The sequence below is a fragment of the Paenibacillus oralis genome (genome assembly GCF_003863965.1).
In the GTDB taxonomy this organism is placed as follows: Bacteria; Bacillota; Bacilli; order Paenibacillales; family Paenibacillaceae; genus Fontibacillus; species Fontibacillus oralis.
The window spans coordinates 1956175-2008674 of sequence record NZ_RRCN01000001.1 but is presented as its reverse complement, the minus strand read 5'-3'; the positions used below and the strand labels follow the sequence as shown (position 1 = coordinate 2008674).

The window sequence follows — 52500 nt, the reverse complement described above, 5'->3', positions numbered from 1 at the left end:
GCCTCAAGCGTGTAGATCGCCACATCCACCTCATCCATGCCGGTCACCTCCTGAAAAGCGGTATAGGCCCGCTCCCATTCCTTATGTGCCTTGACTACTTCCTTATAGAGCAGTTGTTTGGTCTCCATCGTATCATCCATCCGCAAAGCGGCTTCGCGATCCGTATTCCATATCTTCCACAACTTCAAGATCGATCGCCTCCCTAATCCGGTTTATTTCATTTCTATAGGGAAGCGGACAAACTTAGAACCTCGAACCTGCATAAAAAACGTCTGCCGGCACATTCTCAAAGAAGCCGGACCAAAGGAACCTCCGAAACTAAAAAAGAACTTTGCCCCCGAACTTAAAATTCAAGGTACAAAGTTCTTCTTTTTATGATACTGGCATCAATTTATTTCGCGTCTGCCTTCCAGCGCCTTGGACAATGTTACCTCATCCGCATATTCCAGGTCCCCGCCGACCGGCAAGCCGTGAGCAATACGAGTTACACGGATATCAAACGGCTTTACGAGCCGTGAGATATACATGGCGGTAGCCTCGCCCTCGATATTCGGGTTCGTCGCCAAAATCAGCTCTTTGACGCGCTCATCGCTCAAGCGGTTTAGCAGCTCTTTCAGCCGAATATCGTCCGGACCCAGACCTTCCATCGGCGATATCGCTCCCTGCAGCACATGGTAATAGCCATCGAACTCTTTTGTGCGTTCCATCGCCACCAAATCCTTCGATTCCTGCACCACGCATATGACGGACGGATCGCGAGTCTTATCCTGGCAGATTCGGCAAGGATCGGTGTCCGTGATGTTGCAGCAAACAGAACAATAATGCAGATTACGCTTCACGCTCACCAAAGCTTTGGCGAAATCGATCACGTCGTCTTCCTTCATGTGCAGAACATGGAAAGCGAGCCTTGCGGCCGTTTTGGGTCCGATTCCGGGCAGATGGGTAAAAGCATCGATCAGCTTTGCGATCGGTTCGGGATAATACAATTTAGGCTTTCTCCTTCAGCTCAAAAATTAGAACAGGCCGGGAATTTTCATGCCGCCCGTAAACTTGCCCATATCCTGATTGGCCAGTTCTTCCGCTTTGTTCAGCGCATCGTTAACTGCGGTGAGCACGAGATCTTGCAGCATTTCAACATCATCCGGATCGACCGCTTCCGGTTTAATGGTCAGGGACAGCACTTTTTTATGTCCGTTCACTTGGACCGTAACGACGCCGCCGCCTGCGCTGCCTTCCACCGTTTTGCTGCCGAGCTCCTCCTGCGCCTTCAGCATTTGCTCCTGCATTTTTTTCACTTGTTTCATCATTTGATTCATATTGTTCACGCGGTTCACATCTCCTTTAATTGATCTTCATTTGGGAATTACAACACTTTAAAAATAACACAAAATTCGCTGCGCTTCTCCAGCAAAATCATTCCTTGATCACGACCAGGTCGTCGCCGAACAGATGCAGCGCTTCGTCCACCCACGGCTCCTTGCTGTTGCTGCTTCCGCCATCCTCGGGCGGGGGCTCCAGTTCGAACGCTTCCTTGGGCGGCTCCGCCGCTCCCTGAATCGCGTCGTTCCAGTCCTTCAGCATCATCGTCACCAGGCGGCAGGGGCTGCCAAGCTGGCGGGCCATGACGTTTTCGATGAGCTGCTTATTGGCGGGTTTCTCCGTCGTTTCACGGTGAATATCGTTCTTGAAAGCGACCAAAACGGAATCCTCCAGCACCGAAACCGGTTCACCGTTCATAAACCAGGCGTGGATGGTAACCTTCTCCTCTTTGACGGCCTGCAGGATCTGATTCCATTTATTCTGAACCTCCATAAAAGCCGGACTATGCCGCTCGGCGATATACCGGTCCATGTTGGACGGAATCTTGGCTTTCGACGCGACCCGCGGAGCGGAGCTTCGGGCAGACGAACGATTGTTACCCGCCGGCGCGGATGCGCCGCCCCCGGCTCCCGCGGACACGCCTCCCTGCAGCGCCCGTTCCAGCTTCGCTTCCAGCTCGGAAAGCTGGCGCCTCAGCTGGCTGACTTCCGAAGCATCCGCCGTGGAACTGTGGGCAGTTGCCGAGGCCCCATCGATCTCCTCCTTAGGAATCGTACAGATTTTCAGGAGCGCCACCTCAAACAACGTTTGCGGTTGAACCGCATATTTCATTTCCGTTTGATAGTGATTTAACGTATCGATGATCTTAAACAGCTGCGATTTCGTAAAAGATTCGGCGATTTCCGCAAAATCCCGGGGATCCAGCACACGCTCCGTCAATTTGTCCGCCTGCGGCACCATTTTCACCATCAGCAAATCGCGGAAATAATAAAGGAGGTTCTCCATGCATTTATCGGCGCTTTTGCCTTCCTGCATAAATCCGTCGATCATTTGCAGCATGCCGCCAACATCGCCGGCCAGCAGCGTTTGGGCGAGCTCGGCAAACTGCCGGGAGGCGATTCCCCCGGTCATTTCCAGGACCTGCTGATAGGAAACCTGTCCACCGGAGAAGGACGCAATTTGGTCCAGAATGCTGAGCGCGTCACGCATCCCCCCATCGGACAACCGGGCGATGTACTGAATGGCCTCTTCTTCGGCGGTGATGCCTTCTTTTTCGCAAATCAGTTTTAGCCGCTCGCTTTGCTCCTCCAGGGAGACCCTGCGAAAATCAAAACGTTGACAGCGGGAAATGACCGTAGCCGGCAGCCGATGAGGTTCGGTCGTCGCCAAAATAAACATGACGTGCGGCGGCGGTTCCTCCAATGTTTTGAGGAGCGCATTGAACGCTTCCGTGGTCAGCATGTGAACTTCATCGATAATATAAACCTTCTGCCGCACTTCCGTCGGGGCATATTTCACTTTCTCGCGCAGATCGCGAATTTCTTCGACCCCCCGGTTGGAAGCGGCGTCAATTTCAAGCACATCCATGACCGCTCCAGCGGTAATCCGCCGGCATGCATCGCATTCGTTGCACGGTTCTGCGGTTGGCCCTTTTTCGCAGTTCACGGCCTTGGCCAAAATTTTGGCGGCACTGGTTTTACCGGTCCCCCGGGGCCCGCTGAACAGATAGGCGTGAGACAACCGCTGTTCGCGAATCGCATTTTGCAGCGTCCGGATAATATGCTGTTGCCCCACCATGTCTTGAAACGACTGCGGCCGCCAAGCGCGGTACAGCGCAACATGCTCCATATGCGGCACCTCTTTCCTTCCAGTAAGCGACGTTTGTCGTTTCCTTATTATACTATACTCGCGTGGCGAGCAAAACTTCCAATCCACAATCAACAGTTAACAGCCATTTTTTGCATAAAAAAACACCCATGCCCGCAGGCAAAGGTGTCTCCGTATGTGCTATGTAAACCGTGCACCTGTTATTGATCATTGCGATCCGAGCGGCACCTTTACGGCATGACTCGGGACAGGCGACCCTCCGGCACAAGAGTGGCACTGCTTATGGCTGCTTCCTTCCGGACCTGACCAGGTTCACAGGCACTCCTTGCGGAGGACCCGTCCGTCAACGTCTGCCGTAAAGACCGGACCTCACATCGGCAAGACCTCTAACAGGACTTCAACCTCGCTACAGCGGATTGCGAGTTACAGGGCACCGCTACCTCCCCATCTAGCACGGTGAAAATAAGTATATCTCAAGCCTGTATAAAATGCAACCAAGGGGAAGAACTTGGCGGTGCTGCCAAACCGCCCGCTCGGATAGATGCCGCCTATCCACTCCATGCAACTTGTCTCCTATTCTGGTATAATTCTGATAGATTAGTAGAATAGAAGAAAAGTGTAGAAAGCGAGAGGAGAAACGAATGAAACCGATCGGGAAACTTTTCCTTGCAGCTGCCATTTTGGCCGGTGGCATAACCGGGGCCGGACTTCCTCAGGCAAACGCAGCCGCGAAGGTGCAAATTATGCTGGACGGGTACCCGCTGTCTTTTTCCGGTGAACCTATCATCGTTGACGGCACAACCATGGTTCCTTTTCGTTCAATATCCGAAGCCTTAGGAATTCAAGTTACCTGGAATCAGGCCGCCAAAACGATTTCCGCCGTTAAAGGTACAGGTGGGGATGGAATACTCGTACAACTGACGTTGAATAATAAAACCGCCAAGGTGAACGGTTCACCCGTGACGCTGGCGGTAGCCCCCCGTTCCGTCGATGGCAATACGCTGATTCCGCTCAGCTTTTTCAGCCAACAGTTTGGAGCGAATGTCGGCTGGGATCAATCTACGCGAACGGTATCTATCACCTCGCCGCAGGAAAGGATGTACACGCTGGGCTTCTATGCGATATCTTCTTTCTCGGAAGCATCAGCCATTCCTAGCCTCGATGCCGTAGCCTTCGGCTGGAGCCGGATCGACGAGAACGGCAGTTTCACCCTGTCCGGCAAAGACTTCAGAATGCCGGAAGCTGCCGGCGACATCACGCCGGATAGTTTGGTCCAGACGGCGTCAGGCGCCCGGACGATCCCTTATCTGATGGTTTATGCCGGTGATGCGCAAGGCGAATTGACCAAAATGATCGAAGATGCGGAACTGCGCAAACAAGCCATCGCCGACATGATTGCCGCGGCTAAGGACAAGGCGTTTCAAGGCATCATGCTCGACTTTGAGGGATTGGGGCTGACAACCGACAAGGCGGCCACCCGCAAAGCTTTCACCGCCTTCGTCAAACAGCTGTCGACGGAAACGAAGTCCGCCGGTTTAAAGCTCTCGCTGGCGCTTCATCCGTTGAACTCATCTTACCAAGGTTATGATTATAAAGAACTGGGAAAAATCGCCGACGAACTCATCATTATGGCTTATGATTATCGGGTAGGGCAAACTACCGGCAACCCGGAACCGGCGGACAAAGTGGATGAAGCGATTCGGCTGGCACTGAAGGAAACGAGCAAGAGCAAGCTCCTGCTTGGGCTGAACCTCAACAGCGAAAACGAAAACTCCGTCAAAACCTTGACCGGTTTGGCCAAACGCTACGACTTAAAAGGCATCGCCTTATGGCGGCTAGGGCTGATCAGCAGCGAGGAATGGAACAGTCTTAAGCAAAGCGTCGAATTTAAGAAGTGAACGATGCACCGCGTCTAACAAAACAAACGAACAAACATCTCTAACAAAGTACAGGCTGGAGCGAAGGTGTGACTACATCCTGACCTCCCGCCTGTTTTTTGTACATCCTATCAACATTTCCCCACTGCCGCATCAATACCTACTTATTTCAAATTTGCGAGATGCAAAAGTGCAGTTCATTCACCCCTAAACGAACCCATTTATGCGCTTCAAATGCAAAAGTGCAGGCGATTTTCGCCATTTTGATCAAATTTGTCTTAAAACCCCATTTTCAAATGCACTTTTGCACTTCATCGCTAAAAATAACGCGAAATCGGCCATTTCAACTGCACTTTTGCACTTGAGCCGAAGCCGGAGTAAATAAACCATCCCACAAACTATCGAGCAGCGTCACTGCTCTTCGTCACCGCTTTTCGTCACTGCTCATCACTCACTCATTCATTTATTCTCCCCTTCCCTCTACCCACGCGCCTCCAAACCAACCACTAACCACTAACCTCCAACCACCACCTACAACCTACAACCTACTACCGCCTACCAATCGAAAGCATCCCAATCTCTGCGCATGACCTCATATGCCAGTACCCGGCCCGAGGAGCCGCTCCATTTTGGGACCAGCCAGCCCATCTGGCACAACTGCTGCAAATAGCGGACCGCCGTCCGATGATTAACGCCCAGATGCTCCGCTACATCTTTTGGCCGCACCGGCTTGCCTAACTGCACGGCAAACAGCAGAGTAGATTTCAAAGCCATTTTTGCCACACCAACCGGCCGGACTGCCTCGTATCGGCTGAGCAGCATGCGCAGCAGCGTAATGCACAATTCGGGATGCCGCTCTACGTCATCGTAAGCGAATGAGATCACCCGAAATCCTAGCGCTTGCAGGAAAAGCTCCCGGTTTAATTCCCGACAATAGCCGCTTCGGTCCATATCGCGAACATGCGGGCCATAGCCCTTAATTTCGATGATCCACTTCACTGCTCCCGTCAGCCATGCAAAATCGGCAAAATAGGATCTTCCCCGCCAATCCATAATTTCATATTCCGGATGCAAGTCGTCCAGGTTCCTCCGCAGCGGCCACCACACATTACGCAAAAACAGCTCCTCACCGTGCCCGTGCCCCCGTTCCAGGCGCCCTTTTCGTTCGCAGGAACGAAGTTTCATATGCGCTTTAAGCCACTCCTTATGTACAGCTTCAAACTCCATCACACAGCACCTCCGCCAAAAATAAATGTGGTGTTAATACCTTACTGATATAAAAAAAACGCCCCCCGCCATCAGATGATGGAGAGAGACGTTCCTCGTCATAGTTTCTAAATTCCGGTTGTATAAACTTAGATGCCGTATTTCTTTTTGAATTTATCCACACGTCCGCCGGCATCCACGAATTTCTGTTTACCTGTGAAGAATGGATGACAGTTGGAGCAAATTTCAACGCGCAGTTCTTGTTTAACGGAACCCGTTTCAAAGGTATTGCCGCAAGCGCAAGTAACCGTAGTCACGTGATATTTGGGTTGAATAGCTTCTTTCATCACTTTCACCTCTTTCCGCCCTGAGCCTCAATCGTGCACAGAGTTATAATGACACATAAAAGCATTATAGCACGGCATATACCACCAGCGCAATTGCCTGTTTTATCCATGCACCTTGGCCTTGACGCGGGCCAACTCGGACGGAGGCACATGAGTGTACGAGCCAATCACAACGTCAGGCAATTCTTCCTGAAAAATTTCAATCGCTTGTTTCATTCCGAGTAACTCACCTTGTGCTTTCGGGATCAGCTCCAGATAGCTTTCCGGGTCGATGTTCAGGTTGCGGAGTTGAATCAGCTTCAGCTTAGTGCGGCGGGCGAATTCGATCATCGCCTCGACCTCTTCCTCCCGGTCGGTTACGCCGGGAAAAATCAAATAGTTGATCGAGGTATATACTCCCTGTTCCGCCGCGTACTTCAACGATTTCTCCACATTGGCAAGCGTGTAGCCGCGCGGCTTATAATACGCGTTGTAGTGGCCGTCCAGCGCGCTGATCGTGCTGACCCGCATCAAATCGAGCCCGGCGTCAACGATGCCGCGGATATGATCGGAGAGCCCCGCGTTCGTGTTGATGTTGATGTAGCCCATATCGGTTTGCCGCCGCACTTCGCGGATCGCTTCAATAATCAGCTTCGCTTGCGTGGAAGGCTCACCTTCGCAGCCTTGACCGAAGCTGATGATCGATTCCGGCGTTCTCAGGTGCTCCAGCATCACTTCGACCAGCTCTTCCACGCGCGGGCGAAAGTTCATCCGCGTCTGCGGCGCCACAAACCCGCTGTCGTCCGGCTGCTCGGAAATGCAGCCAAAACAGCCCGCATTGCAGGAATATGATACCGGCACGGCCCCTTCCCACCGGTTCAGAAACGTATTGGAAGCCGTCAGGCACTCATAGCCGAGCGCGCAGTTCGACAAATGCTCGTACAGCCGATTTTCCGGATAACGCGCTTTAAAAACCTTCACCTGATTTTTCAGCTCAAGCGGATCGCAATTGAGCGGATTCCATTTCTCGGGATCGTCCGACAGCCGGGCCGTCACATAAAATTGCCCGTCCTTCCAGACCACCGCCGAGTAGCCGAACAAGGGCAGCTTGTAGTCTTTATCTGCTTTGACATAGCCGGGAAGACAAAGCCGTGTGTACCCTTGCGGCAGCAAGGCCCCCACGGCCTGCACATCGCCAGGGAGCGGTTTCATCTCGCCCGTGTCCGGATCCATCCCGATCGGCCGTGTGGAAGGCAGGCCCACCAGCGTAGCGCCCTCCGGCAGCGGGATCAACTCATCCTCCAAAATCTCCACGACCATATCCCCGCTCCGGGCAAGCCCGTACAGCGTCGGATGATCATAAACCTGTCCCTTAGCGTCGGCATAAACTAAATGCATGATGTTCTCCTCTTCACTAGGCAATCTTAAAAATTATACGCCCGAACCATGCGTCGAACCGGCATTCGTCTGCGACGAACCCGTCCGCGAAGAAGACGAAGCGGAACCGGTCCGAACCGGACGGCGCGCTCCCCCGCTCCCGCTTCCGGATGGCGCGCTGCCCGCCGTATCGAACGAAGCCAGAAATTCCGCGTTTGTCTTCGAATCCCGAAGTTTTTTCAGGAACCCTTCCACAAAGTCGTAGGAATCGTTCATATTTTTGCGGATCGACCAGATCGTATCGAGCTCTTCCTTGGTCAACAGCACTTCCTCGCGGCGCGTTCCCGAACGGCGGATATCGATAGCCGGGAAAATACGGCGCTCCGCCAGCTTGCGGTCCAAATGCAGCTCCATGTTGCCGGTGCCTTTAAATTCTTCATAAATGATGTCGTCCATCCGCGATCCCGTATCGACCAGCGCGGTCGCCAAAATCGTCAGACTGCCACCCTCCTCCACATTCCGGGCCGAGCCGAAAAACCGCTTCGGACGATGGAAAGCCGCAGGGTCAATGCCCCCGCTAAGCGTACGGCCGGACGGCGGAACGACCAAGTTGTACGCCCGGGCAAGCCGCGTGATGCTGTCCAGCAGAATCACGACGTCCTTCTTATGCTCCACCAGCCGCAATGCGCGCTGCAATACCAGCTCCGCCACCTTGATATGATTCTCCGGAAGTTCGTCAAACGTGGAAGCGATGACTTCGCCTTTTACCGAACGCTGCATATCCGTCACTTCTTCCGGACGTTCGTCGATCAGCAATACGAATAACTCGATATCGGGGTTGTTGGTGGAAATGCTGTTGGCGATTTCTTTGAGCAGCAGCGTCTTCCCTGCTTTTGGCGGCGCCACGATCAAACCGCGTTGTCCGAGTCCGACCGGGGCAAGTAGATCCATGATGCGGGTGGATAAGTGGGTTGGGGAAGTTTCCAGCACGAGCTTCTTCTGCGGATAAAGCGGAGTAAGCGCCGGGAAGTGCAGCCGTTCGGAGGCAATGACAGGATCTTCTCCGTTGACGGCGTTAACCTGCAGGAGTCCGAAATAACGTTCGTTTTCTTTCGGAGCCCGGCACTTCCCGGAGACGAGGTCCCCCGTTCGCAGATCGAACTTGCGGATTTGGGAAGCGGAAATATAAATGTCTTCCGTGCTGGGCAAATAATTGATCGGCCTTAGGAAACCGTACCCTTCCGGCAAAATCTCGAGCACGCCCTCCATAAACATCAGCCCGCTCTGTTCTGCCTGCGCCCTTAAAATTGCGAAAATCAATTCTTTCTTTTTCAACTGGCCGTAATAAGGAATCTGATACTGCTTCGCAAGCTTGTACAGCTCGGTCAGTTTCATCCCTTCCAAATCGGCGATTTGCAGATCCATAATAAAATAACCACCTATTCAATTTTTTTGGAATCTATGAAGTAAAATAAAAATAATAGACTTCTGACCCTATTATTCCCGTTCTTTGGGAACTTATGCAAGGGGCGAAAAAGTTATTCCGCCTCTCGCCAAACATCCGCGCCCAAAGCCCGCAAATTAGTTACGAGATGGTCGTAGCCGCGGTCGATCAGTTCAACGCCCGATACTTCGGTAATCCCTTCTTCTACGGTTAAACCGGCCACTACAAGCGCCGCACCGGCGCGCAAATCGGCCGCTTTCACTTTAGCCGCATTCAGCTTGGCGCCTTCGATAATCGCCGATCGGCCCTCCACCCGGATTTTCGCTCCCATCCGCACCAGTTCCGGGACGTGCTTAAACCGGTTGCTATAGACAAAGTCGCTCAGCACGCTTACTCCGTTCGCCTGAGTTAAGAGACTTGTCATCGGGGATTGAATATCGGTCGGAAAACCGGGGTAGACTAATGCCTTGACATCGACATGTCCGTAAGAGGATTGGCCGATAACGCGAATGCTCTCATCCAACTCTTCGACCTCAGCGCCCATTTCGAGCAGTTTGGCGGTCAACGCCTCAAGATGCTTGGGGATCACCCCGTCGATCAGGACGTTGCCGCGCGTGGCGGCCGCCGCGATCATATAGGTACCGGCCTGGATTCGGTCGGGAATAATGGAATGACGGCAGCCTTTAAGCTCCGTGACGCCTTCGATCCGGATCGTTTCCGTTCCGGCGCCTTTAATAATCGCCCCCATGGAATTCAGCAGGGTGGCTACATCTATAATTTCAGGCTCTTTGGCCGCGTTTTCGATAATCGTTGCGCCTTTGGCTCGCGTAGCCGCCAGCATAATATTGATCGTTGCCCCGACGCTGCTGACGTCCAAATAAATTTTGGCTCCGCGCAGCTCCTTGGCATGCAAATGAATCGATCCGTGCTCATTCGTCACGGTCGCGCCAAGCGCTTCAAATCCTTTGATATGTTGGTCGATCGGACGGGGCTCAAAATTGCAGCCGCCCGGCAAACCGATCGTCGCTTCCTTAAACCGTCCTAACAAGGCTCCCATCATATAATAGGAAGCGCGCAACTTCTTAACGGGTCCATTGGGCATCGGAATCGATCTGATGTCGGCTGGGTCGATGCGCATCTGGTTGCCTTCCCACTGAACTCGGGCTCCGAGTTCTCCCAAAATTTCCGCGTACACGGCCACATCGCTCAGAACCGGCAGGTTGTCGAGCACGACCTCCGATTCCGCCAGAATCGCAGCCGGAATCAACGCGATCGCACTGTTCTTAGCGCCGCTAATCGAGACGCTGCCGCGCAGCGGACGTCCGCCACGGATCATTAATTTCTCCATAAGTTCAAGGATCCCCCTACGTATTTGCGTCGGCAAACGAACCTAAGCCACGTTATTTGCGGTGAAAATGGAAAGACACCGTCTAAGCGGTGTACTTTCCAAGTCACCTTATTCAGCTGGACCAGCCAGTTCCCTAGGGCGGTCCGATGACACCGGACAAAGCTCCCCGTACAGGAAGGTATGCAAGCCTACCAAAAGCCCTTAGGCTTTGTTGTTGGAACCAAACTCACGGATTTTTCCGATAACCGTTGCCTTGATGGCGTCGCGGCCTGGAACGATGTACTTACGCGGATCGTATACGTCCGGTTTTGCGGCAAGCACTTCGCGAACCGCCTTGGTGAACTCGATTTGATTTTCCGTATTTACGTTGATTTTGGAAGTGCCGAGCGAAATCGCTTTTTGGATGTCATGGGTAGGAATGCCAGTCCCGCCGTGCAATACAAGCGGCAGCTTCACCGCGTCGCGGATTTCTTCCATTTCTTTGAAGCCGAGGTTCGGTTCGCCATGGTAAGGACCATGCACGGAGCCAAGTGCCGGAGCCAGCGTGTCGATTGCGGTTTCGTTTACGATGCGGATGCATTCGTTCAGGTCGGCATATTGAATGCCGCCGGAAACGTCGTCTTCCTGACCGCCAACGGTACCAACTTCCGCTTCCACGGAAACGCCTTTGGCATGAGCGTATTCAACGACTTTCTTCGTCATGGCGATGTTTTCGTCGATCGGATGATGGGAGCCGTCGATCATGACGGAAGTAAATCCGGCGTCGATCGCTTCCTTACATTTATCAAAACTGGAACCATGGTCAAGATGGATGGCTACAGGTACGGTAATTTTCATGTCATGCAGCAAGCCTTCCACCATTTTAACAATGGTGTAGAAGCCGCCCATATGGCGGGCTGCACCCTCGGATACGCCAAGGATCACCGGGGACTTCTCTTCTTCGGCGGCAGCGAGAATCGCTTGGGTCCATTCCAGGTTGTTGATGTTGTATTGACCCACTGCGTATTTGCCTTGAAGCGCTTTGTTCAACATGTCTGTCATCGATACTAATGGCATTGGTTTCAATCCTCCTAAGGATGTGGGATTTTATCTTATTTTAGCCGACATTCACACACTTTTTTATTATACCACAACTTGTCAAAATTACTATTGGAGCTTTCTAGGGCGGCGGAAGCAAGCATTTACCTGCGGCGAGAAGCGGCCGGGGCACTCTGCACTCCTAATTTGGCGCAGGGAGGGGAACCGGATGGCCGGCTAGGCGAACCGGGGATCTACCAACTCTCTCGAAATGCAAAAGTGCAGTTGAAATGAGCCGAATTCGGGCTGGTTAGAGCGATGAGGTGCAAAAGTGCATTTGAAAATGGAGCTTGCAGGCAATTTGGATCAAAACGGCGAAAATGAAATGTACTTTTGCACTTGGACCGCTCATTTTGAGGTGCTTCGACAAGAACCGCCTGCACTTTTGCATTTGGTCAGCCGAACCGCCACCTGCCATGTCCCGGGTCAACGGTCCCTCAACAAGCGTTATCTCGACTTACGCCAGGCAGATGCTCCCTCCAGCATTAAAAAAAGAACCTCCCTATAAGGACTCCAAAGCGATAGCACGCTTCGAACTCCTCAAGGAGGTTCACTTCCAACTAAATGACGGCGCCGCCTTTCAGCAGCATGTTCACCGCCACTCGCATTTCATCAATGTCAAAAGGCTTCGTAAAATGCATCAGGGCCCCAAGTTCGGTCGCTTCTTTAATCATGTCCAGCTCACCGTAAGCCGTCATCATAATGACTTTGATGTCCGGATTGACCTCCTTGATGTGCTTGAGGATTTCAAGTCCGTCCATTCCCGGGATTTTCATGTCGAGAAGCACCAAATCCGGTGAATCGCTGCGGACGATTTCCAAAGCCATTTTGCCGTTGGCCGCCTGAAACGTTTTATACCCTTCGCTGCTGAAGACTTCCATCAATAAAATGCGGATACCGTTCTGATCGTCGACAATTAACACTTTCTTCTCTTCCACGGAAAAACCTCCCACCGAATCAACCCTGTAATCCTGGTAATACTAAGTATTCGCCCTTAATTTGGAAATCCCTTCTCTACTGGAAAAAAGAGACTTAAAATTTCACAGGCCGGATTTCAGGCGGATGCCCCGGTTTGGTGAGAAGAGCGGGACAACCTGGCCTTTCCGCGCCCGCCGGCTTACGGGCTTGGCGCGGAATACAGCCCAAAGGGCTTAGGACAAATGGGTGATCGCCGCTTTGACAAACTCGCGGAACAGCGGCTGCGGCCGGTTCGGACGGGACGTAAACTCCGGATGGAATTGTACCGCCAAAAACCAAGGATGCTCCGGCAGCTCGATAATTTCGACCAGGCGTCCGTCCGGGGAAGTGCCGGAAATACGCAGTCCCACGCGTTCCAGCGTTTCGCGGTACGCATTGTTGAACTCATACCGGTGACGGTGTCTTTCGTACACCAGTTCATCGTCATAGCACTGCATCGCCAGGGACCCCGGCGTAAGCTTGCAAGGATACAAGCCAAGCCGCATCGTTCCGCCCAGATCCTCAATATCCTTCTGCTCCGGCAGCAAATCGATGACCGGATATTCGGTGGAAGGATTGATTTCCGAGCTGTTGGCGCCTTGCAGGCCGGCCAGGGCACGGGCGTATTCGATGACCGCCACCTGCATGCCAAGGCAGATGCCGAAGAACGGAATCTTGTTTTCCCGGGCGTAACGGATCGTCGTAATTTTGCCTTCGATCCCCCGGTCGCCAAAGCCGCCCGGCACCAGAATGCCGCCGACGCCTTGCAGCAGCTCGGCCACGTTGTCGTTCGTCACCTCTTCCGCGTTCACCCAGCGGATTTTCACGTCGCTATTTGCGTCAAATCCGGCATGGGACAGCGATTCGACCACGCTCAAATAAGCATCGTGCAGTGCGACGTATTTGCCAACGATGGCGATTTCCACCGTCTTCTCCAGTTTGTTGATCCGCTCGACAAGGCTTTCCCACTCGCGCATATCCGGCATCGGCGTCGTCAGCTTGAGATGGTTGACGACGATTTCGTCCAACCCTTCGTCGCGCAGGTTCAGCGGCACTTCGTACAGCGTATCCGCGTCCCGGCACTCCACCACCGCGCTGGGGTCGACGTCGCAAAATTGGGCGATCTTTCCCTTGATATCGTCCGACAGGGCATGCTCCGTCCGGCAGACGATCACGTTCGGCTGAATGCCGATGCTCCGCAGCTCCTTGACGCTGTGCTGGGTCGGCTTCGTCTTTACTTCTCCGGCCGCTTTAATGTACGGGATCAGCGTTACGTGGATATACATGACGTTCTCGCGGCCGATATCGCCTTTGATTTGGCGGATCGCCTCGAGGAACGGCAAGCTTTCGATATCGCCGACGGTGCCGCCGATCTCCGTAATGACGACGTCGGAACCGGCTTCACGTCCGGCGCGGAACACGCGCTCTTTGATTTCGTTCGTAATATGCGGAATCACCTGCACCGTACCGCCAAGATACTCCCCGCGGCGCTCCTTGCCGATGACCGAAGAGTAAACTTTACCCGTCGTTACATTGCTGTTCTTCGATAAATTAATGTCGATGAACCGTTCGTAATGGCCAAGATCAAGGTCTGTCTCGGCCCCGTCGTCGGTGACGAACACTTCGCCATGCTGATAGGGGCTCATCGTCCCCGGATCGACATTGATATAAGGATCGAATTTCTGGATCGTTACCTTCAAGCCTCTGTTTTTCAGCAGCCTGCCCAGCGACGCAGCCGTAATTCCTTTCCCTAGTGAGGATACGACCCCGCCTGTCACGAAAATATATTTTGCCACAGCTAAAAACCTCCTAAGATAGTACATGTTCAAAAAACCTTACTCCAGAAATTCGGGGGAACTTGGATCGTCAGCGATCATTAGCGTAACCCATTAAACGGTGAATCATAGCCAAATGGGCATAAAAAAAACAAAAAAGTGACACCCGAGTAAGTCGGGGCACTTTTTTGAAAAATTCGTTATTTTATAGGTTTGAATCATAAGCCCATGCAATAGTTTACCCGTTACCCCTGCCTGTGTCAAGTCAGGTGCTGCAGGCATACCTTGAACAATTTAAGGCAGCGTTCCCTCACGTAAAAAGGGCAACAACCCATAATCAGTCGTCATCGTTGTTGTCGTCGTAATCGTCTTCGCTGTCCAATTCGTCTTCTTCATCGGCGAGGGCGTCCTCGTCCTCTATCTCCTCTTCGTCGAGCAGGGTGTCGTCTTCGACTTCATCCACCTCGTCTTCATCGTCGTCAGGGAACAACTCATCTTCCCCATCCTCGTCCAAGGCATCGTAATCTTCGTCCTCGTCGGAGATGTATCCGTCTTCTTCCTCCACGAAATCCTCGTCTTCCAAATCGTCGTCGTCATCGTTAATGATGCGCGGACGTTTGGAGCTGGCCACCGGATCCTCCGAGCGGTCGACCGGGTACCAGCGCTTGAGGCCCCACAGATTGGTGCCTACGCAGGCAAACCGTCCATCGATATTAATTTCCGTATAGAGTTGAGCAATCGCTTCGTTGATTTGTTCCTCCGACATTCTGCGGAGCTTAGCAACCTCGTTCATCAGGTCGCGGTAGTAATACGGCGTGTTCGCCGCTTTCAGAATCATAAAGGCCAAGTCGACCATCGGGATTTCCTGAACCTTCTCCGGGTCGATGTTCAAATTGAGCGGGGTACTCACGTTACGGACACTTCCTCTCACGCAAATAGTTCACTATAAAGCAAAGGCGAAATCGTCCCTTACGGATCGTTTTCCTTCACTAACATATCCATATCACACATTAGTAAAACCTATTTGCCACTAAATTGCAAGTTTAAAAAACAGTACCTAAAGCGAAGCCGCCATGTTCCCCGTCCCCCGAGCACCTTGGCCGAAAAGGAAGGAGGCGAAGAACCTTCGGTTCTCCGCCCCTTGACTGTACCCTCCCCTAAAGAAGGCTTGGCGGCCCTCCCAAGGTTGGCGAAAGCCGCTAAACGGCCTTCCCTTCATCCTATGTCCAGATTCCCGCTTTGACACGCCATGTTCAGCCTAACTTCCGCCGGGCCCATTTCCGGCAAAACAGGGCCTCTTCCCCACTCCATGAAGAGAGGATTGTCATACTATACTGCAACACGCTTCGTCAGGAGGGGCTACTTAAATATGGACTATTCCGGATTTCTGCGTTATTTGAACGAACATGTCGACACCTCCGGAAAAAGCGGACGCTACATCATCCGCTTTCCGCATCCGGCCGAATACGCCGAATGCGTACGTCAGTTGTTTCAGCATAAGCGAAAACATCCAGCGCTGCGGCAGATACGAACCTCGCCGCTGCTGCAGGCCCTGATCTGTCCCCTTGGCTTGCGAGGGGAAACAGCCCGCTCCCAATTCGGCCTCTGGGTCGAGGAAGATTCCAGAGTCAGCGTTCATAGTCCCGCTCCTTCCGGCAAGGGGCAAAATTCCGGAATTCCCTGGGGAGTAAAGCGCATCGGCGCGCCGGAGACGTGGTCCGTCTCGACCGGATACCGGGTACGCATCGGCGTGATCGACACGGGGGCCGACTTCGCCCACCCGGACCTGCGCCACTCTTTGGCAAGGGGAATCAATTTGCTGAATCGGATTGGCCTTCCTTACGATGACAACGGCCACGGCACCCATATTGCCGGCACCATCGCCGCTTCGGGCGGATCGTTAGGCATGATGGGCGTGGCCCCCCGCTCGCTGATCTTTCCTGTTAAAGCGTTTGATCATAACGGATCCGCGTACGTTTCCGATATTATTTTGGGGATTGACTGGTGCGTCCGCAACCGGATGCATATTGTGAATATGAGTTTCGGTATGAAAACCAACAGCGAAGCCTTGAAGAACATCATCCGCAAAGCCCATACCGCAGGGATCGTTGTCGTGGCCTCCTCCGGAAACGACAAAAAAGGCCGGAGCGCCGATTATCCCGCGCGGTATCCTCAGACCATTTCGGTCGGGGCTACCGGGCGGGACGGCCGCATCGCCTCCTTCAGCAATCACGGCCCATATATCGACATTTACGCCCCCGGCGAAAAAATAACGTCCTCGTGGCTAGGCGGAGGATATCGCGAAATGAGCGGCACCTCCATGGCCACCTCCCACGTCAGCGGAGCCGTGGCCCTGCTGCTGGCGCTGAAGCCCGACCTGAAGCCGGGCGAGATCAAGCGCCGCCTGCGCCGCACCGCACGCCCGCTCCCTTCCGCCAGCAGCGCCAAGGTTAAGGGCGCCGGCGAGGTCAGCGCCGTGCGCCTGCTGCGCGCCAAGCCCCGGCGGCGGAGCTAGCCCGGCGCGCCAACAAGCCGCCTCCCCCGTACCCGCGGAAGAGGCGGCTTGTTGGTTCCGTCCGGGCCTTAGGGCCCCGGCCGGCGATGGCTACATCTTTTCCGGCGCGGACACGCCGATCAAGCCAAGCACGTTGGCGAGCGCCGTCCGCACGCCGCCGAGCAGCACGAGCCGCGCCGCAGTTTGCTCCGCGTCGTCGGTGATGACGCGCTCCGCGCGGTAGTAGCTGTGGAACAGCGAAGCCAGGTCATACGCATAGCGCACCAGCCGGTGCGGCGCATAGTTGGCCGCCGCCACGCCGATTTCCTCCGGCAGCTCGCCGATTTTCCGCAGCAGGTCAAATTCATGCTCCGCCGCCAGCTTGGTCAGATCGGCCTTTTCCGGCGCCGGGACGGCGATGCCCTGCTCTTCAGCCTGGCGGAAAATGCTGCAGATCCGCGCATGCGCGTACTGCACGTAGTACACCGGATTTTCGTTCGATGTCGAAATCGCCAAATCCATATCGAAATCGAGATGCGAGTCCATGCTGCGCATCGTAAAGAAATAGCGAATCGGGTCGACGCCCACCTCGTCCATCAGGTCTACCATCGTAACTGCTTTGCCGGTCCGCTTCGACATTTTTACCTTCTCGCCGTCCTGAAACAGGCTGACCATCTGAGCGATCAGCACAGTCAGCTTCTCCGGATCCTTGCCGATCGCCTGCATCGCCGCCTTGACGCGTGGAATATAGCCGTGGTGGTCAGCGCCCCAAATATTGATGATGCGGTCGAACCCGCGCTCATATTTGTTCCGGTGATAAGCGATATCCGGGGTCAAATAGGTGTAGGTGCCGTCGTTTTTCACCAGCACGCGGTCCTTGTCATCGCCATAATCCGTCGTTCTGAGCCAGGTTGCCCCTTCCTGCTCGTAGGTTTGGCCTTTCTCGCGCAGTTCGGCGAGCGAAGCTTCCACCTGCCCGTCCTCGTAAAGAGAAGTTTCGCTGAACCATACGTCAAAACGGACCCGGAAACGTTCAAGGTCCCGTTTGATTTTCGCCAGCTCCTTCTCGAGCCCGTATTTGCGCAGAAAAGCCGCACGCTCCTCCGGCTCCATCGACAGCAGCTTGTCGCCTTGTTCCGCCACAAGCTCCCTGGCGAAACCTTTAATGTCTTCGCCGTGATACCCGTCCTCCGGCATTTCCGCGTCCTGCCCGAGCTGCTGTAAATATCTGGCCTCGATCGATTTGCTCAGGTTGGCGATCTGGTTGCCGGCGTCGTTGATGTAATATTCCCGCGTTACGTCGTATCCGGCGAAATCCAGCAAATTGCAAAGAGCATCGCCCACCGCCGCGCCGCGCGCATGGCCCAAATGCAGGCTGCCCGTCGGGTTGGCGCTGACGAATTCGACCTGGGCCTTTTGCCCATTGCCTTGCTGGGTGCGGCCGTAGTTTTCCCCCGCGCGGTGAACCTCCAGCAGTATCGGATACAGATACCCTTTGCCCAGCGTGAAATTGATGAAGCCGGGACCGGCGATTTCCGCCTTTTCGATGCCGGCTTTCGAATAATCCAGCTTGGCCAAAATTTCTTCGGCGATTTGACGCGGGTTTTTCTTCGCGATCCGCGTCAGTTGCATGGCCGCATTGGTGGCAAAGTCGCCGTGGGCTTTATCCTTCGGCACTTCCAGCACGATGGCCGGGATTTCCTCAGGCTGCGCCAGCCCGGCGGCGGCGATCGCTTCCAGAATCGCTTCCTTCAGCGCCTGGTTCATTTGTTCCAACGGATTGTGTGGCATATCAAGCTTCCTCCTGTATATGTAAACTGATTACAAAATGTCCCGACAACTCTTCATAAACGTACAAATCGTATTCCCAGGTGACCAGGCCTGCCACGCCATCCAAACGGGAATCCATTTTTACGGTATCGGTAGACAAGTTAAAGCGGGTAAAAGGAGAACGGTAAAAACCCGGCAACCGCTGTCCGGTGCGGAACGTTTGCTCCGCCTCCACATCCCCGTGCCGCATGATCTTCAGCTCTTCCCCGGTAATTTTAACCATCGTCCGCGTCATCCCGCCGGTCAGCCCCGCCTCCGGCTCATTATAACGGATGTAGACCGCCCCGTCCCGAATCATGGCACTTCCTTGCAGGGACTGCACCGTCTCGTCTTGTCCCTGCCGGCTCGTCAACACGAGCTTGACCGGGCTCATTTCCGGCATACGCATCAAACCCTCATTCCGTACTCTATATATTACATCGTTTCTTACTGTACTACTATATCCAGTTCGTCCCGGCAATTCAATATGCGCGGTATGTTCGCGTTCAGCGCTAGCCGTTCTTGCAATAAGAAAAACGCCTGGCGGCGTCCTTTAATGGCTCTGACTTCTACTTTGGAGCGATTGGAGGCTCTTCCTAAACTTTGGATGGACGCTACTCTAACGGACACCAGCGGCCTTATCCGCCCATTTCCCGGGTATTTCCCAGGCTAACGGACACAGGCGACCCTATTTCGCTCTAAACCCGTTCATCCAGGCCGATTTGTGGTAAATAAGGGCTTCTGTGTCCGTTACATTTTGCAAACCTCCGTTTTTTCGAAAATAACGGCTCTGGTGTCCCTTAGCCCCCACGTCCCGCTTCTCCTCCCCTCTCTACATGCGCATCGCATCGCCCTCTACCTTGTTCTATAAGATTAAAAAAGCCGCTTCATCAGCGGCTCATCCCATCCTACAAAGGCTGGCTTAACACAATGTATTTCACTTTTTGGTCTTGAAAATACACATGGAACCGGTAGTAATCCCCGACTTTATAACTCCAGCGGCTTACCAGTCTAAGCGCTTTCGGCCCCAGTTTGTCCATCACGTTGCCGGCTCCGATGCCGACTTTGACCCCGTCTGCGGTTTGATGGTCCGCCGTCGTAAAAACGATGATCCGGTTCAGCGCCAGCACACCATCCTTAAATAGTCTGGCCTGTTTCACCCGCCCCGTGCTGTCATCGTAAAACGGCTTTTCCCACAGGACGTTCTCCGCTTGCTCTCCCGCAAGCCGCTGCTCCCAGCCGTTGAAGTCCAACCCTTCCACTTCGGCCCGGGAGGCCTCCAAAGCCTCCGGCTCGGCGGCGCCCGCCTGTTCCTGCTCCACCCGCGCTTGCTCCAGCAGCGCATCGAGCGTAGCCAGGTCCTTATTTTCCCGAAAAAGCCCCTGCATCAGCAGCAGCACCTGATCATCGGCGTAATAGGCGTGTCCGTCATATTGAAAAGCATTCAGCGCCAGGTCATAGGTCAACTCATAACTCGAATCGTTTAACGTAAATTGCAAAATTACCGGTTTCCGTTCGGCTCCCGGGTTCTCCTTCACCACCGCGCCCTGCATATCGGTGAACCGCAGCGATTGCAGCAGCACCGCTTGCCGCTCTGCGGGAACCTGCACGCTGCCGCTGTCCGACTTGGCCGTAATCCCGGTCACATCCTCTTCCTTAAAAGGAAGATGGTCCAGCAAATAAGGGGATTCGGCATTCCCCGGCGTTTGCCCGTCCTTAGCCGCTAATGCGTCCGCCTCCGGTTCCGTTCCCGCCGGTTGCGTCATCGCGGAATCCGCCGAGTCCGCCGGCATTTCCGACGTTTGCTCCTCCTTCTGCCCGTTATTGGAGGGGTGCGATTTATTCACAGGCAGTCCGTAAAATAACCATCCGGCAACGAGAACCACCAAAATCATCATCGCGTATGCCATTACGTTTCGTGGAGTTCTGTTCATTTGATTGCCATCCCGCCTTAATTCAACAATTAGTGACACAATTCATACTATCATACTCAAGTTATAATACTCATGGTCCCAATGGCATGTTTTCCCACCTGGCGGCCTATTCGAAAAGTCCTACGCAGGCAAAAAAACACCCGCCGCCCAATGCAGGGCAAGACGGATGCTTTTCATCCAACCTACTTCACGAGGTCTTCCACGAATTTGGGCAGCACAAACGCGGCTTTGTGAATCCGCGGCGTGTAATATTTGGTGTCCAGTTCGGGGATGTTCGACTCGTCCACTTCCAGAGGGTCATGCACTTTACTGCCCATCGTGAACGTCCACAATCCGCTCGGGTAAGTGGGAATGTTGGCTCCGTACACGCGGACGATCGGGAAAATCTCCTTGACGTCCTTGTTTACTTTTTGGATCAAATCCGCTTTAAACCATGGGTTGTCCGTCTGGGCAACAAAAATGCCGTCATCCTTCAGCGCTTCGTAAATGCCCTGATAGAACCCGCGCTCAAACAATGGCGCCGCCGGTCCTACCGGTTCGGTAGAATCGACCATGATGACGTCGTATTTGTTTTTGCTCTCTATAATATGCATGTAGCCGTCGGCCACCTGAACTTCAACCCGGGGGTTGTCCAACCCGCCGGCGATTTCCGGCAAATATTTTTTCGAATATTCGATGACCTTGCCGTCGATCTCCACCAGCACCGCTTTTTCCACTTCCGGATGCTTGATCACTTCGCGGATTACTCCGCCGTCGCCGCCGCCAACCACAAGCACATGCTTCGGGTTCGGATGCGTGCAGAGCGCCGGATGGGCCACCATTTCATGGTAAACAAACTCGTCTTTGATCGTCGTCATGACCATGCCGTCCAGCACGAGCATCCGCCCGAATTCCTCGGTATCGATCATCGCCAGATCTTGAAATTCCGTTTTTTCCGTAACCAGCGTTTCGCGTATTTTTGCCGTTATGCCAAAGACCGGCGTTTGTTTTTCCGTAAACCACAATTCCATCGTACCAACCTTCTTTCCGCCAGAGTTCACTTCCTAGTATTGTACCAAACAAAAAGATAATAACACACGATGCAGCCCCGATCATTGCAAAACCCCGGTATTTACCGGGGCTTGTCCGCTCGTTCCTGTTTTGCGATTTCCATGTGCATAAGAATGGCTTCCATGATGGTAAACAGATCATGATGGCCATAGTTCGGATATCTGCGCTCGTCATCCATGCCAACAGGTTTATGATGCATATGATCGGGTTCCGTTGCCGTCTGGTGCTGCTTCTGCTCATGTGGTTCATTATGCCACTTCCACATATGGCCTCGTTGATACTCCCAATCATACTGATACTTTCTTTTTTTGCCGGTCTTGGTATCAATCAATTCGAATACCGTCATGTAAGTACCGTCAACGAATTTGATCGTCTTCCGGACAAAGGGGCCTTTACTCAGGTCTTCTCCGAAAAATCCGTCCTCAACAGACTCGATCAGATCTGGGAAAGATCGTTTCAAGAATTCGAAATTCGTCCCAAAAAGGCCATCAATTCGGCGCTTCATTAAATTCCCTCAACTCATCAAGCAAGGCAAGCCATATCGACGCATCACGATCTTCCTCTACAGTACGTTCAGCCTTAGCGCCAAGCGTCATTTCGTAAGTACCGCCATGCTTTTTCATCAGCCGCGCGATCTCTTCGAGTACGGCGTCACGATGTTCATGATCAGACAAAGCGGTTTGCTCCTGCAGTTGCTGCTCGAACATCACGACAACTTCGGAAAGCGGAAGCACCTCACCGTTTCTCATGACAAATGATAGCGTCTCCGGAATACGATTGTGTCGATTCTTCCCCATTCGTTTATATCCAAGGAACCTGCCCTCATCGATCCACTTGTTGACCGCTTGAACCGATACACCGAAAATGCGAGCAAGTTCTCCGGTAGAATATGTCCGTAAGGGCATCGCTTGGTCAACGGTTTCTGCCATAAGGCGAATCAACCCCCGGAGATCTTTCTTTAATTCCAACTGTTTACGAGGGTTGGTTACAATTATGTAATCGTGAAGCATATTGCTAAATGCCCGGTAAAATTCAGGATCGGCTCGTTTGATCGCACGTTCAAGCAATTGCCCGCTTTTCTCGACGACCATTTCACGCTCTTGTTTCGTCGACATGAACATCACCTCTTACCCCCACTCTACCAAAGTTAAACCTTAAATTCAACTAAAGTTAAACCGGAACTTAAACTTAATTCTATGCATCATTCTCTCCGGAAATAACACGGTTTTATTCAAACAAAAAAACATCCCGATTTACGCGACTTCAAGTAAAACCGGCCTGGTTGACAATTAACAGGGGGTTTGAAAAGCGCTCTCATGAATGATCTCTCCCAAACTTTCCCATACTAAAAAGAAACGTTCGGGAACGTAGAAGCAACGATTTAGTATAGAGCTTTGAAAGGAGAGAGCCCTTCCGTGCAAAAACTCGCTCGCAGTGACAGATATCATCAGCGCAAGCCGCGCCGGGCTTGGCGGCGGCTGCTCAAGCTGACGCTCGGCGCCGGACTGCTGGGCGTATGCGCCGCCGGCTTCCTGCTGCTATACCTGTATCAGGCCGATCTGCCATTGGCGGATTCGGACCGGAACTCGCAGCTGATCGACAGCAAAGGAAACACGATCGCCGTTTTTTCGGACGGCGGCAAAAACCGCGAAAACGTGGATCTCCCGGAGATTTCCCCGTGGCTGATCAAAGCGACGCTCGCGACCGAAGACCGGCATTTTTACGATCATTTCGGTTTTGACTTAAAAGGCATGGCCAGGGCGGCCCTCGTAAATTTGAAGGAGATGGGCAATGTTCAAGGAGCCAGCACGCTGACGCAGCAGCTCGCCCGCAATCTGTTCCTCACCCATGAGCGGACCTGGTCGCGGAAAATCAAGGAGGCTTTATACACGGCCCAGTTGGAAATGAAATACGACAAGGATGACATCCTCCGCATGTATTTGAACGAAATTTACTACGGCCACGGCGCTTACGGGATTGAGGCTGCCGCGCAAATGTACTTCGGCAAGCCCGCCAAAAACCTGAGCCTGGCCGAAAGCGCCATGCTGGCCGGAGTGCCCAAGGGACCCACATATTATTCGCCTTTCAACCATATGAAAAACGCCAAAGACCGGCAGCGCACCGTGCTCTCGGCCATGGTCGCCACCGGTGGCATTTCCCCGCAGGAGGCGGACCGCGCCTACAACGAGATGCTGGCCTTTCAATCGCCAAAGCAGCAAAATCCCGTAGACAAAGCCCCTTACTTCCGCGATTACATCCGCAGCGTCGTGGTGGACGAGCTTGGATTCGATGAAACGCTGCTGGAGCATGGCGGGTTGAGCATTTACACGACGCTCGATCCGGACGCCCAGCAGGCGGCTGAGGCAGCCGTGGCCTCGGAGCTGGACAAAACGCCGGAGCTGGAGGCCGCCCTGATTTCCATCGATCCGCGCAACGGATACGTCAAAGCGCTCGTCGGCGGGGCCAATTACAAACAGAGCCAATACAACCATGTTTTTGCCACGACCCGCCAGCCGGGCTCCAGCTTCAAGCCGATCATGTATTTGTCCGCACTGGCCTCCGGCAAAATGACGAGCGCCAGCAAGTTCAGCAGCCAACCGACGCTGTTTCATTATGATGACAACCGCAAAACCTACAGTCCGAAAAATTTCGGAGACAAATATTTGGGCGAAATCGACATGCGTCAGGCGATCGCCCATTCGGACAACATTTACGCCGTCAACACGATTTTGACCGTCGGCGCCGAGCAGGTGATCGAGCTGGGCCGGAAGATGGGGATCACCAGCCCGCTGCAGCCGGTGCCGTCGCTGGCGCTGGGCACTTCCCCGATCAGCCCGTTCGAAATGGCTACCGCGTTTGCGGTGATCGGCAATCAGGGCCGGAGCGTCAAACCGGTGGCGGTATTGAAAATCACCGATTCCAGCGGGCGCGTACTATATGAGGCCAAAACGGCCAAGCCCGAGCAGATTGTTGATCAGGCGGCGGCTTACGTGCTGACCAACCTGATGGAAAGCGTATTTGAAACCGGAGGCACCGGGAACCGGGTATCGAGCGAAATTAAGCGGCCGGTGGCCGGCAAAACCGGTACGACCAGCACGGACGCCTGGCTCGTCGGCTTTACGCCGGAGCTGTCCACCGCCGTCTGGGTCGGGTACGACAAGGGCAAAACGCTCGGTACGGCGGAATCGCGCAAGGCCGCGCCGATTTTTGCCAAATATACGGAAAAAGCGCTGGCGAAAGTACCGCCGAAAATTTTTCCGATTCCCGATGGCGTCGTCAGCGTCTATATCGACCCGGAGACCGGCAAATTGGCGACAACGGACTGCCCCGGCAAGAAGCTGGAAGTGTTCATTCAGGGAACCGAGCCGACGGAATATTGCGAAGCGCACGGGGAAGGAAAACCGGAGCCGCTCCCGGAACCGGCCCAGACGGAGAAGCAGGAAACCCATTCCTGGTGGAACGATTTGAAGCGCTGGTGGATGGACTGAAGCGGATGATCGGCGCTCATGCATGTGGACGAAACGCGCCCGGTTCTATACCATAAAAGGGAGTTGCAATTTCTACCCTAAAGGAGACTCCCCAATAGATGAATCAAATCACGAAAAAAATCGTTCCCGGCCGCCCGCTGCCCCCGGAATTTTACCGGCTTACCGCTCTGGAAGCCGGGCCCCTGCTTCTGGGGCACACGCTGGTCCGCCGGACGGAGGACGGCGACATCCGCTGCCGCATCGTGGAAACCGAAAGCTACGGGGGCGTGGAGGATAAAGGCAGCCACGCCTTCGGCGGGCGCCGCACCGCACGCACCGAGATTATGTTCAGCGAGGGTGGCGTCGCTTATATTTATTTGATTTACGGCATGTACAACTGCCTGAATTTGGTCACTGGCGCGCCGGACGATCCGCAGGCCGTGCTGGTCCGCGCCGTGGAGCCGCTGTCCCCGGCCGATGAAGCGCTGATGCGCCAGCGCCGCGGCACGAAGGCACGCCGCCCGGTCGACTTGTCCGGAGGGCCGGGCAGGCTGTGCCGTGCCCTGGACATCGACAAGTCGCTGAACGGCCTGCCGCTCCGCGAGCCGGGGTCCGCGCTGTGGCTGGAGGCCGGGGAGGGCGTGCCCAGCGGGGCCATTATGCAGGCGCCGCGGGTCAATATCGCCTATGCCGCGGAATATGCCGAAAAGCCATGGCGGTTTTATCTCCGCGACAGCCGGTACGTTTCGGTTGTTGATAAGCAGGCCGTTGCTTGGACAAATTAGAATTCCATTTTATTCCACAACTTTTTCGTGTTTCATCCGTTTAATTCTACGTATTTACTTATTCAGTAGGAGGATCAACCGATGAAACACACAACTTCGTTCGCTAAAGCGGCGGCGGCCCTCATGTTATCCTTGACGGTTGCGGCGGGAGCCCTGCCCGGCCTGCAGCCGTTTTCGGCCACAGCCGCCGCGGCAACGGCGAAAGAGCCCATAATTTATGGCTTGGAGCACGCCACGTTTAAGCAATCGGGCCAGCTTTACCTTCCTTTGAAGGAAGTCGCTCCCCTATTGGACCTGCAGGTTGGGTATGACAACGTCACCAAGACGACTGAAGTCACGGGCGTGCAGCAATTGGCCAAGCTTAAATCCGGGAAATCTTCAGCAACCGGGAAAAGCGGGAAAACGATCGCTTTGGGAGCTCCGGTTTTGGTCAAAAACGGCGATACTTACGTCCCGGCCTCTTTGTTTTCCAAGCTGTTCGGCATCCCGATCAAAGCGGCCAATACCAAGGAGCCGGGTGAAATCAGCTTTCCTTATAGCTCTCAATACTTCACGATGCGCTCAGGCAGCATGCTGTTCTGGATGAACAAGCAGCATGGCGTCATCTATGCCGGATCAAGCGGACAGCTTCCCGAGCGGGCGGGCAAGGTGACCGTCAGAGACCCGGATTGGCTCGGCGGAAAGGCGCAAAAAATCGACGATTCCACCTACGTCCTGGACATCAGCAACTCCTACGGCGAGCCGCATATCAACAACAGCTGGTACCGCATTCTGCTGTATGACGGGAAGATCGCCCAGCAGTCCGCCATGCATTTCGGCGGTCCTCCCTTTGGAAATCTGCATGAAAATGTTCTGACGTATGACGGTAAAATCGTGTTGAACGATGGACAGATTGCCAAATTGTACACGAAGTATGGACATCTAACCGAAACCATCAATCTGGCACAGCTTGGCGGCCCCGAGGATGTTTACAGTCTGGAGGCGCTGGAGGACGATTTTCTGCTGATCCGGTCTTATTCGTCAGGAACGCTGCTGCTGATCGACCGCAAAACCGGGGAACGGACCGCCCCTTATTTAAAGCTGCTTCAAGAGGACGACATCCAATGGATTAAAATGAACGATTTCAACGCCGATGACGGGCTGACCTACACCGGCCGGACAGGCTCCATCCTCCATTTCGATTGGGAAGGCTTCAATTCAAGCCCAGGTGGCAGCAAATCGCTTGATCTTACCAGTGCTTTCGAAAAAACCGATTAATAAAATATTTTCGAAATTGTTTCCACCGGAGATCTAACGGTTGTAGCAGCGGCTATTTTACAAAAAAAGACCTATTCTAAATTCTAATGGTTGCGGAAGCCGTTATTTGTCTGAATCTAAGCAAAATTGGCTGGGTTTAAGTGAAATAAGCGCCGTAGCAACCGTTACAATTTGAAATCAACGTTTTTGGGACAAATAGCGGTTGTAGCAACCGTTAGAGTAATTTACCCCTATTTAGAGACTAAGCTTGGTTTCCAATTCTATTGGCTCTGAAACTTATTTTAAGAAAACGCCTGACGGCGTCCTTTAGTGGCTCTGACTTCTACTTTGGAGCGATTGGAGGCTCTTCCTAAACTTTGGACGCTGCTCTAACGGACACCAGCGACCTTATCCGCCCATTTCCCGGGTATTTCCCAGCCTAACGGACACAGGCGACCCTATTTCGCTCTAAACCCGTTCATCCAGGCCGATTTGAGGTAAATAAGGGCTTCTGTGTCCGTTACATTTTGCAAACCTCCGTTTTTTCGAAAATAACGGCTCTGGTGTCCCTTAGCCCCCACGTCCCTCTTCTCCTCCCCTCTCTACTGCACCTCGCCCTATACCTTGCCCGAAAATTCTATAATGTCGAAAAAAACAGCGAACCCTCGCCGCAACCGGACGGCAAGGGAGCGCTGTTTTATTATCTGCATCTTACGGACTTTTAAGCTTCCAAAGCGCTCTTCAGCTCTTCCGGCGTGCGCTCCCACCACTCGGCGTTGGTTTCGACCAGCAGGTTTTTAAGCGCCGCCTTTTGCGCCGCCGCCAATCCATCCAGGATGACCCGCCGCTTCAGGGCATAGTCCATTTTATTGACGTGGTCCGCGAGGATTTTCCAGCCGCGCCGCGCCTCCGTATCAATCCACATCTCGCAGGCGGTCATCCCGCCGTAAAATTGCCCCTCCGGTCCGCGGTCGACCGCGACCCAAACGATCCACACCTGCCGTCCGTTCGGAACATCCTCCCGGTTCATCGAAAATTTGATGCCTTTTTCCACCTTGCTCTTGGCGTGCATCGCCCCAACATCGATGTAAGCTTCATCGCCGTCGATAATGACCGGCGACATGCTGTTCAAATCGATGGAGCCTGCGCCAAATCCTTTATGCTTGCTTTTCTCGTCGTTGCTGATGATATTCAAGGCGAAAATTTTTTTGCCCGTTTTTGGTGATTGATCCATAATGTCCTCCATTATTCACGAATCTATAGACGGTACTCCGTAATATCAGCCTTTTTGAGGCCTTATTGATTAATTCAATTTTAGCTAATAATCTGCCAAAAGCAAACATATACATGCTGTAGATGCTTGTCAACGGGAGGTATCCATTGTATGACCCGACGTACTAAGATCTACGGCATTTCCATCCTTGCTTTGTGTTTAATTCTCGGAACGGCTGGATTTGCCCTCCATGCAGGCCCGGAGGATGCAGCTTCGTTCGCCCCGGAAAAGGGCAAGCCCAAGGCCTTCCAAAATACCGGACAAACCCCGGCCGCACCGCAGGCCGAAAGCATCCAGCAGCCGAAGGCGGAGGTGCTCAGCAACCGAGTTGCCGAATACCACATCGACGTTGCGCTCAATGAACAGGATGGGACGCTCACCGGCACGCAGACGCTGACATGGACCCATCCCGGCAAAAAAACGGTCAACGAAATTTATTTGCACTTGTACCCCAACGCTTTCTCCTCCCCGGACACTACGTTTATGAAGGAATCGGGCGGCAAGCTGCGCGGGGATGCCATGCCCAAGGACGGCTGGGGCTCGATGGAAATCACCGAGCTGCGGACGACGGACGGCATTTCCCTGCTCCACCGGTTGCAGTATGTCCAGCCGGATGACGGTAACACGAAAGACAAAACTTTGGCTAAAGTGCGTCTGCCGGTGGCAGTTCAAGGCGGGGAAAGCCTTACGCTGAAGATGAAGTTTACCGTCAAGCTGCCGAAGGTTTTTGCACGGATGGGGACGGCGGGAAATTTCGTGATGGCCGGGCAGTGGTTCCCGAAAATCAGCGTGTATGAGCCTGCGGGCACCCGGGGACGCACGGCGGAAGGCTGGAATCTGCATCAATACCATGGAAATTCCGAATTTTATGCCGATTTTGGCATTTACAGTGTGAGAATTAATGTGCCCGAAACCTATACCGTAGCTGCCACCGGATTTCAGACGAAAAAGGCGGACATCCGGGATGGACGGAAAACGGTGCAGTTTTATGCCGACGATGTTCACGATTTCGCCTGGGCGGCCTCCCCCGATTTCATTTATGCGGAAGAGCCGTTTTCCTCCTCCGAGGTGCCCGGCGTGCGGATCAAGCTTTACCTGGATCCGGTCCATCAGGATTTGAAAGAGCGCTATTTTTATGCGGCCAAATCGGCTTTGTCCAATTTCAGCAGATGGTACGGGCGTTACCCTTATTCAACCCTGTCCATCGTGGTGCCCCCCGCAGACGGGAACGGAGCAGGCGGAATGGAATACCCGACGCTCGTGACCGCATTTGGCGCCAGCAGCGATTCTCCCGGCTACGACGAGTTGGAGCGGACGGTCATTCACGAAATCGCGCATCAATTTTTTTACGGCATGATTGCGAGCAACGAATTTGAAGAGGCTTGGCTGGATGAAGGCTTCGCTTCCTATGCGGAGGACAAATTGATGGAGCAGGAGTTCGGCATCAGCCCGACGCTCCCGATTCAGGCCGCGCTGATTTCCGCGCCGGCTCCGCTGACCCAAAACGCCTGGAAGTACGGCTCCAGCGACGGCTATACCAAAAATGCCTATTACCGCGGCAAGCTTATTTTGCTCGATATTGAACGCCAGGTGGGAAGCAAAACGATGAAGCGCATTTTAACGGTCTATGCCCACAAATACCGCTTTAAACATCCAGCAACGGCCGACTTCCAGCGGGTTGTCGAACAAGTCACCGGACGCAGCTGGAAAAACTATTTTTCGCAATATGTATACGACGGCAAAATGGCCGATTTCTCCGTCGACCAAATCACGGTGAATCCGCTCCGTCAGGATGGCGCCACCGTTTACGAATCCACCGTCGTCATCTCCCGCAAAGGGGCGGCCTATCCGAAGGTTCCGCTGCTGTTCGCCTTCCAAGACGGGCATACGGTGCGAAAGCAATGGAAAGGCGAGGACAGCCGGGCCCTGCTTAAGCTGACATACAAGGAGCCGCTCGCTTGGGTGCAAATTGATCCGGACTATTCGCTGGTGGTCGAAAACAAACATATCAACAATTATTTGAAAACGACGGTGCCCGAACCTCTCCTTTCGCGCTCCAATATGAGCGTGACCAAGCTAATCGAGGCCCTGCTCGGAGCGCTTATATGGTAACTTTTAGGGGGTAATAGAGTATGACCTACGTGCGTCAGGGGTGGGACCTGCTGAAAAGCCAGTTTCCCTCCGTCATCATTTTGTTCCTGTATCAGCTGCTGTGGGGGTTGTTTTTGTACCGGCTGGTCGATACCGCCGTTACCGCTCTGCTGCAGAGATATCCGGATCCGCCGCCCACGCAGCTCAGCCGGTTTCTGTTTCTGCTGGAAGGGCGCATTTATTTGGGGAGCAATCCGGACGTCCGCCTCTATTTGGGATTGCTGATCGGTATGGCGGTTTTGCGTCTTTTGCTCACGCCTCTTATTCAAGCGGGAATTTTTTACGGGCTTGTCCCTTCCGAGAGCCGTGCGCACGGACTGCCGCTGTTCCGCGGAATGAAGGAATTCTGGAAACCGGTCGCCGTGTTTTATGCCCTTGAATTTACTTTAATTATTTTGCCTTCTTTCTGGATTGTTCCCAAGCTCCTTCGATTATGGCCGCATCTGCTGGGAGCCGGGGGACAAATGGCCCCGATGCTGACGGGTCTCATCTACATCCTGGGCTGGTTCGTTTACGGCTGGCTGGTAAGACAATGCATCCTCTACGTACAATTTGGATATTTGTTCAAATCCAGCGTCTGGGGTTCCCTTCTCGTCTGTTTCCGGCACCTTCTGCAGGGCATCGGGATCTCCCTTATCCTGGGCGCGTTCGGACTTGGCGTGTTCCTGTTGTTCGGAACGGTCTCCTGGATCTGGACCGGCATGCTGGCGCTGATCCTGCAGCAAACCTACCCTCTTTTTCGCAGCGCTTTTAAAGTTTGGCAAGTCACCTCGCAATATCGCCTTTGGCAGACGAAAACCGAAAAAAGTTAAATTTTTTTCATCTCTCCGAAACCTTTACGGCACAAGGCCTTCGCGACTTTGCGAAGGCCTTGTGTCAGGTTTTCCCCTCTTAATCTTGCGAATTAACCATTGCCAAATGATCCCTGTCTTTGTTAAAATAACAGCAACACAATTTCAGTAACAGTTTTGTAATTATTTTTGTCATCTTTGGCAGGAAAATAGCAATGTACGTCGAATAAGTCTTATCAGGTGTGAAATCAAAGCCGAATTCCCTGCGCCGGGGAAACGGGGGAACCACTTTGGGTGAATTGATCTCGTAAGCAAGGGATCATAGGGAACCTTCAACCGAATCCTTAAGCTAACCTCGTAGGCATTGGAAGGAGCATACTTCTTGAAAAAGCGTTTGACCGTAACAGCAGTAAGTTTTGCGTTGCTCTTCACTATCGGAACTGGCAGCGTTTTCGCTGATTCCAAGTTGGACAGCGCCATTGATGAGGGTCTCGGATCTCCTTATTCCGCAGGCGGAACAACGACTTCGGGTTTTGACTGTTCCGGATTTACGATGTATGTATTTAACAAGCTCGGCATTGATCTTCCTCATCAATCAGGCTCCCAATTTGAGATGGGAACGAAAGTTTCCAAGGACGAATTAATCGCTGGCGATCTGGTGTTCTTCAATACTTCCGGCGATGGCATATCTCATGTTGGCATTTATGTCGGTAACGGCGAGTTTGCGCATGCCTCTTCTTCCAAAGGAGTGGTCGTCAGCAAACTGAGCGAGAGCTATTATGAGAAGCGGTATGTCGGAGCGAAACGCATTATGAGCTCCGAGAAATATGAAGCTGTAACGGCCGAACAGTAATCGCAAACACATCATAACGATTCGACAAACCCGCAGGGAGATTGGGCCGCCATGTCTCTGCGGGTTTTTCCTGTTGAATTTCCTGTTTACGGACTGCCTTAGGAATCATTACCCAGACTCGCCCGCTCCCCAAACAGGCCAAAAGCATCCTTTTTGACGGGAAGCTTGCCAACGTTGGGCCGCTTTGGTAAAATAACCAACAGAAATAGTAACAACTTTGTAATTTCTGTTGTAACGTCGTTTTAGGGTGCATACTACATGAACTGCCGAATTCCCCGCACCCGGGAAACGGGGGAACCACATCAGGGTGAATTGATCTCGCTCCAAAGGGATCATAGGGAACCTTCAACCGAATCCTTAAGCTAACCTCGCAGGCCTTGGAAGGAGTTTGACATCTTGAGAAAGACTTTAGCAGCAGCGGTAACGAGTTTGGCTTTATGTTTCACCTTGGGAGCTGGAAGCGCTTTTGCGGCCGAAAAGGAAACTTCGCTCTCCGGCATCGTCGATTCCGTGTACGGCACGCCCTACAAATACGGCGGCACCAGCACGGCCGGATTTGATTGCTCCGGGTTTACGCGGTATGTGTTTAAGCAAATGGGCGTTACGCTCCCTCGCGTATCCGCAGCCCAATTCAAGGCAGGTACAGCGGTGTCCAAAAGCGAGCTGCAAGCCGGCGACCTTGTCTTCTTTAACACCCGGGGTGGCGGAAAAGTATCGCATGTAGGCATCTACGTTGGCGACGGAGAATTTGCCCATGCGTCCTCTTCCAAAGGAATCCGGATCGACAAGTTGAGCAACAGTTATTACGAGAACCGCTACGTTGGCGCGAAGCGGATTCTCAGCAAATACGGTTATTCCGTTTACGCCGCGGAATCTTGAACCTCCGTCGGCACTTTATTTTCGTTTCACATGACCTGCCTGCCGTAAGCCGATTCCATGAGAACTGGCTTGCGGTTTTTTTCATCCCTATCTATATAACGAAGCGACACGCCAAAAGGTTACCGATTTTTTGTTGATTTCCATAAATCCACAGGTGTCCGAGAGGCGGCAGAACCTTTACAAGTTAAGTAAATCCCGTTAGAGTGAGGGTAATAGGAATGCCGTTTTAAAGGAGGATCCCAATGGATAAACCGATTCTTCAGTTTCGCATCGTCCCCATGGAAGAGAGCCACGGCGCGGAAATCTGCACCTGGCGGTACGATTCTCCCTATGACGTCTACAGCTGGCTTCCTTGGGAACAAATGAAAGCGCTCGATGTTGAATTCGGCAATCCGGCGATCAGAGCGGAGCAATACGTGTCTGTGCTGGACGAAAGCGGAGAACTCGCAGGATTTGCCCAATATTTCCCGCTTAACGATGTAACGCGGCTCGGCATTGGCATGAAACCGGAATTGTGCGGACATGGACTCGGCAAACGGTTTGTAACAACGATCGTCGAGGAGGCGCTGCGGCGGAAACCGGGCCATGAGATCGATTTGGAAGTGCTCACGTGGAACACCCGGGCGATTCGCGCTTATCAGAAGGCCGGCTTCACTATCACGGACCTTTACGAGAAAATGACCCCTGGCGGCATCTCCAAGCCTTTTTATTGCATGGTGTATCGGGGGCCTCGGGCTTCATCCTAAAAAACCTTCGATCCATTAGAACGAGCTTGCCTATGAAGTTTGTTACAGATTTTACCGCGATTGCGGTGGAATTGTTCCTATTTTTGACACAAAGACTATGATCGGGCGGCATGTTCCGTTATAATGGATAAGGTAGCTTACATAGGAGGGGCGATTGGAATGCAAAAGTGGATCATGAGCGGATTGTTTCTCGTTGCTTGCGCTATGGCCGTCGTACTGATGTTCACCCTGCCGAGCCGGGAGCAGGCCGCTAAGGAAGCCAAACCGCAATTGCCTGAAATTACGATGAATGCGGAACAAGCCGAAGCCACCGTAAAAGCAAACTGCATCACCTGCCACGGAGATCAGTTGCAAGGGGGCGCGGGACCGAATCTGCAAAAGATCGGCGCCGAACTGACGGCTGACCAGCTTTACGGCATTATCGCCAAAGGCAAAGGCGGAATGATGCCTTCCTTCAAAGACCGGTTGAAGGATGAAGAGATTGCCAACGTCGCAATGTGGCTCGCGGAGAAAAAATAACTGCACACGAAAAGTACGCCCGCCGGAAACTTAAGCGTTTCCGGCGGGCGTTTTTTGCCTGGCCTAATCTGCGGCGCGCATTTTCTCAAACGCCTCGTTATATTGCTGCGCTTCTTTAATATCCACTGCCGTAATTCCGCCTTCTTCCCATGAGGTCAGCCGGAGCGTCACGGTTTTATAGTCGATCGTAATAAACGGGTGATGATTAAACGCTTCTGAAATCGCGGCTACCTCATCCACGAAAGCAATACCCTTCATAAAATTGGAGAACGTATATTTGCGGAAGATCCATCGTCCTTCCTCAAGTTCCCAGCCTTCCAGCTTTTCCAAATGCGCTTGTACTTCTTGCGGTGTAAACGGCATCATTTATCCTCCCCGTTCTCTTCAAGAACTCCTTGTTATGTAAGTATCCCCTGGCGCATCGGGACCTAAGCTTCCGGCCCCGTCCTCTACTATTCTATTCTGCAAACGACCTGAACATGCGTACTGCTTCCTGACTAACTATTTTACCATGGAACCCCGGGTCAAACCAAATTTCCCTAGATCAAAGCCACGGAAGTAAGCTCTTCGTCCCCGATCAGAACATTGATGCGGTGCCCCTCCGGGTCATAGATAACGATCGCGCTTCCAACCTCAATGACGGGTTCCGCACCTAACGCAAAAAACAGGTCCTCAGCCAGCGCCTCCTGCACTTCGGCCCGCTCTGCATCAGCCAATCCCGCCCACTCCGACAATTCCATATCAAAGAAAAGATAGCTATCGGAAATCCGGCCCACCGCTTCCGTCAAGTCGGCCAAAATATATTCATAATCCCTTCCGTGCTTTACGCCCACCGTTATATCCTCCCTTGATAGCCTTAGCATTCAGGCCATGTTCTTATTATACCGGAAAAAACCACTTAAAAAAAAAGCCAAAACTGTCGATAAAATAGATAAATCTTTTTTTAGGCAGCAGTAACGTCTTTTCCGCAAGGATGCGGAAAGAAAAGAAAGGATTCAATTTAACTCAAGGACGAGGTGTACAATGGAAATTTCATCGATTATTGGACTTATTCTTGGACTTGTTGCGCTTATCGTGGGGATGTTTTTGAAAGGCGCGCCTATTGAGAGCTTGATCTCCAACCCTGCGGCCTTTGTCATTATATTCGTCGGGACCGCGGCGTCGCTGTTCATGGCCTTCCCTACGGCTGACATGAAGAAGTTCCCCAAGCTGCTCAAATTGATCGTCTCTCAACCGAAGATGATCACCAAAGCCGAGCTGATTACCCTATTTACGGAGTGGGCTACGATTACCCGGCGCGAAGGACTCTTGGCCTTGGAAGCAAAAGTCGAAGAAATCAACGATGACTTTTTGCGCGGGGGCATGCGTATGATCATCGACGGAAACGACCAGGAATTCGTTCAGGATGTACTTACGGAGGACATTGCGGCTACCGAAGAACGGCATAAAGTCGGGGCGCAGATTTTTGCCCAGGCCGGGATGTACGCGCCTACCCTCGGCGTTCTCGGCGCCGTAGTCGGCTTGATTGCGGCCCTCTCGGATATGAGCGATATTGAAAAATTGTCCCACGCGATTTCCGGGGCTTTTATCGCTACCGTATTTGGTATTTTTACCGGTTATGTGCTGTGGCATCCGATCGCCAATAAATTGAAACGTCTCTCCAAAAAAGAGATGGAAGTGAAGTTAATGATGGTGGAGGGGCTGCTGTCGATCCAATCCGGCGTGTCCACCATCGCGATTCAACAGAAGCTGGCCGTGTTCTTAACCCCTGCCGAACGTGCGGAAATTTTAGAAAAGGGGGTAAATGAAGGTGAGCAAAAAGAATAAACACCAGGATCACGAGGAACATGCCGACGAAAGCTGGCTGCTCCCTTATTCTGACTTAATGACGCTGCTGCTGGCGCTGTTTATCGTTTTGTTCGGCATGAGTACGATCGACGCCAAGAAATTTGAGGAAATGAGCCAGGCGTTTAACAGCATCCTTACCGGAAGTGTCGGCATTTTGGAGCAAACGTCCATGACCCAAAACGAGAACATGGGGCAAGACCGGCAGCGCGAAACCTCTTCCATGAGCAATACCGAGCTGATGCGCAAGGAACAGGAAAGCCTGGAGGCCCTGAAGCGGCAGCTGGACAATTATATCAAGGAAAACGGGCTGACCGAGGATCTGGATACGAAGCTCAACCAATCGCAGTTAATGATCACCATCAGCGACAAAGCGCTGTTCGCTTCGGGCAAAGCCGTGGTCAAGCCGGAATCCCGTCAGCTCGCCAAAGCGATCTCGACGATGCTGCAGGAGTTTCCGGATTATGAAGTGATCGTTTCGGGGCATACGGACAACGTGCCGATCTCCACGTATGAATTCCCGTCCAACTGGGATTTGAGCGCGGAGCGCGCCTTGAACTTCATGAAGATCCTGCTGCTGAACACCAACCTGGATCCGAAGAAATTCAGCGCGATCGGCTACGGTGAATATCACCCCGTCGCCGGCAACGATACGGCGGCAGGAAGAGCCCAAAACCGCCGGGTCGAAGTGTCGATCATCCGCAAATATGTGGACAGGAATCAACAGCTCGGCGTTACCGCGGCGCACTAACGGCGCCATACACATCTTCCGCAGCCGCTAGCGGCGCGCGGAAACCATAAAGGCAGGCCCTCGCTTCAGGGTCTGCCTTCGTTTGTTGCAGCTTCGTTTTTTCAGGTTCAGATCAGCGGATAATTCAGCGCTTCGCCAAGCTCCCGCTTCTCCTGCTCGGTCAAATCCCGCCAAGTGCCAGCCTTTTGTTCACCCAGGTGGATATTCATGATCCGGATCCGCTGCAGCTTGCGTACCTCATAACCCAACGCGCTGCACATCCTGCGGATTTGCCGGTTTTTTCCCTCCGTTAAAATAATCCGAAACACCCGGTCCGCAACCCGGGTCACTTTGCAGGGCAAGGTCATCTGGCCTAAAATCTTCACACCTTCGCTCATCGCCTTCAAGAAGCCGGGCGTCATCGGACGGTCCACCGTCACGATATATTCTTTCTCGTGTTTGCCTTCGGCCCGCAAAATTTTGTTGACGATATCCCCGTCGCTCGTCAGCAAAATAAGCCCCTCCGAGTCTTTATCGAGGCGGCCGATCGGAAAAATCCGCTCCAGATGTCCGACAAAATCGACGATATTGCCTTTGACATGGCTCTCCGTGGTACTTGTGATCCCTACCGGCTTATTCAACGCAATATAGACGTGTTTGGCCCGCTTAGGCGCAATCGGCTTCCCCTCGACCCGCACATCGTCGCCCGGTTCGGCCTGGCTGCCCAGCACGGCGGTGACTCCGTTTATCGTCACTTTCCCCGACTCCACCAGCTTGTCCGCTTCGCGCCGGGAGCAATAGCCTGTCTCACTGATAAATTTGTTAATCCGCATGATGTACCCTTATCCACCCGTCTTTTGTAAAATTCAAGCCGCCTTGCCTGCGGCTAATCGGCCAAATCCGCCGGCTCTTCGGAGTCCGCGGCTTCCTCCGCAGAAGCCAGCGGCAACGTAATCGTGACGACCGTGCCCTTGCCCAATTCGCTTTCGATCAGCAGCGTTCCCCGATGGCTCTCGATAATCCGCTGGCTTACCATCAGCCCCAAACCGGTCCCCTTTTCCTTGTTCGTGTAGAAGGGCTCTCCCAGCTTGAGCAGCCGCTCCTTCGCGATGCCCTCACCCTCGTCAATCACCCGCAGCACCGCTTGGCGGCTATCGTCCGCCTCCAGCTGAAGGGTGATTTTCCCGCCTTTCGGCATAGCCTCCATGGCGTTTTTCAGCACATTGATAAACACCTGCTTAAGTTGATTTTCCTCACAATGCACCAATACAGGCTGCTGCGAGAAAAGAACCTCGAACGCGATATTATGTAAGTGCGCCTCGCTATCCAATAAAGAGACGACGTCCCCCAGCGTGAAACGAACATCCTTCGTTTGAAATTGCACGGCCTGCGGCTTTGCGAGAATCAAAAATTCGCCGACGATCAGGTTAATCCGGTCCAGTTCGGCCAGCATGACATCCGTATGCATCGTATTGATCGTTTTGGTCTGCTGCTGCATTTGCAGAAACCCCCGCAGCGTTGTCAGCGGATTGCGGATTTCATGGGCGACTCCCGCCGCCAGCTGGCCGACCGTGGTCAACTTTTCCGAGCGGCGCAGCAGTTCATCCATCTTATTGTGTTCCGTCATGTCCCGGGAAATGCTGATAAACGCCGTAATTTTACCTTTCTGGTCATAAATCGGCGATACGCTGACGCCTACCTCGACGCGGCCGCCATCCTTGCGCAGACGTACCGTTTCCGTCACAACGGAGGCCGCCTTGCCGACGGACTCCTCCTCCTGGCGCCAGGCCGGCCTGTTCTCCTCTTCCTCAAAGGGAGGAGTCAACTCAAGGCGGGAACCGATGATCTCTTCGCTCGTCCACCCGTACAAGCTCTCAAAGGCGGGGTTCACCAACTTTACCCGTCCCTCGACATCCGTAATATGAATGGCATCGGCGGTCTGGCTGATGATCGATTCCAAATATTCTTTCATGGACCGGTTTTCTTCATTTTTCTGCGTTAATTCCTTGGTGTAGTTGCCCAAGCTGTCGGCCATCGCGTTGATTTTGTTGGCCAGCAGGCCCAACTCATCCTTCCGCTCCACTTGAAGCCTGGCTTCAAACTGCCCGGAGGACAGCTCATTGACCTGGTCAAGAATATTCCGAATCGGCAGAATCAGACGGCCCGCCATCCAGTAACTGGTCAAAATCATCAAAACCAGCAGGCTGACCGAAACCATAAACTGGCTGATCACTTGCTTCGAGATGGCGCCTGCGAACGGTTCATAGCTGGAGATAATGCGAATCACGTAAGGCGCCTGTTTGTTCGGAATAATCGGAACATAGCTGACCAGGACATGCTCGTTATTAATCATCGTGTCGTACATCAGGCTTTTCTTTTGACTGATCGATTCCCGAACGGCCCTTTCCACCATGCCGTCATTTTTGTATTCATAGGTCCCGAATAAGAGATGATCCTGATCGATTTGCTGTGGATTAAAACCGCTAATCTCCAACAGGCTGTCATTGGTGCCGAGGGATTCACGCACAATCCGTTCCGGGCTGGTCATATGAAGAATCCCGTCCACCATCCTGCCGTTCATTTTGTCCCCAAGAGAAAGCTTGACATAATTATACACCGAACGACTCTGTTCGACAGCAAGAGCGATATGCTTGGCCGTCAGCATCATGTTCGCTTCCCGGTCTTTGCGCAAATTGTCCCGGGTCGAGAAATAACTTAGCACGATATTCAAGGACAAGATGATCATGGCAAAACATGAGATGATCAAAGCAAGTTTGGTTTTTATAGTCAAAGTTTCACCCCACTTCTAGAGCCATAGTAATGGGTTTTTATGGTAATCCGTAATTTTCTACTTTCATCATACCTTTTACGACAAGTTTTGCAAAGACGTTGAAATTCCCAGATCGTTTCCCTACAATAAGAAAAAATGCCTATAATGTTGGTGCTTGGGTTGTATGCGCCATAAAATGTAGATATAAGTGCTACTTATCCACATACTATTAACATATCAACAGGACCAAAGTATAATATGTGTATAATAGTGGGGATAATAACCCGCTTATGCACAGTGTTATGCACAACATGTTAACAACGAATGCTTGTTCGTTGGACAAACCTGGGGATGAACACCTTAGAAGGAGTTGAACTGATTATTGATGTCCTTTTCATCAATCCCTGAACCGCCATCCTCCACTTATCCACATGAGCACTGGATGGAAGAGGCGATTCGCGAAGCGAGAAAAGCGGAAGCGATAGGTGAAGTCCCTATCGGCGCGGTGATCGTGCTGGGCGACGAAATTGTCGGGCGCGGCCACAATCTGCGTGAAAGCTCCCGGGACGGGACGGCCCATGCCGAAATGATAGCGATCCGGGAGGCCAGCGCGAATTTGGACGCCTGGAGGCTGCTGCATTGCCGGCTCTACGTCACGCTCGAGCCCTGCCCAATGTGTGCGGGTGCAATCGTGCAGTGCCGGGTTCCCCACGTCATTTATGGCGCTCCCGATCCAAAGGCAGGCTGCGCAGGAACGCTGATGAACCTGCTGCAGGAGCCCCGCTTCAATCACCGCACTGAAGTAACCGCCGGGGTGCTTCAGGAGGAATGCGCTACTTTGCTGACGTCGTTTTTTCGCCGGCTGCGCCAAAAATAATGGTCCCTGAAAAATAAAACCTCCAGGCCCAGTGAAAGGGATTTTGGAGGTTTCGCCGTTATTTATTCCATTAATAGCCGAAGCTACGCATCTCTTCCTTAAACTTATCCAGCGTGATCGTATCGTCCGGGATTCCGATTTCGAACACCGGTTTTTCATTGATATGGCTATAAGTGCTGGTCGCCTGCAGCGCCACTTTTACCTTATCTTTCGTTTGTACATCGTTAAACTCCACATCAGCGTTAAGCGCCTGATAAACGGGATAGTTATCCCCATCGATAGCCGTATTTACGGTAAACTGGTGAATTTGCAGATTATCAAGAACTATCGGCAGCATATTGTGGATAACTTTTTCGGCAGCCTCTGCAGCCGCATCGTTTGTTACTTCGAACCGGACGACCTGCTTTGCTTTGACGCCTTCCGGCAGCTCCGCTTCCTCCGGATCGATCGTTTTAAAATATGGGTCCGGCTCAAACTCTCCAAATACCGTCACGGCCAACTCCGCTCCAAGCTTCTGCGTCTTCTCCGGGTCGAGCAGATCCGGGTTAAGCCCCTCACCGCTTTGCTTCGCCAGCTCCTGCCAATCCAGCTCGACAAATTTCCCCGTAACGGACTCTGGCATCGGCAAAAACGGAATGCTCGGAACCTGGAGGTACAGCTTCTCCTTCGTCATCACGAACGGAGCCGTAATGGTTGTGGCCACTTTGCCGGCCAGTATAATTTCCAGCTGTCCTTCGGTTTGCATCGGGTCTTTGCGGTAAAGCTGCCGTATGTTGATTTCGGCGTTTGGAAACACCGAGAGGATCGCACCGATATTCGGATTTAACGATTTCGCGTTTACGGTCAGATCCGAAATTTTAATACGGCTCTCCAAGACGAAAGAATCCATGCCGAGCGCATGCAGGGCCGCGCTGCTTAACGCTTCCTTCGGCTCCTTCTCGGCGGTGCATCCGGACAATACGGCAACAAGCGACATCATAACAAGCAATACAGAAATGTAAAACCGTTTTTGAAACATACAATCTCCCCGTCAAAATTAGTGGATTGCTTTTTTCTTGAAACGTCCGCCCTTCACGTCATGGATATTCCCGACCGCCAAAAAGGCATTTTCGTCGTAATGATTTACGATTTCCTTCAACTTGGCTTCCTCCAAGCGGGTAATCACGCAAAAAATGACCTTTTTCGGATCCCCGGAAAATCCGCCTTCCCCCGATAAATACGTCACGCCCCGGCCCAACCGGCTCAAAATGGCGTCTCCGATTTCGTCAATTTGGTCGCTGATGATCCAAACCGATTTCGATTCGTTTAAGCCGTCCACGACGATATCGATCGTTTTATAAGCGATATAATAGGCCAGTATTGAGAATAAAGCCCGTTCCCAGCCGAATACAAATCCGGCGCTTAGCAATATGAAGAAGTTGAAGAACATAATGACTTCGCCAACGGAAAAAGGAGTTTTACGAGAGATTAAAATAGCGACGATTTCGGTTCCGTCCAAGGAGCCGCCAAAACGGATCACAAGCCCGGTACCAAGGCCGAGCAAAATGCCGCCAAAGACGAAAGCCAGCAGCGTATCGCTCACAAATGCTTGAACGGGATGCAGCAGCGCCGTTCCGACCGACATGACAGAGATGCCGATCAACGTGGATATGGCAAACGTTTTGCCAATCTGTTTGTAGCCGATAATGAGAAAGGGGAGGTTAAAGAGGAACAGGAAAATACCCAGCGGGAAACCCGATAAATAAGAAGACATAACGGAGATGCCCGTAATTCCGCCATCCGTAATTTTGTTGGGTACCAGAAACAGCTCAAGGGCCACGGAAACGAGAATCGCTCCAATAATAATGAAGAAGGTTCGAAACAGTATGCTTTTGACCGTTCTTTGTTTATGCTGCCGAGCCTGCTGCGGCATGGCAGACGGAGTCATATTGTTAGGGCTTATGGCGTTCAATCGCATCACGATCCTTTCGGTTAATATATCTGTCTTTTCATCTCCACTCCTAATTGATCCATTTCTTGAAGCTGTGCGGACACCCTCTCTTTATTATTACATGTTTCTATGCTTCATGTCTTGCTTTTCATGGAATTTCAAACTTGAAAAAACCTCGCTACTGCGAGGTCCTTTGTCGCGCAAACCCATTCCCTCTTCTGTTCTACTATGAGAACCCTTCCCCTTCTTTCATAAGCAGAAGCACCGAGGACTTTGGCCCTTTCTAAGCCGAGAATGCTGCTCTAACGGACACCAGCGACCTTATCCGCCCATTTCCCGGGTATTTCCCAGCCTAACGGACACACACGACCCTATTTCACTCTAAACCCGTTCATCCAGGCCGATTTGTGGTAAATAAGGTCTTCTGTGTCCGTTACATTTTGCAATCCTCTGTTTTTTCGAAAATAAGGGCTCTGGTGTCCCTTAGTCCCCAGTTTCCTCTTCTCCTCCCCTCTCTACCTGCGCATCGCCCTCTACCATGCCCGATCTATAAGGTTAAAAAACCTCAGCCTTGGGCTGAGGTCGTGATGTTTCCACGTCAAGCTTATCCTGCTTATCCTTCGGGATTGTTATGGCTGACGTGGTTTTGCGTCTTTACTTTCTTGGACCCGGACAGCGGCTCCGGCCCCTCCTGCTTCCGCTCGCGGCGCGGGTTGTCCTCCGGTCCGTTGCCGGCCGAAGTCTGATACGTTTGCGGTTTCGTCATCGCAAACCCTCCCCTCCATTATGGATGTAGGGTTAATTTGTGATGAAACCCGCCGCATTATGCAAAAAAGAGAGCATCGCTGCTCTCTTATAAAACCGCATGGTTATGTATGGCGGAGAGGATGGGATTCGAACCCATGTGAGCTTGCACTCTAACGGTTTTCAAGACCGCCCCGTTATGACCGCTTCGGTACCTCTCCATAAGGTGAATCCGATTCGCGTAACAAATCAGATTCTACCACATTGCTTGCCAATTCGCAAGCCGTTAACGTTTGGTAATCTTCTCAATGTTGCCCATGTAAGGCCGCAGCACTTCCGGAATTTCCACGCTGCCGTCCTCCTGCTGGTAGTTTTCCAGAATCGCCGCAACGGTACGTCCCACCGCCAGCCCCGAGCCGTTCAAGGTATGTACGAATTCGGGTTTGGCTTTCGGCTCCGGACGGAAGCGGATGTTGGCGCGGCGAGCCTGGAAATCCTCCACATTGGAGCAGGAGGAAATTTCGCGGTACATGCCGCTCTCCGGCAGCCACACTTCGAGGTCATACGTTTTGGCCGCCGTAAAGCCAAGATCGCCCGTACACAACGCAAGCACGCGATAAGGCAATTTAAGCAGCTGCAGGACACGCTCCGCGTTGGCGGTCATCTTCTCCAGCTCATCGTAGGACGTATCCGGATGCACGATTTTGATCATTTCCACTTTGTTGAACTGGTGCTGGCGAATCAAGCCGCGCGTATCGCGGCCCGCCGCCCCGGCCTCCGAACGGAAGCAAGAACTGTAGGCCACATAGTGGCGTGGAAGGTCTTCCGCGTTCAAAATCTCATCGCGATGATAGTTCGTAACTGGAACCTCTGCCGTAGGGATAAGATAATAATCGCTGGTACCCTGCAGCTTGAACAGGTCCTCTTCGAACTTCGGAAGCTGCCCCGTTCCGTACAAACTGTCGCGGTTTACGATATAGGGCGGCAGCATTTCCTCATACCCATGCTCATTGCTGTGCAAATCCATCATGAAGCTGATTAACGCCCGCTCCAGGCGCGCCCCAAGGCCCTTGTAAAAAGCAAACCGCGATCCGGTGACCTTGGCCGCCGCTTCAAAGTCGAGGATGCCCAGACCGGCCGCCACGTCCCAATGGGCTTTCGGGGCGAAATCAAATTGCCGCGGTTCGCTCCAACGGCGAACCTCGACGTTTTCCTCCTCGGAAGCGCCCACCGGCACGCTCGCGTGAGGAATGTTCGGAATCGCCAGCATCAATTCATCGATCTGCGCCTCAAGTGTCCGAATCTCCTCGTCCAGCTCCTTGATCCGGTCGCCGACCTCGCGCATCTCCGTGATTAACTCGTCGGCATTCTCCTTGTTCTTCTTCCGCTGCGCCACTTCGGCGGATACCGTATTGCGGCGGTTTTTCAGCGATTCGCTCTCTTGAAGCAGCTCCCGGCGCTTCTCGTCCAGGGGCTGAAAACCCGAGATCAGCTCCAGCGATTTCCCCCGGTTTTTCAACGCTTCTTCAACCCGTGCATAATCGTTTCGCATTATTTTTACATCCAACATGAGTAGTCCCTCCTAGATTCATCCCTTTGCAGGCCTGCCTACCTCAAAAGTCATCCATCGAAGGGAGGCTGCTATGGAATATGGAAACGCCGGCCGGCGGTTTGTGATCCCAAACAGATAAAACCTCGACCCATCAAAGGAGTCAAGGTCCCTGTTTACGGCCGCTTCGTCTGCTTGATCATTTCAACAAAATAAGCATGGAGCGAAAAATCGTCGGTCAGCTCCGGGTGAAAGGACGAGACGAGCAAATGCCCCTGACGGGCCGTGACGATTTCGTCCTTGTACGTCGACAGCACCTCAACTCCCGGGCCTACCGCCGTAATCAGCGGAGCGCGGATAAATACGGCCCTTAGCGGAGCCGTAAGCCCCTTGACCTCCAAGTCCGTCTCGAAGCTCTCCCGTTGGCGTCCGAAAGCGTTGCGCGATACCTTGATATCCATTAAACCGAGATGGGCTTCCTCCCCGCCTTCGATTTCCTTGGCCATCACGATCAGACCGGCACAGGTGCCAAACAGAGGTTTGCCTTCCCGGGAAAAATCTTGTATCGCTTCAATAAATCCGTATTTTCGCATCAGCTTCCCGATCGTCGTGCTTTCGCCGCCCGGGACGATGAGTCCGTCCAGCTCGCCTAGCTGTTCGGTGCGCTTCACGGCCGTCCCCTCGGCTCCGGCGCTTTCCAGGCTTCGAATATGCTCCGCTACGGCGCCCTGCAGCGCCAACACTCCTACCTTCATGGCAATCCTTCTTTCTGCTGCAGCCAAACTATGTGCACCCCGGCCATCACGTGGATTTGCCGGGGTGGGTTAGGACTGCTCCCTTCGATATTTCCGGCCCTATTACCAGCCGCGTTCCGCCATCCGCTCTGCGGGAGACAATTTGGAAATTTCAATGCCTTTCATCGGCGTACCCAGGTTTTTGGATACTTCGGCAATCAATTTGTAATCCGTGTAATGCGTCGTCGCCTCAACGATGGCGCGGGCGAATTTCTCCGGGTTGTCCGATTTGAAAATACCGGAGCCGACGAATACCCCATCCGCGCCAAGATGCATCATCAACGCGGCATCGGCCGGCGTCGCCACGCCGCCGGCGGCGAAGTTCACGACCGGCAGCTTGCCGTTCTCATGAACTTCCAAGAGCAAATCGTAGGCTACGCCCAAGTTTTTGGCCTCCGCATATAGTTCGTCTTTGGACATGTTTTGCACTTTGCGGATTTGGCTGTTGATCAGACGCATATGACGAACGGCTTCCACGATATTTCCGGTTCCGGGTTCGCCTTTCGTACGGATCATCGACGCGCCTTCACTGATCCGGCGCAGCGCTTCGCCGAGGTCTTTCGCTCCGCAAACGAACGGTACGGTGAAATCCCGTTTATCAATATGGAACACTTCGTCCGCCGGGGTCAACACTTCGCTCTCGTCCAGGTAGTCTACCCCCAGCGATTCAAGAACTTTCGCTTCTACGTAATGGCCGATCCGCGCTTTCGCCATTACCGGAATGGAAACGACCTTCATCACTTCTTCGACTATCGTCGGGTCCGCCATCCGGGCCACGCCGCCGGCTGCCCGAATATCCGAAGGAACCCGCTCCAGCGCCATGACGGCGGTAGCCCCGGCCGCTTCGGCGATTTTGGCTTGCTCCGCGTTCATGACATCCATGATAACGCCGCCTTTTTGCATTTCGGCCATGCCTCTTTTTACACGCGATGTTCCTGTTTCCATGTCCAATCCTCCTGATAATAATCTAACTTGATATTTTACAATATTCCCTTTAAATATACAACTCGCTGACTCGGGATTTCGGCCTAGAACAGGTTTTTGATCCCATTAAACAGATCGCTGAAGAAATCGCCGATCGCCCGCATCATCAACGCGAACCAGCCGGCCTTTTCCACGTCTTGGGCCGTGATTAAGTTCACAGTTTTCTCCAGCGTTTGCTCCATGCCCGGAGCTTTGAAGGAATAAGTGACCGTACCCACTTTCGTCCCTTGCTTCAGCGGAGCGGTCAGGCTGGCGGCATCGTTCAGCGCCACTTTCGCTTGAACGGCGCTCGTATCCGCTCCTTTCGGCACCACAAAGCTGACGGCTTGATCGGTTACTACAGGAACTTTCGTATCCTTCGCTTTGTCTACGGTTACCGTCTCCGTGCCGGTCACGGTCGCTTTCGGAGGAACGATCTGTTTGGTTTCAAAGTTATTGAAGCCGTAATCCAGCACTTTACGGGTTTCGACGAAACGCGCGGATTCGGTACCCGTCCCCATGACAACGCTAATCAACCGCGTACCGTTACGAACGGCCGTACCCGTAAAGCAGTTGCCGGCGTTGGAGGTATGGCCGGTTTTCAGACCGTCCAGGCCTTCATAAGCATATTGCTTGAAGTTCGTGATGTTTTTGTTTGCTTCCAGCATCCAGTTTAGGTTAACCATCGGCGCTGTGTCGCGTTCCCGGAACTTTTTGCTTTGAATGGTGGTAAAGCGGTTGAAATCCGGATGGTCGGTCACGATATACTTCGCCAGGATCGCCGCATCCATGGCGGACATGACGGTTTCCTTGCCGTCCGTCGGCTGAAATTCCTTGGGCATGTCTTTAATGTCAAGGCCGGTAGAGTTGGCGAAATGGGTATGGGTCATGCCCATCCGTTTGGCTTCGTCGTTCATCATTTTAACAAAGGCCTGCTCAGAACCGGCAACATGCTCGGCAAGCGCCACCGAGGCATCATTCGCGGAAGCGATGGCCATGGCGGTATACAGCTCTTCTATCGTATGCTGATCTCCCTCGGCCAGGAAAATTCGCGAGCCGATCGTGTTTGCGGCATTTTTTCTTACCGTTACCACTTCGTCCCATTTGAATTTGCCCTGTTTTACGAAGTCAGCGACAATGTATTCGGTCATCATTTTGGTCATGCTCGCCGGCGGCAGCGCTTCATCGCCGTTGACATTCAGCAGCACTTGCCCGGATACGGGCTCCAATAAAACGGCGGATCTTACTTTAAGGTCTAATGATTCCACGGAAGGAATTGAGGTGGTCGCAGATTGCACTGCCGCAGGTTTGGTAGAAGTAGATTCCGTTTGCTCCCCTTGCGCCAGCGCCATGGCCGGCACCAAAGAGAAGCACAGTGCGTTCAGCAGCAATACAGACGCTACGCTTTTGCGCAGGAAACGCCGTTTGGATTGTGTTGTCTTACGTTTGGATTGTCTCAGTTTCAATGCCCTTAAAGCTCCCCTCATATTCTCTTTCATTTACTTTTTCTATTCTATCACAGGGGATATCGCAAAAAAAGACAAGCCCCGGCGAAATTGCCCGGCTTGCCTTGGTAGATTGTGGAATGTCAATAGTTTCGATAGATTTACAGCGAGTAGTTCGGCGCTTCCTTCGTAATTTGCACATCATGTGGATGGCTTTCGCGGAGGCCGGCGCCCGTAATCCGGATAAATTGCGTATCGTTTCGCAGCTCGTCCAGATTTTTGGTGCCACAGTAGCCCATGCCGGAACGCAGCCCGCCGATTAGTTGATGGATCGTGTCGGACAACGGACCTTTGTAAGCAACCCGGCCCTCGATGCCTTCCGGGACAAGCTTCTTGTCGTCATCCTGGAAGTAGCGGTCTTTACTGCCCTGCTTCATCGCGCCCATCGAACCCATGCCTCTGTACACCTTATAGCGCCGCCCTTGATAAATTTCCGAATCGCCGGGGCTCTCTTCCGTTCCCGCAAACAAGCTGCCCAACATCACGGCATGCGCGCCCGCGGCGATCGCCTTTGTGATTTCGCCGGAATATTTGATCCCGCCGTCGGCGATGATCGGCACGCCATACTCGCGGGCCACCGTAGCACAATCGTAGACGGCCGTAATCTGCGGCACACCGATGCCGGCGATGACCCGGGTCGTACAGATGGACCCCGGACCGATCCCGACTTTAACTACCGATGCCCCCGCTTCGATCAGGGCTCTGGTGGCATCTCCGGTCGCGACGTTGCCGGCAACGATCGTCAGGTCCGGATAACGTCTGCGCAGCTCTTTGACCGCATCGAGGATGTTGATGTGGTGGCCATGCGCCGAATCGACCGTAATGAGGTCAACGCCGGCCTTAACCAACGCATCGGTCCGCTCGAACGTATCTTTGGAAATGCCCACGGCCGCGCCGACGAGCAGGCGTCCCTGAGCGTCTTTGGCCGCGTTCGGGAACTGGATTGCTTTTTCGATATCCTTAATGGTAATGAGGCCTTTCAGCACATTGTTCTCATCGACAAGCGGCAGCTTCTCGATTTTATGCTTCTGCAGAATCACTTCGGCTTGTTGCAGCGTTGTTCCGACCGGAGCCGTAACCAGATCTTCGCGGGTCATAACCTCGCTGATTTTGATGTTGTAATCATGCACAAACCGCAAGTCCCGGTTCGTCAAAATCCCGATCAGCTTATGCTCATCATCGACGATCGGCACCCCGGAAATCCGGAATTTGCCCATGACCGCTTCCGCATCGGCTACAAGATGGTTCGCCGTAAGCGAAAAAGGATTGGTGATTACACCGCTTTCGGAGCGTTTTACCCGATCTACTTCCTCCGCCTGCTGCTCAATCGGCATATTTTTGTGAATGATCCCGATGCCGCCTTCCCGCGCGATCGCAATCGCCAGCGCACTTTCCGTGACCGTGTCCATCCCTGCGCTGATCAGCGGAATGTTCAGCTTCACCTTGTCGCTCAGCTTCGTCGATACGTCAACCTCTTTAGGCAGCACTTCCGATTTGCGCGGAACCAGCAGCACATCGTCGAACGTTAAGCCTTCCTTGTCAAATTTACTTTCCCACACCGTAAAGATCCTCCTTAAAAATAATTTTGATTGATGATGGCCGATTTCCTAAGTAAGCCCGGTTAAAACGACGTCTGCGGGTACCCTTACCTAAAACAAGAACCGCCTAAAGCGGTATCTCATACTTGGGATCTCCCTTATATATCAAGACCGGAAAGCCCCTTACGAAAATATATTATTGCCATCTTAGCAAAGGCCCTATGGGCTGTCAAGGAAAAGCCGAGCCAAATCTCCAAGCGGCTTCCGGGCAAAAACAATTGTCTATTGGACGCGAACACTACTGAAAATGAAGCCTTCCGTTCACTGTATTTCTGCCCTAAACCGGCGATTCCGATTCTTGCGCTTCAAAATAAAAGAACGGGGCCGTTATCGGCACCCCGTCCTTCTGTTCTTATTCGGCCTAAGCTCGGCCTGATCTACACATGCTACTGCAGCGCCTACCCGCCGAATTACGAGTTGCGGTTCTCGCTGTTGATCACCTGGTCGATAATCCCATAGGCTTTCGCCTCTTCCGCGGTCATAAAATAATCCCGGTCCATATCCTTCTCGATCTTCTCAAGAGACTGGCCCGTGCATTCGGCGGCAATAGCGTTCAATCTCTCCCGGATGCGCAAAATCCGCCGCGCACTGATCTCAATGTCGCTCGCCTGCCCCTTTACGCCGCCATGCGGCTGGTGGATCATGATTTCACTATTCGGCAAGGCGAACCGTTTTCCTTTGGCTCCGGCCAATAACAGAATCGCCGCGAAAGAAGCGGCAAAGCCAGCGCAAATGGTCTGGACGTCCGGCTTCACGTACTGCATCGCGTCGTAAATCGCAAAACCCGCTGAAGTCGAACCGCCCGGGCTGTTGATATAAAAATGGATGTCCTTCTCCGGATCCTCGGCCGCCAAAAACAACATCTGCGCCGTAATGCTGTTGGCCACTTGATCGTCAATCTCCGAACCGAGAAAAATGATCCGGTCCTTTAACAAGCGTGAATAAATATCGTAAGAACGCTCTCCGCGATCCGTCTGTTCAATGACGTATGGAATTACCGAACTCATAGGGTTTACCTCCTTAGTTGGGTCAAGCCGCTGCCGCCATCATCCACTGGCTCTTAACCGGTGTTGCCGTTCGTGTTCCCGGTTTGGATGTCGTGTTACGGCGATAAGACTGCAGCGTTAAGGTTGGAACAAGATCTTGAGGACGAGGATCGTTGAACAACATGGCCAAAGCGGAAGCATCCTGGCGGCGAAAAGCGTCCAAATAGGCATATACCACCGCTTCCTGCGCCCCTGCATCGCCTTGCCGTTCCGAAAAAGCGCGAGCTTTGCCTTGCCCCTCTCCTTCCCCCGATTGAAACAGACCGTTGCGCAGCTTCATACGGGCCCGATGCAGCGCCGCCTTGACGGCCCCCTCCGTTGACTGAATCAACTGAGCCGCTTCCGCCGCCGTATACTGCAAAACATCAACCAACAGCAACGCGGTCCGTTGATTCGGGGGCAGCTGACTGACCAAAGTCTCCATCGCCGCCCAAACGCTGGTCTCATCCAACCGCTGCTGAGGCAACTCCTCAACGACCATTGAATGCGCCGCCGGGAGCATTTTTTTACGACCGCGGTCAATCCAGGTATTTCGGGCCGCCTTGTATAAATAAGCGCGCGTGAGCCGAATGCGATCCCCTTGGTTCCGCAAGGAAGACCAAACCTTCAACCATGTGTCCTGCGCCAAATCGTCGCCTTCCCACGCCGATCCGGTCAAGGTACGGCAATAGCTGCGCAACGCCTTCTGATGCGCGTCAACCCAATCCGGAAAATCGGGCGCTTCCCCGCTCCCCTCGGCAGCCTCAACTTTTTGGGCCGCTTTGCGCTCCTCCCGCTCTGCAGTATCTTTGCGCATGTTAGAACACCTCCTGCCCTTACATAGCCTAAAACCATCCGACTGTTAACCATCTATACTTACTGATTTTGTTGTTCACCGTTATAAACGAAAAATGAGCGCTAATCGATACGGTCTCTTGAAAAATATTTTACCTGAATTTTTTGTTTTAGTGGCAATTATATCGGAAACCGGTATTCTTACCGGAAACTGGCCACTCGCTGGCCACTCCGCCATGCTGCAATACCACCTAACCGATTCCATGTAGTACGCCTAACGGACTCCAGCGACCTTATTCGCCCATTTCCCGGGTATTTCCCGTTCTAACGGACTCAGACGACGCTATTGGGCCAAAAATACGGACTTTGACGCCAATTTGAAGGAAATAAGGTCCGCTCGGTCCGTTAGAATTTCTAACCCCCTCATTTGGAGCAAATAACGTCGCTCAGGTCCGTTAGCCTCCTCAGTTAAGTTTCCCCTCTCCATCCCCCAGTGTCCGCAATAACGTAATATCCGTTTCACCACGCCGTTCCGTTTCATCTCGCTGCAAACACTTTAACAATGCAAAAAGCACCGCCGAGTTATCGGCGGTGCTCTTCTTTCTTGCTTGGCGGCGTCCTACTCTCCCAGGACCCTTCGGTCCAAGTACCATCGGCGCTGGAGGGCTTAACGGCCGTGTTCGGGATGGGTACGCGTGGAACCCCTCCGCCATCGCCACCAAACATGATTTTTGCGCTGCTTCCGCTGCCTGATCCCTGCTTCAGCAAAAGATCAAACCTCAGAAAAGACATGCAGCTTAAAATCGTCATTCAGGCGCTTGATCGCCTGAAAACTGGATACGAAACAAATTTGC

At 53.0% G+C, this 52500-nt stretch carries 48 protein-coding genes, 1 tRNA gene, 1 rRNA gene, 1 other RNA gene and 2 riboswitches (1 of these 53 only partly in view); of the genes, 14 read left to right on the top strand and 37 right to left on the bottom strand.

Annotated elements, in window-relative coordinates; all coding sequences use genetic code 11:
* From EHV15_RS09490 to ffs, 5 genes are all read right to left on the bottom strand, one after another.
* On the bottom strand, positions 1–188 hold the 5' portion of the coding sequence (locus tag EHV15_RS09490; protein WP_246061431.1) for a DUF2508 family protein. It extends 94 nt beyond the left edge of the window; the window shows 188 of its 282 coding nt (coding positions 1–188); the start codon lies at positions 186–188; its stop codon lies beyond the left edge, outside the window.
* Positions 189–386: 198 nt separating this feature from the next.
* Positions 387–986 (bottom strand): recombination mediator RecR, encoded by a 600-nt coding sequence (gene recR, locus EHV15_RS09485; protein ID WP_128630988.1) that lies wholly within the window; start codon positions 984–986, stop codon positions 387–389.
* A gap of 27 nt (positions 987–1013) precedes the next feature.
* Complete coding sequence (locus EHV15_RS09480; protein WP_128630987.1) at positions 1014–1325, bottom strand: YbaB/EbfC family nucleoid-associated protein; 312 nt, start codon at positions 1323–1325, stop codon at positions 1014–1016.
* Positions 1326–1413: 88 nt separating this feature from the next.
* Positions 1414–3168 carry a DNA polymerase III subunit gamma/tau gene (gene dnaX, locus EHV15_RS09475; protein ID WP_128630986.1) on the bottom strand — a complete coding sequence of 585 codons (1755 nt, stop codon included), beginning with the start codon at positions 3166–3168 and terminating at the stop codon, positions 1414–1416.
* A 168-nt stretch (positions 3169–3336) separates the two neighbouring features.
* Positions 3337–3604, bottom strand: an RNA gene (gene ffs / locus EHV15_RS09470) — signal recognition particle sRNA large type.
* Positions 3605–3788: 184 nt separating this feature from the next.
* On the opposite strand from ffs, the gene EHV15_RS09465 reads away from it, so the two are divergent.
* On the top strand, positions 3789–5045 hold the full coding sequence (locus tag EHV15_RS09465) for a stalk domain-containing protein (RefSeq protein ID WP_128630985.1): 1257 nt from the start codon (positions 3789–3791) through the stop codon (positions 5043–5045).
* 534 nt (positions 5046–5579) lie between these two features.
* On the opposite strand, the gene EHV15_RS09460 is transcribed toward EHV15_RS09465, so the two are convergent.
* From EHV15_RS09460 to rpoE, 9 genes are all read right to left on the bottom strand, one after another.
* Positions 5580–6251, bottom strand: coding sequence for a hypothetical protein (locus EHV15_RS09460; RefSeq protein WP_128630984.1), 672 nt, complete (start codon positions 6249–6251; stop codon positions 5580–5582).
* Between the two features lie 128 nt (positions 6252–6379).
* Positions 6380–6577 (bottom strand): 50S ribosomal protein L31, encoded by a 198-nt coding sequence (gene rpmE / locus EHV15_RS09455; protein ID WP_036617998.1) that lies wholly within the window; start codon positions 6575–6577, stop codon positions 6380–6382.
* A 102-nt stretch (positions 6578–6679) separates the two neighbouring features.
* Complete coding sequence (locus EHV15_RS09450; protein WP_128630983.1) at positions 6680–7954, bottom strand: radical SAM family protein; 1275 nt, start codon at positions 7952–7954, stop codon at positions 6680–6682.
* Between the two features lie 33 nt (positions 7955–7987).
* Complete coding sequence (gene rho / locus EHV15_RS09445) at positions 7988–9358, bottom strand: transcription termination factor Rho (protein WP_128630982.1); 1371 nt, start codon at positions 9356–9358, stop codon at positions 7988–7990.
* Positions 9359–9471: 113 nt separating this feature from the next.
* Positions 9472–10725, bottom strand: coding sequence for a UDP-N-acetylglucosamine 1-carboxyvinyltransferase (locus EHV15_RS09440; protein WP_128630981.1), 1254 nt, complete (start codon positions 10723–10725; stop codon positions 9472–9474).
* Between the two features lie 201 nt (positions 10726–10926).
* A complete protein-coding gene (gene fba / locus EHV15_RS09435) occupies positions 10927–11781 on the bottom strand; it encodes a class II fructose-1,6-bisphosphate aldolase (RefSeq protein ID WP_128630980.1) in 855 nt (284 codons plus the stop codon).
* Positions 11782–12362: 581 nt separating this feature from the next.
* Positions 12363–12740, bottom strand: a complete 378-nt coding sequence (locus EHV15_RS09430) for a response regulator (protein WP_128630979.1) — start codon at positions 12738–12740, stop codon at positions 12363–12365.
* A 213-nt stretch (positions 12741–12953) separates the two neighbouring features.
* A complete protein-coding gene (locus EHV15_RS09425; RefSeq protein ID WP_128630978.1) occupies positions 12954–14555 on the bottom strand; it encodes a CTP synthase in 1602 nt (533 codons plus the stop codon).
* A gap of 316 nt (positions 14556–14871) precedes the next feature.
* The gene (rpoE, locus tag EHV15_RS09420; RefSeq protein ID WP_128630977.1) at positions 14872–15444 is read right to left on the bottom strand and encodes a DNA-directed RNA polymerase subunit delta; all 573 of its coding nucleotides are present in this window, start codon (positions 15442–15444) and stop codon (positions 14872–14874) included.
* A 459-nt stretch (positions 15445–15903) separates the two neighbouring features.
* Between rpoE and EHV15_RS09415 the strand changes: the two genes are divergently transcribed.
* Positions 15904–17049: a S8 family peptidase gene (locus EHV15_RS09415; protein WP_128630976.1), complete on the top strand. Its 1146-nt coding sequence runs from the start codon at positions 15904–15906 to the stop codon at positions 17047–17049.
* 90 nt (positions 17050–17139) lie between these two features.
* Here EHV15_RS09415 and argS read toward each other — a convergent pair whose 3' ends face one another.
* The 6 genes from argS to EHV15_RS09385 all read right to left on the bottom strand — a co-directional run bounded on the left by argS (position 17140) and on the right by EHV15_RS09385 (position 22936).
* Positions 17140–18819, bottom strand: coding sequence for an arginine--tRNA ligase (gene argS / locus EHV15_RS09410; RefSeq protein WP_128630975.1), 1680 nt, complete (start codon positions 18817–18819; stop codon positions 17140–17142).
* A gap of 1 nt (position 18820) precedes the next feature.
* Complete coding sequence (locus tag EHV15_RS09405) at positions 18821–19240, bottom strand: YwiB family protein (RefSeq protein WP_128630974.1); 420 nt, start codon at positions 19238–19240, stop codon at positions 18821–18823.
* Between the two features lie 505 nt (positions 19241–19745).
* Positions 19746–20771: a hypothetical protein gene (locus EHV15_RS09400; protein ID WP_128630973.1), complete on the bottom strand. Its 1026-nt coding sequence runs from the start codon at positions 20769–20771 to the stop codon at positions 19746–19748.
* A gap of 182 nt (positions 20772–20953) precedes the next feature.
* On the bottom strand, positions 20954–21781 hold the full coding sequence (gene speE, locus EHV15_RS09395) for a polyamine aminopropyltransferase (protein ID WP_128630972.1): 828 nt from the start codon (positions 21779–21781) through the stop codon (positions 20954–20956).
* A 101-nt stretch (positions 21782–21882) separates the two neighbouring features.
* Complete coding sequence (locus EHV15_RS09390) at positions 21883–22326, bottom strand: toxin-antitoxin system TumE family protein (RefSeq protein ID WP_128630971.1); 444 nt, start codon at positions 22324–22326, stop codon at positions 21883–21885.
* Positions 22310–22936 (bottom strand): helix-turn-helix domain-containing protein, encoded by a 627-nt coding sequence (locus EHV15_RS09385; protein ID WP_128630970.1) that lies wholly within the window; start codon positions 22934–22936, stop codon positions 22310–22312. The genes EHV15_RS09390 and EHV15_RS09385 overlap by 17 nt, the downstream gene beginning before the upstream one ends.
* Positions 22937–23236: 300 nt before the next feature.
* Here EHV15_RS09385 and EHV15_RS09380 point away from each other — a divergent pair, with 300 nt between their 5' ends.
* The 3 genes from EHV15_RS09380 (at position 23237) to EHV15_RS09370 (ending at position 27330) form a co-directional block, all read left to right on the top strand.
* Positions 23237–25309, top strand: coding sequence for a transglycosylase domain-containing protein (locus tag EHV15_RS09380; protein ID WP_128630969.1), 2073 nt, complete (start codon positions 23237–23239; stop codon positions 25307–25309).
* Between the two features lie 98 nt (positions 25310–25407).
* Positions 25408–26073, top strand: a complete 666-nt coding sequence (locus EHV15_RS09375; RefSeq protein ID WP_128630968.1) for a DNA-3-methyladenine glycosylase — start codon at positions 25408–25410, stop codon at positions 26071–26073.
* Between the two features lie 81 nt (positions 26074–26154).
* On the top strand, positions 26155–27330 hold the full coding sequence (locus EHV15_RS09370) for a copper amine oxidase N-terminal domain-containing protein (protein WP_128630967.1): 1176 nt from the start codon (positions 26155–26157) through the stop codon (positions 27328–27330).
* A 700-nt stretch (positions 27331–28030) separates the two neighbouring features.
* On the opposite strand, the gene EHV15_RS09365 is transcribed toward EHV15_RS09370, so the two are convergent.
* Positions 28031–28543 carry a YwhD family protein gene (locus tag EHV15_RS09365; RefSeq protein ID WP_128630966.1) on the bottom strand — a complete coding sequence of 171 codons (513 nt, stop codon included), beginning with the start codon at positions 28541–28543 and terminating at the stop codon, positions 28031–28033.
* A gap of 150 nt (positions 28544–28693) precedes the next feature.
* On the opposite strand from EHV15_RS09365, the gene EHV15_RS09360 reads away from it, so the two are divergent.
* The 6 genes from EHV15_RS09360 (at position 28694) to EHV15_RS09335 (ending at position 34521) form a co-directional block, all read left to right on the top strand.
* Positions 28694–30694: a M1 family metallopeptidase gene (locus tag EHV15_RS09360; protein WP_128630965.1), complete on the top strand. Its 2001-nt coding sequence runs from the start codon at positions 28694–28696 to the stop codon at positions 30692–30694.
* A gap of 20 nt (positions 30695–30714) precedes the next feature.
* Positions 30715–31545, top strand: a complete 831-nt coding sequence (locus EHV15_RS09355; RefSeq protein ID WP_128630964.1) for a hypothetical protein — start codon at positions 30715–30717, stop codon at positions 31543–31545.
* Between the two features lie 221 nt (positions 31546–31766).
* Positions 31767–31903, top strand: a riboswitch (cyclic di-AMP (ydaO/yuaA leader).
* A gap of 3 nt (positions 31904–31906) precedes the next feature.
* Positions 31907–32377 (top strand): C40 family peptidase, encoded by a 471-nt coding sequence (locus tag EHV15_RS09350; RefSeq protein ID WP_128630963.1) that lies wholly within the window; start codon positions 31907–31909, stop codon positions 32375–32377.
* A 254-nt stretch (positions 32378–32631) separates the two neighbouring features.
* A riboswitch (cyclic di-AMP (ydaO/yuaA leader) is annotated at positions 32632–32769 on the top strand.
* 4 nt (positions 32770–32773) lie between these two features.
* A complete protein-coding gene (locus EHV15_RS09345; protein WP_128630962.1) occupies positions 32774–33256 on the top strand; it encodes a C40 family peptidase in 483 nt (160 codons plus the stop codon).
* A 242-nt stretch (positions 33257–33498) separates the two neighbouring features.
* On the top strand, positions 33499–34002 hold the full coding sequence (locus EHV15_RS09340) for a GNAT family N-acetyltransferase (protein WP_128630961.1): 504 nt from the start codon (positions 33499–33501) through the stop codon (positions 34000–34002).
* A gap of 159 nt (positions 34003–34161) precedes the next feature.
* Complete coding sequence (locus tag EHV15_RS09335; RefSeq protein WP_128630960.1) at positions 34162–34521, top strand: c-type cytochrome; 360 nt, start codon at positions 34162–34164, stop codon at positions 34519–34521.
* Positions 34522–34584: 63 nt separating this feature from the next.
* Here EHV15_RS09335 and EHV15_RS09330 read toward each other — a convergent pair whose 3' ends face one another.
* Complete coding sequence (locus EHV15_RS09330) at positions 34585–34884, bottom strand: 4a-hydroxytetrahydrobiopterin dehydratase (RefSeq protein WP_036618039.1); 300 nt, start codon at positions 34882–34884, stop codon at positions 34585–34587.
* Between the two features lie 176 nt (positions 34885–35060).
* On the bottom strand, positions 35061–35354 hold the full coding sequence (locus EHV15_RS09325) for a hypothetical protein (RefSeq protein WP_128630959.1): 294 nt from the start codon (positions 35352–35354) through the stop codon (positions 35061–35063).
* Between the two features lie 190 nt (positions 35355–35544).
* Between EHV15_RS09325 and motA the strand changes: the two genes are divergently transcribed.
* Together motA and motB are read left to right on the top strand one after the other, a co-directional pair.
* Positions 35545–36348 (top strand): flagellar motor stator protein MotA, encoded by an 804-nt coding sequence (motA, locus tag EHV15_RS09320; RefSeq protein WP_128630958.1) that lies wholly within the window; start codon positions 35545–35547, stop codon positions 36346–36348.
* On the top strand, positions 36332–37117 hold the full coding sequence (motB, locus tag EHV15_RS09315) for a flagellar motor protein MotB (protein ID WP_128630957.1): 786 nt from the start codon (positions 36332–36334) through the stop codon (positions 37115–37117). Before motA ends, motB begins: the two co-directional genes overlap by 17 nt.
* A 107-nt stretch (positions 37118–37224) precedes the next feature.
* Here the strand turns inward: motB and rluF are convergent, their stop codons facing one another.
* The gene (gene rluF / locus EHV15_RS09310; RefSeq protein ID WP_128630956.1) at positions 37225–37929 is read right to left on the bottom strand and encodes a 23S rRNA pseudouridine(2604) synthase RluF; all 705 of its coding nucleotides are present in this window, start codon (positions 37927–37929) and stop codon (positions 37225–37227) included.
* A gap of 53 nt (positions 37930–37982) precedes the next feature.
* Positions 37983–39887, bottom strand: coding sequence for an ATP-binding protein (locus EHV15_RS09305; RefSeq protein WP_128630955.1), 1905 nt, complete (start codon positions 39885–39887; stop codon positions 37983–37985).
* A gap of 364 nt (positions 39888–40251) precedes the next feature.
* On the opposite strand from EHV15_RS09305, the gene tadA reads away from it, so the two are divergent.
* Positions 40252–40743, top strand: coding sequence for a tRNA adenosine(34) deaminase TadA (gene tadA, locus EHV15_RS09300; RefSeq protein ID WP_128630954.1), 492 nt, complete (start codon positions 40252–40254; stop codon positions 40741–40743).
* A gap of 70 nt (positions 40744–40813) precedes the next feature.
* On the opposite strand, the gene EHV15_RS09295 is transcribed toward tadA, so the two are convergent.
* The 12 genes from EHV15_RS09295 to rrf all read right to left on the bottom strand — a co-directional run bounded on the left by EHV15_RS09295 (position 40814) and on the right by rrf (position 52369).
* A complete protein-coding gene (locus tag EHV15_RS09295; protein ID WP_128630953.1) occupies positions 40814–41761 on the bottom strand; it encodes a DUF6612 family protein in 948 nt (315 codons plus the stop codon).
* Positions 41762–41779: 18 nt separating this feature from the next.
* Positions 41780–42655: a YitT family protein gene (locus EHV15_RS09290; RefSeq protein WP_178076049.1), complete on the bottom strand. Its 876-nt coding sequence runs from the start codon at positions 42653–42655 to the stop codon at positions 41780–41782.
* 631 nt (positions 42656–43286) lie between these two features.
* Positions 43287–43439: a small acid-soluble spore protein P gene (locus EHV15_RS09285; RefSeq protein ID WP_128630951.1), complete on the bottom strand. Its 153-nt coding sequence runs from the start codon at positions 43437–43439 to the stop codon at positions 43287–43289.
* A gap of 110 nt (positions 43440–43549) precedes the next feature.
* A tRNA-Ser gene (locus EHV15_RS09280) sits at positions 43550–43638 on the bottom strand.
* 65 nt (positions 43639–43703) lie between these two features.
* A complete protein-coding gene (gene serS / locus EHV15_RS09275; RefSeq protein WP_128630950.1) occupies positions 43704–44987 on the bottom strand; it encodes a serine--tRNA ligase in 1284 nt (427 codons plus the stop codon).
* Positions 44988–45142: 155 nt separating this feature from the next.
* Complete coding sequence (pdxT, locus tag EHV15_RS09270; protein WP_128630949.1) at positions 45143–45721, bottom strand: pyridoxal 5'-phosphate synthase glutaminase subunit PdxT; 579 nt, start codon at positions 45719–45721, stop codon at positions 45143–45145.
* A gap of 102 nt (positions 45722–45823) precedes the next feature.
* A complete protein-coding gene (gene pdxS / locus EHV15_RS09265; protein ID WP_128630948.1) occupies positions 45824–46705 on the bottom strand; it encodes a pyridoxal 5'-phosphate synthase lyase subunit PdxS in 882 nt (293 codons plus the stop codon).
* Positions 46706–46788: 83 nt separating this feature from the next.
* Positions 46789–48210 carry a D-alanyl-D-alanine carboxypeptidase family protein gene (locus tag EHV15_RS09260; RefSeq protein WP_128635257.1) on the bottom strand — a complete coding sequence of 474 codons (1422 nt, stop codon included), beginning with the start codon at positions 48208–48210 and terminating at the stop codon, positions 46789–46791.
* A 119-nt stretch (positions 48211–48329) separates the two neighbouring features.
* Positions 48330–49787 (bottom strand): IMP dehydrogenase, encoded by a 1458-nt coding sequence (guaB, locus tag EHV15_RS09255; RefSeq protein WP_128630947.1) that lies wholly within the window; start codon positions 49785–49787, stop codon positions 48330–48332.
* Positions 49788–50236: 449 nt separating this feature from the next.
* Entirely contained in the window at positions 50237–50833 is a 597-nt protein-coding gene (clpP, locus tag EHV15_RS09250; RefSeq protein ID WP_128630946.1) for an ATP-dependent Clp endopeptidase proteolytic subunit ClpP, read from the bottom strand.
* Between the two features lie 22 nt (positions 50834–50855).
* Positions 50856–51668, bottom strand: coding sequence for an RNA polymerase sigma factor (locus EHV15_RS09245; RefSeq protein WP_128630945.1), 813 nt, complete (start codon positions 51666–51668; stop codon positions 50856–50858).
* A gap of 584 nt (positions 51669–52252) precedes the next feature.
* Positions 52253–52369: ribosomal RNA gene (gene rrf, locus EHV15_RS09240) — 5S ribosomal RNA — on the bottom strand.
* Positions 52370–52500 lie beyond the last annotated feature (131 nt).

Bases quoted from the DNA above. Each gene is read 5' to 3' on its own strand.
- dnaX (WP_128630986.1), bottom strand. From the start codon at position 3,168: ATGGAGCATGTTGCGCTGTACCGCGCTTGGCGGCCGCAGTCGTTTCAA.
- EHV15_RS09465 (WP_128630985.1), top strand. From the start codon at position 3,789: ATGAAACCGATCGGGAAACTTTTCCTTGCAGCTGCCATTTTGGCCGGT.
- EHV15_RS09460 (WP_128630984.1), bottom strand. From the start codon at position 6,251: ATGGAGTTTGAAGCTGTACATAAGGAGTGGCTTAAAGCGCATATGAAA.
- rpmE (WP_036617998.1), bottom strand. From the start codon at position 6,577: ATGAAAGAAGCTATTCAACCCAAATATCACGTGACTACGGTTACTTGC.
- EHV15_RS09450 (WP_128630983.1), bottom strand. From the start codon at position 7,954: ATGCATTTAGTTTATGCCGACGCTAAGGGACAGGTTTATGATCATCCG.
- rho (WP_128630982.1), bottom strand. From the start codon at position 9,358: ATGGATCTGCAAATCGCCGATTTGGAAGGGATGAAACTGACCGAGCTG.
- EHV15_RS09440 (WP_128630981.1), bottom strand. From the start codon at position 10,725: ATGGAGAAATTAATGATCCGTGGCGGACGTCCGCTGCGCGGCAGCGTC.
- fba (WP_128630980.1), bottom strand. From the start codon at position 11,781: ATGCCATTAGTATCGATGACAGACATGTTGAACAAAGCGCTTCAAGGC.
- EHV15_RS09415 (WP_128630976.1), top strand. From the start codon at position 15,904: ATGGACTATTCCGGATTTCTGCGTTATTTGAACGAACATGTCGACACC.
- argS (WP_128630975.1), bottom strand. From the start codon at position 18,819: ATGCCACACAATCCGTTGGAACAAATGAACCAGGCGCTGAAGGAAGCG.
- EHV15_RS09405 (WP_128630974.1), bottom strand. From the start codon at position 19,240: ATGCCGGAAATGAGCCCGGTCAAGCTCGTGTTGACGAGCCGGCAGGGA.
- EHV15_RS09400 (WP_128630973.1), bottom strand. From the start codon at position 20,771: ATGAACAGAACTCCACGAAACGTAATGGCATACGCGATGATGATTTTG.
- speE (WP_128630972.1), bottom strand. From the start codon at position 21,781: ATGGAATTGTGGTTTACGGAAAAACAAACGCCGGTCTTTGGCATAACG.
- EHV15_RS09390 (WP_128630971.1), bottom strand. From the start codon at position 22,326: ATGAAGCGCCGAATTGATGGCCTTTTTGGGACGAATTTCGAATTCTTG.
- EHV15_RS09385 (WP_128630970.1), bottom strand. From the start codon at position 22,936: ATGTCGACGAAACAAGAGCGTGAAATGGTCGTCGAGAAAAGCGGGCAA.
- EHV15_RS09375 (WP_128630968.1), top strand. From the start codon at position 25,408: ATGAATCAAATCACGAAAAAAATCGTTCCCGGCCGCCCGCTGCCCCCG.
- EHV15_RS09370 (WP_128630967.1), top strand. From the start codon at position 26,155: ATGAAACACACAACTTCGTTCGCTAAAGCGGCGGCGGCCCTCATGTTA.
- EHV15_RS09365 (WP_128630966.1), bottom strand. From the start codon at position 28,543: ATGGATCAATCACCAAAAACGGGCAAAAAAATTTTCGCCTTGAATATC.
- EHV15_RS09360 (WP_128630965.1), top strand. From the start codon at position 28,694: ATGACCCGACGTACTAAGATCTACGGCATTTCCATCCTTGCTTTGTGT.
- EHV15_RS09355 (WP_128630964.1), top strand. From the start codon at position 30,715: ATGACCTACGTGCGTCAGGGGTGGGACCTGCTGAAAAGCCAGTTTCCC.
- EHV15_RS09340 (WP_128630961.1), top strand. From the start codon at position 33,499: ATGGATAAACCGATTCTTCAGTTTCGCATCGTCCCCATGGAAGAGAGC.
- EHV15_RS09335 (WP_128630960.1), top strand. From the start codon at position 34,162: ATGCAAAAGTGGATCATGAGCGGATTGTTTCTCGTTGCTTGCGCTATG.
- EHV15_RS09330 (WP_036618039.1), bottom strand. From the start codon at position 34,884: ATGCCGTTTACACCGCAAGAAGTACAAGCGCATTTGGAAAAGCTGGAA.
- motA (WP_128630958.1), top strand. From the start codon at position 35,545: ATGGAAATTTCATCGATTATTGGACTTATTCTTGGACTTGTTGCGCTT.
- rluF (WP_128630956.1), bottom strand. From the start codon at position 37,929: ATGCGGATTAACAAATTTATCAGTGAGACAGGCTATTGCTCCCGGCGC.
- tadA (WP_128630954.1), top strand. From the start codon at position 40,252: ATGTCCTTTTCATCAATCCCTGAACCGCCATCCTCCACTTATCCACAT.
- EHV15_RS09295 (WP_128630953.1), bottom strand. From the start codon at position 41,761: ATGTTTCAAAAACGGTTTTACATTTCTGTATTGCTTGTTATGATGTCG.
- EHV15_RS09290 (WP_178076049.1), bottom strand. From the start codon at position 42,655: ATGCCGCAGCAGGCTCGGCAGCATAAACAAAGAACGGTCAAAAGCATA.
- EHV15_RS09285 (WP_128630951.1), bottom strand. From the start codon at position 43,439: ATGACGAAACCGCAAACGTATCAGACTTCGGCCGGCAACGGACCGGAG.
- serS (WP_128630950.1), bottom strand. From the start codon at position 44,987: ATGTTGGATGTAAAAATAATGCGAAACGATTATGCACGGGTTGAAGAA.
- pdxT (WP_128630949.1), bottom strand. From the start codon at position 45,721: ATGAAGGTAGGAGTGTTGGCGCTGCAGGGCGCCGTAGCGGAGCATATT.
- pdxS (WP_128630948.1), bottom strand. From the start codon at position 46,705: ATGGAAACAGGAACATCGCGTGTAAAAAGAGGCATGGCCGAAATGCAA.
- EHV15_RS09260 (WP_128635257.1), bottom strand. From the start codon at position 48,210: ATGAGGGGAGCTTTAAGGGCATTGAAACTGAGACAATCCAAACGTAAG.
- clpP (WP_128630946.1), bottom strand. From the start codon at position 50,833: ATGAGTTCGGTAATTCCATACGTCATTGAACAGACGGATCGCGGAGAG.
- EHV15_RS09245 (WP_128630945.1), bottom strand. From the start codon at position 51,668: ATGCGCAAAGATACTGCAGAGCGGGAGGAGCGCAAAGCGGCCCAAAAA.